The 57,671-nt window shown below is 41.9% G+C and carries 51 protein-coding genes (2 of these 51 only partly in view); 15 read left to right on the forward strand and 36 right to left on the reverse strand.

Annotated elements, in window-relative coordinates:
• The 4 genes from NYE63_RS28095 to NYE63_RS28110 all read left to right on the forward strand — a co-directional run.
• Window positions 1-707 carry the 3' portion of a transporter substrate-binding domain-containing protein gene (locus tag NYE63_RS28095; protein ID WP_342603630.1) on the forward strand. Its footprint begins 73 nt before the window's first position, so 707 of the gene's 780 nt are visible here — the last part of the coding sequence; its start codon lies off the left edge, out of view; the stop codon is at window positions 705-707.
• A gap of 26 nt (window positions 708-733) precedes the next feature.
• Entirely contained in the window at window positions 734-1,399 is a 666-nt protein-coding gene (locus NYE63_RS28100; protein ID WP_283899850.1) for an amino acid ABC transporter permease, read from the forward strand.
• 11 nt (window positions 1,400-1,410) lie between these two features.
• Entirely contained in the window at window positions 1,411-2,151 is a 741-nt protein-coding gene (locus tag NYE63_RS28105; RefSeq protein ID WP_342603631.1) for an amino acid ABC transporter ATP-binding protein, read from the forward strand.
• A gap of 308 nt (window positions 2,152-2,459) precedes the next feature.
• Window positions 2,460-4,112 (forward strand): glutamine--tRNA ligase/YqeY domain fusion protein, encoded by a 1,653-nt coding sequence (locus NYE63_RS28110; protein ID WP_342603632.1) that lies wholly within the window; start codon window positions 2,460-2,462, stop codon window positions 4,110-4,112.
• A 63-nt stretch (window positions 4,113-4,175) separates the two neighbouring features.
• Here NYE63_RS28110 and NYE63_RS28115 read toward each other — a convergent pair whose 3' ends face one another.
• The 9 genes from NYE63_RS28115 to NYE63_RS28155 form a co-directional block, all read right to left on the reverse strand.
• Window positions 4,176-5,030 carry an STAS domain-containing protein gene (locus NYE63_RS28115; protein ID WP_342603633.1) on the reverse strand — a complete coding sequence of 285 codons (855 nt, stop codon included), beginning with the start codon at window positions 5,028-5,030 and terminating at the stop codon, window positions 4,176-4,178.
• A gap of 22 nt (window positions 5,031-5,052) precedes the next feature.
• On the reverse strand, window positions 5,053-6,012 hold the full coding sequence (gene msrB, locus NYE63_RS28120) for a peptide-methionine (R)-S-oxide reductase MsrB (protein ID WP_342603634.1): 960 nt from the start codon (window positions 6,010-6,012) through the stop codon (window positions 5,053-5,055).
• A 156-nt stretch (window positions 6,013-6,168) separates the two neighbouring features.
• Window positions 6,169-7,353 (reverse strand): nucleoside transporter C-terminal domain-containing protein, encoded by a 1,185-nt coding sequence (locus NYE63_RS28125; protein WP_342603635.1) that lies wholly within the window; start codon window positions 7,351-7,353, stop codon window positions 6,169-6,171.
• Between the two features lie 265 nt (window positions 7,354-7,618).
• A complete protein-coding gene (locus NYE63_RS28130; protein ID WP_342603636.1) occupies window positions 7,619-8,083 on the reverse strand; it encodes a hypothetical protein in 465 nt (154 codons plus the stop codon).
• A gap of 132 nt (window positions 8,084-8,215) precedes the next feature.
• Window positions 8,216-9,454, reverse strand: coding sequence for a HAMP domain-containing sensor histidine kinase (locus NYE63_RS28135; RefSeq protein ID WP_342603637.1), 1,239 nt, complete (start codon window positions 9,452-9,454; stop codon window positions 8,216-8,218).
• Window positions 9,455-9,464: 10 nt separating this feature from the next.
• Window positions 9,465-10,136, reverse strand: a complete 672-nt coding sequence (locus NYE63_RS28140; protein ID WP_137017756.1) for a response regulator transcription factor — start codon at window positions 10,134-10,136, stop codon at window positions 9,465-9,467.
• Window positions 10,137-10,242: 106 nt separating this feature from the next.
• The gene (locus NYE63_RS28145) at window positions 10,243-11,433 is read right to left on the reverse strand and encodes an ABC transporter permease (RefSeq protein ID WP_342603638.1); all 1,191 of its coding nucleotides are present in this window, start codon (window positions 11,431-11,433) and stop codon (window positions 10,243-10,245) included.
• Entirely contained in the window at window positions 11,360-12,100 is a 741-nt protein-coding gene (locus NYE63_RS28150) for an ABC transporter ATP-binding protein (RefSeq protein WP_342603639.1), read from the reverse strand. The genes NYE63_RS28145 and NYE63_RS28150 overlap by 74 nt, the downstream gene beginning before the upstream one ends.
• A 1-nt stretch (window position 12,101) precedes the next feature.
• Complete coding sequence (locus NYE63_RS28155; RefSeq protein ID WP_342603640.1) at window positions 12,102-13,070, reverse strand: efflux RND transporter periplasmic adaptor subunit; 969 nt, start codon at window positions 13,068-13,070, stop codon at window positions 12,102-12,104.
• 269 nt (window positions 13,071-13,339) lie between these two features.
• On the opposite strand from NYE63_RS28155, the gene NYE63_RS28160 reads away from it, so the two are divergent.
• Window positions 13,340-13,678 (forward strand): DUF485 domain-containing protein, encoded by a 339-nt coding sequence (locus NYE63_RS28160; protein ID WP_144480656.1) that lies wholly within the window; start codon window positions 13,340-13,342, stop codon window positions 13,676-13,678.
• Window positions 13,679-13,692: 14 nt separating this feature from the next.
• The gene (locus NYE63_RS28165) at window positions 13,693-15,231 is read left to right on the forward strand and encodes a cation acetate symporter (protein WP_063234262.1); all 1,539 of its coding nucleotides are present in this window, start codon (window positions 13,693-13,695) and stop codon (window positions 15,229-15,231) included.
• A gap of 117 nt (window positions 15,232-15,348) precedes the next feature.
• On the opposite strand, the gene NYE63_RS28170 is transcribed toward NYE63_RS28165, so the two are convergent.
• From NYE63_RS28170 to NYE63_RS28180, 3 genes are all read right to left on the reverse strand, one after another.
• Window positions 15,349-15,798 carry a threonine/serine exporter family protein gene (locus NYE63_RS28170; RefSeq protein WP_174524181.1) on the reverse strand — a complete coding sequence of 150 codons (450 nt, stop codon included), beginning with the start codon at window positions 15,796-15,798 and terminating at the stop codon, window positions 15,349-15,351.
• Window positions 15,799-15,814: 16 nt separating this feature from the next.
• Window positions 15,815-16,570 (reverse strand): threonine/serine exporter family protein, encoded by a 756-nt coding sequence (locus NYE63_RS28175; RefSeq protein WP_063234332.1) that lies wholly within the window; start codon window positions 16,568-16,570, stop codon window positions 15,815-15,817.
• Window positions 16,571-16,853: 283 nt separating this feature from the next.
• Complete coding sequence (locus NYE63_RS28180) at window positions 16,854-17,660, reverse strand: alpha/beta hydrolase (protein ID WP_342603641.1); 807 nt, start codon at window positions 17,658-17,660, stop codon at window positions 16,854-16,856.
• 167 nt (window positions 17,661-17,827) lie between these two features.
• Between NYE63_RS28180 and NYE63_RS28185 the strand changes: the two genes are divergently transcribed.
• Complete coding sequence (locus NYE63_RS28185) at window positions 17,828-19,096, forward strand: dicarboxylate/amino acid:cation symporter (protein WP_342603642.1); 1,269 nt, start codon at window positions 17,828-17,830, stop codon at window positions 19,094-19,096.
• A gap of 136 nt (window positions 19,097-19,232) precedes the next feature.
• Window positions 19,233-19,904 carry a lysoplasmalogenase gene (locus tag NYE63_RS28190; RefSeq protein ID WP_342603643.1) on the forward strand — a complete coding sequence of 224 codons (672 nt, stop codon included), beginning with the start codon at window positions 19,233-19,235 and terminating at the stop codon, window positions 19,902-19,904.
• 85 nt (window positions 19,905-19,989) lie between these two features.
• Here the strand turns inward: NYE63_RS28190 and NYE63_RS28195 are convergent, their stop codons facing one another.
• From NYE63_RS28195 to NYE63_RS28205, 3 genes are all read right to left on the reverse strand, one after another.
• Window positions 19,990-21,189: a class I SAM-dependent rRNA methyltransferase gene (locus tag NYE63_RS28195; protein WP_342603644.1), complete on the reverse strand. Its 1,200-nt coding sequence runs from the start codon at window positions 21,187-21,189 to the stop codon at window positions 19,990-19,992.
• Window positions 21,190-21,299: 110 nt separating this feature from the next.
• Complete coding sequence (locus NYE63_RS28200; protein ID WP_342605885.1) at window positions 21,300-22,292, reverse strand: PTS sugar transporter subunit IIC; 993 nt, start codon at window positions 22,290-22,292, stop codon at window positions 21,300-21,302.
• 409 nt (window positions 22,293-22,701) lie between these two features.
• A complete protein-coding gene (locus NYE63_RS28205) occupies window positions 22,702-23,604 on the reverse strand; it encodes a LysR family transcriptional regulator (RefSeq protein ID WP_342603645.1) in 903 nt (300 codons plus the stop codon).
• A 155-nt stretch (window positions 23,605-23,759) separates the two neighbouring features.
• On the opposite strand from NYE63_RS28205, the gene gdhA reads away from it, so the two are divergent.
• Complete coding sequence (gene gdhA, locus NYE63_RS28210; RefSeq protein ID WP_342603646.1) at window positions 23,760-25,142, forward strand: NADP-specific glutamate dehydrogenase; 1,383 nt, start codon at window positions 23,760-23,762, stop codon at window positions 25,140-25,142.
• Window positions 25,143-25,334: 192 nt separating this feature from the next.
• On the opposite strand, the gene rbsB is transcribed toward gdhA, so the two are convergent.
• The 12 genes from rbsB to NYE63_RS28270 form a co-directional block, all read right to left on the reverse strand.
• Window positions 25,335-26,255 carry a ribose ABC transporter substrate-binding protein RbsB gene (gene rbsB, locus NYE63_RS28215; protein WP_342603647.1) on the reverse strand — a complete coding sequence of 307 codons (921 nt, stop codon included), beginning with the start codon at window positions 26,253-26,255 and terminating at the stop codon, window positions 25,335-25,337.
• A 15-nt stretch (window positions 26,256-26,270) separates the two neighbouring features.
• Window positions 26,271-27,215, reverse strand: coding sequence for a ribose ABC transporter permease (rbsC, locus tag NYE63_RS28220; RefSeq protein WP_101223945.1), 945 nt, complete (start codon window positions 27,213-27,215; stop codon window positions 26,271-26,273).
• Window position 27,216: 1 nt separating this feature from the next.
• The gene (locus NYE63_RS28225) at window positions 27,217-28,698 is read right to left on the reverse strand and encodes a sugar ABC transporter ATP-binding protein (protein ID WP_342603648.1); all 1,482 of its coding nucleotides are present in this window, start codon (window positions 28,696-28,698) and stop codon (window positions 27,217-27,219) included.
• An 18-nt stretch (window positions 28,699-28,716) separates the two neighbouring features.
• Window positions 28,717-29,109, reverse strand: a complete 393-nt coding sequence (rbsD, locus tag NYE63_RS28230) for a D-ribose pyranase (protein ID WP_342603649.1) — start codon at window positions 29,107-29,109, stop codon at window positions 28,717-28,719.
• Window positions 29,106-29,990 (reverse strand): ribokinase, encoded by an 885-nt coding sequence (rbsK, locus tag NYE63_RS28235; RefSeq protein ID WP_342603650.1) that lies wholly within the window; start codon window positions 29,988-29,990, stop codon window positions 29,106-29,108. The genes rbsD and rbsK overlap by 4 nt, the downstream gene beginning before the upstream one ends.
• On the reverse strand, window positions 29,987-30,973 hold the full coding sequence (locus NYE63_RS28240) for a LacI family DNA-binding transcriptional regulator (protein ID WP_342603651.1): 987 nt from the start codon (window positions 30,971-30,973) through the stop codon (window positions 29,987-29,989). Before NYE63_RS28240 ends, rbsK begins: the two co-directional genes overlap by 4 nt.
• Before the next feature lie 343 nt (window positions 30,974-31,316).
• Complete coding sequence (locus NYE63_RS28245; protein WP_342603652.1) at window positions 31,317-33,128, reverse strand: IucA/IucC family siderophore biosynthesis protein; 1,812 nt, start codon at window positions 33,126-33,128, stop codon at window positions 31,317-31,319.
• 21 nt (window positions 33,129-33,149) lie between these two features.
• Window positions 33,150-34,478, reverse strand: a complete 1,329-nt coding sequence (locus NYE63_RS28250) for a lysine N(6)-hydroxylase/L-ornithine N(5)-oxygenase family protein (protein ID WP_342603653.1) — start codon at window positions 34,476-34,478, stop codon at window positions 33,150-33,152.
• Entirely contained in the window at window positions 34,453-35,037 is a 585-nt protein-coding gene (locus NYE63_RS28255) for a GNAT family N-acetyltransferase (RefSeq protein WP_342603654.1), read from the reverse strand. Before NYE63_RS28255 ends, NYE63_RS28250 begins: the two co-directional genes overlap by 26 nt.
• On the reverse strand, window positions 35,027-36,829 hold the full coding sequence (locus NYE63_RS28260) for an IucA/IucC family protein (protein WP_342603655.1): 1,803 nt from the start codon (window positions 36,827-36,829) through the stop codon (window positions 35,027-35,029). Before NYE63_RS28260 ends, NYE63_RS28255 begins: the two co-directional genes overlap by 11 nt.
• 2 nt (window positions 36,830-36,831) lie before the next feature.
• Complete coding sequence (locus NYE63_RS28265; protein WP_342603656.1) at window positions 36,832-38,340, reverse strand: aspartate aminotransferase family protein; 1,509 nt, start codon at window positions 38,338-38,340, stop codon at window positions 36,832-36,834.
• A 7-nt stretch (window positions 38,341-38,347) separates the two neighbouring features.
• Window positions 38,348-39,700, reverse strand: a complete 1,353-nt coding sequence (locus NYE63_RS28270) for an aspartate aminotransferase family protein (protein ID WP_063234280.1) — start codon at window positions 39,698-39,700, stop codon at window positions 38,348-38,350.
• Between the two features lie 257 nt (window positions 39,701-39,957).
• Here NYE63_RS28270 and NYE63_RS28275 point away from each other — a divergent pair, with 257 nt between their 5' ends.
• The 5 genes from NYE63_RS28275 (at window position 39,958) to pepT (ending at window position 46,635) form a co-directional block, all read left to right on the forward strand.
• A complete protein-coding gene (locus NYE63_RS28275; protein ID WP_342603657.1) occupies window positions 39,958-40,641 on the forward strand; it encodes a polyphosphate polymerase domain-containing protein in 684 nt (227 codons plus the stop codon).
• Between the two features lie 34 nt (window positions 40,642-40,675).
• Window positions 40,676-41,374, forward strand: coding sequence for a DUF4956 domain-containing protein (locus tag NYE63_RS28280; RefSeq protein WP_342603658.1), 699 nt, complete (start codon window positions 40,676-40,678; stop codon window positions 41,372-41,374).
• A 69-nt stretch (window positions 41,375-41,443) separates the two neighbouring features.
• On the forward strand, window positions 41,444-43,192 hold the full coding sequence (locus NYE63_RS28285; RefSeq protein WP_342603659.1) for a CotH kinase family protein: 1,749 nt from the start codon (window positions 41,444-41,446) through the stop codon (window positions 43,190-43,192).
• A 579-nt stretch (window positions 43,193-43,771) separates the two neighbouring features.
• Entirely contained in the window at window positions 43,772-45,235 is a 1,464-nt protein-coding gene (locus NYE63_RS28290; RefSeq protein WP_342603660.1) for an alpha-amylase, read from the forward strand.
• Window positions 45,236-45,399: 164 nt separating this feature from the next.
• Entirely contained in the window at window positions 45,400-46,635 is a 1,236-nt protein-coding gene (pepT, locus tag NYE63_RS28295; RefSeq protein ID WP_342603661.1) for a peptidase T, read from the forward strand.
• Window positions 46,636-46,696: 61 nt separating this feature from the next.
• On the opposite strand, the gene NYE63_RS28300 is transcribed toward pepT, so the two are convergent.
• Entirely contained in the window at window positions 46,697-48,766 is a 2,070-nt protein-coding gene (locus NYE63_RS28300; protein ID WP_342603662.1) for a catalase, read from the reverse strand.
• A 780-nt stretch (window positions 48,767-49,546) separates the two neighbouring features.
• Window positions 49,547-50,995: a DEAD/DEAH box helicase gene (locus NYE63_RS28305; RefSeq protein WP_342603663.1), complete on the reverse strand. Its 1,449-nt coding sequence runs from the start codon at window positions 50,993-50,995 to the stop codon at window positions 49,547-49,549.
• A 296-nt stretch (window positions 50,996-51,291) separates the two neighbouring features.
• Here NYE63_RS28305 and NYE63_RS28310 point away from each other — a divergent pair, with 296 nt between their 5' ends.
• Window positions 51,292-51,624 (forward strand): heme oxygenase, encoded by a 333-nt coding sequence (locus NYE63_RS28310; RefSeq protein WP_063234288.1) that lies wholly within the window; start codon window positions 51,292-51,294, stop codon window positions 51,622-51,624.
• 64 nt (window positions 51,625-51,688) lie between these two features.
• On the opposite strand, the gene rlmN is transcribed toward NYE63_RS28310, so the two are convergent.
• The 7 genes from rlmN to yycH form a co-directional block, all read right to left on the reverse strand.
• The gene (rlmN, locus tag NYE63_RS28315) at window positions 51,689-52,756 is read right to left on the reverse strand and encodes a 23S rRNA (adenine(2503)-C(2))-methyltransferase RlmN (protein WP_144480689.1); all 1,068 of its coding nucleotides are present in this window, start codon (window positions 52,754-52,756) and stop codon (window positions 51,689-51,691) included.
• A gap of 81 nt (window positions 52,757-52,837) precedes the next feature.
• Entirely contained in the window at window positions 52,838-53,317 is a 480-nt protein-coding gene (rlmH, locus tag NYE63_RS28320) for a 23S rRNA (pseudouridine(1915)-N(3))-methyltransferase RlmH (RefSeq protein WP_063234290.1), read from the reverse strand.
• A 390-nt stretch (window positions 53,318-53,707) separates the two neighbouring features.
• Window positions 53,708-53,869, reverse strand: coding sequence for a CxxH/CxxC protein (locus NYE63_RS28325; RefSeq protein WP_065310847.1), 162 nt, complete (start codon window positions 53,867-53,869; stop codon window positions 53,708-53,710).
• A 176-nt stretch (window positions 53,870-54,045) separates the two neighbouring features.
• Window positions 54,046-55,257, reverse strand: coding sequence for a trypsin-like peptidase domain-containing protein (locus NYE63_RS28330; protein ID WP_342603664.1), 1,212 nt, complete (start codon window positions 55,255-55,257; stop codon window positions 54,046-54,048).
• Window positions 55,258-55,529: 272 nt separating this feature from the next.
• Window positions 55,530-56,324 carry an MBL fold metallo-hydrolase gene (locus NYE63_RS28335; RefSeq protein WP_342603665.1) on the reverse strand — a complete coding sequence of 265 codons (795 nt, stop codon included), beginning with the start codon at window positions 56,322-56,324 and terminating at the stop codon, window positions 55,530-55,532.
• A 6-nt stretch (window positions 56,325-56,330) separates the two neighbouring features.
• On the reverse strand, window positions 56,331-57,128 hold the full coding sequence (gene yycI, locus NYE63_RS28340) for a two-component system regulatory protein YycI (RefSeq protein ID WP_342603666.1): 798 nt from the start codon (window positions 57,126-57,128) through the stop codon (window positions 56,331-56,333).
• Window positions 57,115-57,671, reverse strand: the end of a protein-coding gene (gene yycH / locus NYE63_RS28345) for a two-component system activity regulator YycH (RefSeq protein ID WP_342603667.1). The gene runs 775 nt beyond the window's last position; 557 of the gene's 1,332 nt are visible here — the last part of the coding sequence; its start codon lies off the right edge, out of view; its stop codon occupies window positions 57,115-57,117. Before yycH ends, yycI begins: the two co-directional genes overlap by 14 nt.

The following is a 57,671-nucleotide window of genomic DNA, read 5'->3' on the forward strand; positions in this document are numbered from 1 at the left end:
ACCAGCTGGAGGATGGAAGCAAGCTGATCAATAAGGACCAGTTTGTTTTCGCCGCCTCAGGCGAATTCAAGCCATTCAGTTATGTCAATGATGACATGACCGTAACCGGATTCGATATTGAGGTCGGCGATGCAATAGCAAAGGAACTGGACTTGGAGCCAGTACCTAAACGGATAAAATTCAAAGGTATTGTGGAAGGTGTCAAAACCGGTCGGGCAGATGCCGCGGTTGCCAGTCATACAATCAATGAACAACGAAGTAAACATGTTGCCTTCTCTACCCCTTATTACTACTCAGGTCCTCAAATTTTCGTCCGCTCAGATAGTGATATTAAAACGGTCGAAGATTTAAAGGGAAAGGAAGTTGCGGCTTCTAAAGGCTCCACGTACGCAACCACAGCAGAAAAGTATACAACCAATGTAAAAACCTATGACAGTGATATCACAGCCCTGAAGGCATTGAGCGGAGGACGTCATGATGCCGTCATCACCGACTTCGTAACCGGCAAGGAAGCGGCCAAGGAAGGTTTCGACATCGAAGGAAGACAATTGATCGAACGAAGCGAGCAGGCCATCGTACTGCCCAACGACAACCCTCAGCTGCTTGCACGCATTAACGAAGCACTTGAAAACCTCCGGGAAGATGGAACGCTTGCGGAAATCAGCAAAAAATACTTTGGTGAGGACATCACAACCAAGCCTGAATAAAGATTGATAGAAAGGGAGTCATTACATTGCCAAGTTTTTCACATTTTTTTGATACATTATTTAACTCCTCGGACGTATTCATCCGAGCCATGCTCCTCACATTGGAACTGACGGTAGTTTCCATATTGGTAGGAATCGTCATCGGATTGCTATTTGCACTTTTAAAAATTTCCAATATAAAAATACTTACATGGATTTCAGATACATATGTATTCCTGGTACGGGGAACACCGCTAATCGTACAGATATTCATACTATATTTCGGTATCAGCAATCTCTTCTTACTGCCGGACTTCTGGGCGGCGTCACTTGCCTTGGCCTTCCATAATGGAGCTTATATCTCTGAAATTTTACGTGGTACGATCCAATCCATCGATAAAGGCCAAATGGAAGCAGGACGCTCCCTTGGCATGAGCAAATCACTCACATTAAGAAGGATCATCTTACCTCAAGCCTTCCGTCGCGCATTGCCGCCGCTAGGCAACCAATTCATCATCGGATTGAAGGATTCATCACTGGCAGCCTTCATCTCCATGAATGAGCTGTTTAACGTGGCGACTACGTTGGGTTCGAATAATTTCGATGAAATGACTTATTTACTGATTGTAGCGGTCTACTACTTGATTCTAGTGGCATTCCTGACCATTATCGTCAATTTATTCGAAAAGAAACTTTCCATTAGTGATCGATAGGGGGAATTGAAATGGAACAAAAAGAAATGATTCGCATTAGGAATTTAAATAAATCGTATGGAGACCTGCATGTACTCAAAGATATTGATATGAAGGTACTAGATAGCGATGTTGTCTGTCTGATCGGGCCAAGCGGTTCCGGAAAAAGCACCCTGCTTCGCTGTTTGAATTATTTAGAGAAAAAAGACAGCGGGCAAATCCTCATTGAAGGAACGGAAATCCAACCGGGTACCCATGATATTAATAAAATCCGCGAGAAAGTCGGAATGGTTTTTCAGCATTTCTACCTCTTCCCGCATATGACTGTATTGGAAAATGTCATCGAAGCACCGACTCACGTCAAAAAGGTCCCTAAGGCCCAGGCGATCGAAGAAGCAAAAGCATTGCTTGCCAAAGTTGGCTTATCAGATAAAGCGGATGTCTATCCAAGCAAGCTCTCAGGTGGGCAGAAACAGCGTGTCGCCATAGCCCGTGCCCTTGCCATGAAGCCTGATATCCTACTCTTTGATGAGCCTACCTCGGCTCTGGATCCCGAACTTGTCGGGGAAGTTCTTGCAACGATGAAGGAACTTGCCTTGGAAGGGATGACAATGGTAGTCGTTACACATGAAATGAGCTTTGCACGTGAAGTTGGAGATTGGATTGTCTTCATGCATAATGGGAGGGTTGTCGAAAGCGGCCCGCCAAAAGAATTCTTCACCAATCCAAAAGAAGAGCGGACAAAAGAATTTTTGCAAACGACAGTCTTTTGATTTCCATCCTAAAATCTGTCTATTAGCGAGAATAATTCGTCCTAGAGCCTAAATCACCATTATAAGCAATGCAGGCGTGACTTCCTGTATTGCTTATTTTGTTTTCTATATTCGTGAGATGGATAGTTCCCTTAATTACATGAACAAAGTTTCAGGGATATTTTCGCTCTGATTGTACAAACTAAATACTTGATGAATTGTTTCAGATAAACCCTGATTCCGGCTCGAACATGGAAAAATATCTGTATTTATGGTATATATACAGGTAAAATTAAAAGAAGTATATAAATGAAAGAGGTCGAATTCAGTTGGAAAATAACTCTTCGAATTTTATTAAAAATATTATAAAAGATGATCTAGAGTCCGGAAAACATGATCATGTCATCACTCGCTTCCCTCCTGAGCCGAACGGATATTTACATATCGGGCATGCCAAATCAATCATTTTGAATTTTGGGGTGGCTGATGATTTCAATGGGAAAACTAACCTTCGTTTCGATGATACGAATCCATTGAAAGAGGATATTGAGTATGTCAACTCCATTAAGGAAGATGTAAAATGGCTCGGTTACGACTGGGATAATCTTTTCTTCGCTTCCGACTATTTTGATGAAATGTATAAAAGAGCTGTGCTGCTTATCAATAAAGGACTGGCATATGTGGACGACCTTAATGCCGACCAAATCCGTGAATATCGCGGAACGCTGACTGAGCCGGGGAAAGATAGCCCCTACCGCAATAGGAGCGTCGAGGAAAATCTTGAACTATTTGAAAAGATGCGCAGCGGCGAATTCGGGAACGGCGCAAAAGTATTGCGTGCAAAAATCGATATGAGCTCACCTAATATTAATTTGCGTGATCCCGTCATATACCGTATCTCCCATACTGAACACCATAATACCGGAAACAAATGGTGCATCTACCCAATGTATGCCTTTGCCCACCCAATTGAAGATGCCATCGAGGGAGTCACACACTCCATCTGTACGCTTGAGTTCGAAGATCAACGCCCTCTTTATGACTGGATCGTTGAAAATTGTGAAATGGAAAGCAAGCCAAAACAATATGAATTTGGCCGTCTTAACCTGACCAATACAGTAATGAGCAAGCGAAAATTGAAGCAGCTTGTCGATGAGGGCCTCGTGGACGGCTGGGACGACCCACGGATGCCTACTGTTTCAGGTTTGCGGAGGCGCGGGTATACACCCGAAGCGATCCGTGCATTCTGCCAAGAGATAGGTGTCGCAAAAACAAGCGGTGTCGTAGACTCTCAAATGCTTGATCATTTCGTGCGGGAAGACTTAAAGCTGAAGGCTCCACGGACTATGGCTATCCTAAACCCACTTAAAGTGGTCATCACCAACTATCCGGAAGGCGAGATAGAATGGCTGGATGCTGAGGTCAATCCGGAAGTTCCGGAAATGGGCACACGCCAAATCCCGTTTTCACGTGAAATATATATCGAACAGGACGATTTTATGGAAGATCCGCCGAAAAAGTATTTCCGACTTTTCCCGGGCAATGAAGTCCGTTTGAAACATGCTTATTTCATTAAATGTGAAGAAGTGATAAAAGACGAAGCCGGTAACGTCATTGAACTTCGCTGCACATACGACATTGAAACGAAAAGCGGATCGGGCTTCACTGGCCGTAAAGTAAAAGGTACATTGCACTGGGTCGAAGCTTCACAAGCCGTTTCAGCAGAATTCCGCAACTACCAGCCTTTAATCTTGGATAAGGAAAATGATGAAGAGGAAGAAAAATCATTCTTGGACCTGGTAAACCCTGATTCTGTAGAAATTTTACAAGGATTTGTCGAGCCTAACATGAAAGATGTTAAGCCTCAGGATAAATTCCAATTCTTCAGGCATGGCTATTATAATGTTGATTCAAAACTCACTGCGGCCGATCACTTGGTCTTCAACCAAATCGTTGGGTTGAAAAGTTCATTCAAGTTATAGAATCACGGAAAAAGAACCAGATTCCTAGCGAATCTGGTTCTTTTTCATTCTCTGCACCTTATGTCATTTTTTCTCGTAAAGTTTAATCCCTTGCTTGGAAAGGGCCTGTTTAAGAGTACTATGTGTCGAAACCTGACTAAAATCAAGACCTAACTGAATCGATGTCTGGGCCACTTCAGGACGAATCCCGGAAATGGTCGATTGAATGCCTAACAGGTTCAGGGTACTTATCAATTGATAGATCTGTTGGGCAACCATCGTATCTAAAAGGGAGACTCCCGATAAATCGATGAATAAGTGAGTGACATTTTTGCTAATGCATTTGCTTGGAGTCGCATTCAAAATTTCCTTTGCCCGATAGGTATCGATTTCACCGATTAACGGCAATACCGCAATGGCATCAACAATGGGAATGACGGGTGCGCCCAGTTCATTAATCAGCTCCTGTTGAGCTAGTAAACGTTCTTTTGTCAAAAGGTAATACTGCTCAGTGAACTCACGGTTCAATTGATCGAAGGCACCATTAATAAGCCGGCTCCACCGGATGATTGTATCTTTCGTTATCCCCTTATCCTGTAGCATATAATCAGTGATGAAGGCCCAATATGTTTCACGAACCTTATTTAGCGCTTCCAACACTTCGTAAATGGGGGTGTCCGATTCAACCCTGCTCTTCGCGACAAGTGTGGCCCACTGCTCCATCGTATCAATAAAAGCAGTTTTATCTTCAAGTAAAGCACTTGTCACTGTCTTGATGGTCAATGTATTCTGTTCTCTAAGAAGCTTTTCGATTTCCACATTGGAATCCATTGAATAGATGGATCCAGACTGCTTTTCCCTTAAAGCCAGCCAGTTTTCCGTAATCTTGGATGAGTTATCAAGGATATATCGGTATAAATTTTCATCTATTTTATCCATTTGAGTTCCCCTATCTCACTAGTTATTTCATTTTAAAAAGTATTAATAAATCTCCATATCCCTCTCTCTCCATTTCATTTCTAGGAATGAATCGAAGGGCCGCAGAGTTTATGCAATATCTCGTGCCTTTAGGGCTTGGGCCATCAGGAAAAACATGTCCAAGGTGTGAATCGGCGTCCCTGCTGCGCACCTCTGTCCGGGTCATTCGGTGGCTGAGATCCATTTTCTCATTGACACTTGCCGACATGATGGGCTTCGTGAAGCTTGGCCACCCACAACCACTATCATACTTATCCCGCGAACAGAATAGAGGCTCCCCAGAAACGACATCCACATAGATGCCTTCTTCAAAGTGATCCCAATAAACATTATCGAAAGGCGGCTCCGTGCCATTTTCCTGGGTGACATGAAACTGACTCTCCGTTAAGGTTTTTCTCAGGTGTGCATTATCCTTAGGCCAATTTTCTTTAATGAATGTATCCCGTCCCGAGCCTTTACGATACAATGCATAGCGAAATTGATTTTTCCGATAGAATTCTTGATGATACTCCTCTGCCTCGTAAAATTTCCCCGAGGGTAGAATATTCGTAACAATAGGTTTCTTAAACCGCCCGCTCATCATTAATTCTTCCTTCGATTGTTCTGCCTCCTGTTTCTGACGTTCATTAAGATAGAAAATGGCTGCCTTGTATTGCTTTCCCCTATCCGAGAACTGTCCATCGTCATCCGTAGGATCGATTTGGCGCCAGAATATCTCTAATAACGTTTTATAGGAAATGATTGATGGATCGAATACCACTTGAACCCCTTCAACATGATCGGTCGACCCGGTAATCACTTGTTTATAACTAGGTGCGGCAAAATTTCCGCCTGTATAACCTGATGTCACTGAAATAATACCATCCATTTCATCAAAGGGAGCAACCATGCACCAAAAACAGCCTCCTGCAAAGATAGCCGTTTCTTTTCCAGCCATCGTCATCCTAAAACTCCCCTTTCGCGCCTGCCATTTTATGTATTATATACCAGCAAGCCAAACGCCTTCAAATTCAAAAATCGTTTTCTATCTTTGCTGTACAAATATTAAAAGGGGCACTTAGGAGTATACCCAAGTGCCCTTTTGTGTTAGATTCGTTAATTATAGTATCACGCTTACAATGATCGCTGATAGGATGCTGACAAGAGTCGCACCGTATAACAGCTTCAAGCCGAAACGGGCCACAACATTTCCCTGTTTTTCATGAAGTCCTTTGACTGCACCGGCAATGATTCCAATAGATGAGAAATTAGCGAATGAAACCAAGAAAACCGAAACGATCCCTATCGTCCTATCGCTCAAGGCTGCAGATGCGTCCCCTAAGCTCAGCATGGCAACGAATTCATTGGTTACTAGCTTAGTCGCCATGATTCCGCCTGCAGTAACGGTTTCTGAAATCGGTATCCCCATGATAAAGGCAAACGGGGCAAAAATATACCCCAAGATGTCTTGGAAACTTATGCCGATGATCATATCGAATAAGCTGTTGATTCCTGCAATTAGTGCAACGAAACCAATTAACATCGCGGCTACAGTGATAGCAACCTTAAATCCATCCATGATATATTCCCCAAGCATTTCGAAAAACGACTGCTTCTCTGCTCCTTCTTCAACAGGGAGAATATCATCTTCATCCGTTACCGTATAAGGATTGATAATGGATGCAATGATAAATCCACCAAACATGTTAATAACAATAGCCGTCACAACATACTTTGGTTCAATCATGGTCATATAAGCACCGACGATCGACATCGATACGGTTGACATGGCTGACGCACAAAGCGTATACATGCGAGATGGCGGAATGGCACCGAGTTGTTTTTTCAAGGTTATGAAAACCTCGGATTGACCCACTATTGCTGACGCTACCGCATTGTAAGATTCCAATTTTCCCATCCCATTCACTTTACTTAGCAGGAATCCAATCCACTTCATGATGAACGGAAGGATCTTAAAGTGCTGTAAAATTCCAATTAATGCCGAGATGAATACGATAGGAAGAAGGACATTTAAAAAGAAGGGCGATGCTCCTTCGTTTACAATCCCGCCAAATACAAATGTGATCCCTTCATTTGCCCATTCTAAAAGTTTTCCGAAACCATCGGCAATCGAATTGATGATCACTAAACCGAACTTCGTATTTAATAATAGATAAGTTAAAATAAGCTGCATGATCACCATGAGGATGATCGGTTTAATTTTAACTTTCTTCCGGTCACTGCTGACTAATAAAGCTAGTCCAAAAACAATGAGCAGTCCTAAAATTGCAATCAGAAATTTCATATATTCTGCCTCCACTAAGGGTGAATTAAATGATCGTGCATTAATAGTAGGTTACCCTCAAAAAATTTATGCAAACGTTTTCTCTTTCATCCAAAATACATGTACGTACCTCTCCAGAAGTCTATATTAAACTAATATTTTTTTAAGTGCAATTATTATTTCCCTTTTTAGAATAACAATTAGTGACAATAATGGGTTTCGTGAATTAAAAAAGAAGGCTCCATTTCGAAAGGAACCTTCTCTTTCCTAAAAAAATATCGATTTTTTAGGCTGCTGTTTTTCTGGATATCACAGATGTCATTAATCCTGCGCCTCCAATTACAAAGATGATGATGGATACAGCCAAGCCACCTGCTCCTTGATAAAAGTCGATAAATTGGCCTGCAAAAGAATCTCTGCCTTGGAAACCGCCACCGCTTGGCATCTCTCCTGGAGTTCCAGAACCATTAGGCCCGCCTTGGGGAGTTGTCCCCATATTGCCCTGCGTATCATCAGATGCCGTTTCCGTAGTTGAATCATCGGTCGCCGTACTGCTATTGGCCGATTCTTCCGTATCATCCGATTCTGTTGTGTTGCGGTCGGCAGGCTGCCCCATCATCGCCTGTCCATTCATGGGTTCATTGCCGCTGCCATCCACATACATCATGATCCCGATTACTGCTTGTGCCATTAAAAGGACCGAAACCAATATTCCAACTAAAAAGTGTAACTTACCAAGTCTTTTCATCATCGATTCTCCTCCGAAATTAAATGTATTTATAAGATGATTATCTAAAAAGACCCTTAATTTTTCCTTAAGCAACAAGGAAAAATTAAGGGTCTTTTTGGGTCTTTTTGATATTGGGTGGCATCTAAAGGTGGATTAAGTTTTCCTTTGATTTCTAGGAAAAGTGATCTCAAAACGGGTGCGTTCATTCTGTTCACTAGTAACCTTGATGTTCCCTTGATGTGTGTTCACAATCCATTTGGCAATGGATAGACCTAAGCCGGAGCCTTCATTTGCTGAACGGGATTGCTCCACTTGATAAAAACGGTTAAAAATCAAGGGGAGATCTTCCTGCGGAATGCCTTTTCCATTATCTTCTACAGTAAGAATGATTGATGAAGCATTTTTGATGCAGGATAGGGAAATTTCCCCGCCTTCCTCGGTAAATTTCATGGCATTATCCACCAAGATCACCAATAGCTGATGAATTCTCTCTTTATCCCCATGAAACACCACCTGCTCGGGAGCATGGCTAATGATTGATTTCTCTTGAAAAGAAGCTATATCCGTATACTGTTCCACGATATCCATAAGTAAGTCATCAAGGAAAAAGTTCGATTTCTTAACCTCCATTTGATTCGAATCCGTTCTGGTCAAGGTCAAAAGTCCGTTAACAAGCTTATTCAATCGCCGGACTTCTTTCGAAATGATGGATATATCAACGGCTTTTTCCTCGATTGTCGCTGAAGGTGATTGAAATAACAAATCAGCCCGCGATTGAATGACAGCAAGCGGCGTTCGAATTTCATGCGAAGCATCCGAGACAAACTGCTGCTGCTGATCCCAGGATTTCTTGACTGGGATCAGGGCCCGTCCTGCCAGAAGATAGCCTGCGCCTACCGCCACTAGACTTCCAATTCCCCCGCCAACAAACAATATGAGCAGCAATCGATCGAGCATTTCTTTTTCTGTATCCACATTCCTGATGAATTGTACCGTCATCTCTCCATACTCTGTATCGACCTTGGTGGAAAGTGCACGATACGTCGCCCCATTCACCGATATTTCTTCGATCTCATCAAATCTTTTAGGGTAAAATTCCGATTCATTAACCTTAATAAAATTGTCTACACTCAGTCTTGGCTCAATGATCGTCTCATCCGGTCCCCAAACGATGACGCTTGGCCCCGGTCCTAAAAGAAACTCACCTTGCGGACGTCCGCCTGGCATGCCTCCATTATTGAAATCCCTGTAATCCTTGTTAAGTGAATCATTGACATCCATATAGATTTGATTTTCCGTATAGAAATAAATCGTTCTGCTTAATATGGCTATTAAGACAATAAAGACGATAGAATTCAATAATGTTAGTTGAAGCCGTGTTTTTTGGAACATAATGATCCCCTTATGGTTGTTTTAGCATATAACCAATACCCCGAACGGTTTGAATATCTTTATGATAATTGAAAGGTTCCAATTTTTTCCTAAGGTGATGGATGAACACTTCCACAATGGCAATCGTCGTATCTGAATCAAACCCCCAAATGCGGTCGAAAATCTGCTCACGGGTCAATATCTTTCCATTATTTTGAATTAAATACTCCAGTAATTCAAACTGTTTCAAGGTCATTTTAATGACTTTTCCATCAACCAAAATATCCTTCTCTTTTTCCAACAATTCAATTCCACGGTATTTCACATGCTGCTCAAGCGATATAATACCACTCCTTCGAAGCAAGGCACGAATCCTGGCCTTAAGTTCCGGTGCTTGAAACGGCTTGACTAAATAATCATCGCCACCCATTTCCAATCCTCTGACACGATCCTCAAGCGCATCTTTTGCCGTCAAAAACAAGACACTTGTATCGATTTTTGCTTCCCTGATTTTCCGTACGATTTCAAATCCATCGATTCCCGGAAGCATTACATCCAAAATGATGATATCGTATATACTTTGCTGAGCCATGAATAGCCCATCTTCCCCATTATCTGCTGTATCGACTTCATATTCATCCGTCAGAATTTGTCGGATCGATTCCAATAATGAAACATTATCTTCTACCACCAAAACCTTCATGAATGGTACCTCCCAACCGCCTCAATTGTGATATGTTGATTTTATCCTTTTTCATATGCAAAAGAAAGCGGGCTTTTAATCGCCTGCTTTCTTTCAAATTGAATGTTCATTCGTGACGCAGTGCTTGGATTGGATTTAACCTGGATGCCTTATTGGCAGGAAATACGCCAAACATTATCCCGATTAAAATGGAGAATAAGAAGGCAAACAATGTCACCGACCATGAATAACTAATCGTTAAACTTGAAAAAACTGAAATCAATTTTGCGATTCCCAATCCAATTCCAACTCCCAACAATCCCCCCAAGCAGCTCAAGACCATTGCTTCAATTAAAAACTGGAGAAGAATCGATTTCCGATTTGCCCCAATTGCCTTTCTAATCCCGATTTCCTTCGTCCTCTCTGATACGGAAACCAACATGATATTCATGATTCCAATTCCGCCTACTAGTAATGAAATACTGGCAATACCGCCAAGCATGAGTGTGAACGTATCCGACACAGAACTCATTGTATCCATCAGATCTTCTTGATTGGACACCGAATAGTTATCACTCTGTTCTGGGAATGATGTGGTCATCGTACCTTGTACCTGGTACATTGCCCTATCTATGATATTCTCGTTCTCCGCTTTTAAATATACGGTTCCGATAGTCGTGCTGCCTGTAGCACGTTCGGCAGTGGTGATCGGTGCAATGATTACATCATCCCCGCTCGATCCCATTGAAGTGCCTACTGATTTCAGGACACCGATCACTCGATAGGAAACGCCGCCGATCAGCACGTTCTGGTCCACCGCTTTTTGATTTTCAAAAAGCGTGTTGGCCGTATCTGACCCCAGGACAACGACCTTGGAGCGTAATTCCGTTTCAATATCCGTCAAAAACCGGCCCTGACTGAGCTCTAGATCCCTAACCGATAAGTAGGAGGAAGTTGCACCGGTCATTGAAACCTGTGCTGTAGCTTCCCCGTTTTTTGCATAAACGCGTCCAGTGACTACAGGCGCCACTTCAGATATCCCGTTCAGATCTTTAAACTGTTCAATCGTATCATCCGTCAGCTCTACGGAGTCGGTATCCGTGACACTTACCGTTATCAGGTTCGTTCCCAGGCTATTGATCTCATCCTGAACGGACTGTGAGGAACCCTGCCCAATCGAAACCAGAACGATTACGGAAGCAACTCCAATAATGATCCCAAGCATGGTTAAAAATGCTCTGACTTTATTGGTTTTGATACTGCGTATAGCCATCTTCATTGATTCGCTCAAGTTCAATCCAATCACCTCCGTTTTCAAATAGCTGACCATCCTGTATCCGAACGACACGAGTTGCTTCTTTTGCCACTTCCAAGTCATGGGTTATAAGAATGATTGTTTGTCCCTTTTCGTTCAATTCTTTCAGCATCTGCAGCACTTCTTTACTCGTTTTACTATCCAGAGCCCCCGTCGGCTCATCCGCCAATAAAACGGGAGGGTTACCGGCAAGTGCTCTTGCAATCGCAACCCTTTGCTGCTGTCCACCCGACAGTTGGGTCGGCAGATGATTCTTCCGGTCACTCAGGCCAACCATATCAAGACACGCATTGGCCACTTCTCTTCTTTCCTTCATGCTTGCCCCTCTATAAACCAGGGGAAGTTCGACATTCTCCAACGCTGTCAGTTTTGCCAACAGGTTGAAATTTTGAAAGATAAATCCTATTTTAATATTACGAATGGCGGCTAACTCATTATCCTTCATCTTTTCCACTTCTTTTCCATCAAGAAGATATTCACCCATGTCAGGCTTGTCAAGGCAGCCAATCATATTCATGAACGTCGATTTCCCTGATCCAGATGGGCCGATGATGGAAATGAAATCGCCTTTATCGATTGTAAGACAGACATCTTGAAGTGCCTTAACCGTTTCACCGCCTAATTCATATGATTTAGACATGTTCTTAATTTTTATGATGGGTTTCGCCATTTTACTGACCTCCCTTGCCGCTTGGCATTCCGCCACTGCTTGGCATCCCGCCACTCGGCATACCGCTGCCGCTCTGCATTCTTATTTCGCCTCCTTGGCCTCCCCTCATTCCCTCACCGCCACTGCCAGTGGAGCTTTCATTGATGGTAATAGGCAAGGAAACAAACTGGCCCTCTTCAAGACCCGAAGTTATTTCAATATACCTATTGTTGCTAATCCCAGTCTCAACCACTGTCTTTGTACTAGCAGCTCCTTCAGTTGTACCGGATTGTTGTATATTCACATATTTCTCTTCACCGTCCATTTGGACTGCTTCAATCGGAACATATAAAGCATCTTTTACACTATTCGTCAAAATGCTCACTTCAGTCGACATCCCAATTTTTATATCGCCAGGTTTGTCAATCTTGATTGTGACATCGAACGAAGAAACTCCATTCTCATATGTACCTTCCTTTGCTACACTGGTCACTTTCCCCGAAAACGTTTCATCTTCAAAAGCACTGGCTTTAATTTCAACTGTTTGTCCTTTTTTAACACTTGGAACACCCAATTCATCAACACTGATCGTGGTTTTCAATTTTTTATAATCCGTAACATGTGCCACCACTTCACTGCTTGATACACGATCCCCTTCTTCTACATCCAATGTTGTCACGGTACCATCGAATGGGGCCGTAATCGGGTCACTTCCATCCGTGAAGGTAATGAGTTCATCACCTTTCTCAACCAATTCATTCTTCGCTACAAGGACTTCATCCACTTCATCCGTTACAGAGGAAGTGATGTCCTCACTATTGATTGCGGCGACCGATCCGGAACCGCTTATTTGAACTTCAAGATCTCCCTTTTCAACTGTAGCCGTCACCGACTTTGCAATTACAGGCTCAGCATTGTCCTTCATGAAAAACCAAACGCATCCCCCAATCGCCAGCACTAAAACCGTACCTATCATTATCAACTTTTTCATCATTTTTCTCCTTTCAGATTTCCTTCGTTGAAACCAGTATCGTGAAAGAAGCTTAACTTTTCCTTAATGGCCATGTGTTTGATTTCCATGATCTTTCGTTTATACAGCACACTCCTTTTGCTTGTGCGTAAAAATTAAAACTATGTCGAACGAAAAAAGATTTAAATTTAGCATTTAAATTTACAATATATTCTGAAAAATATATACTGATACTGTTATCGAAAATTGGTAATGAAATCCAAATCAATAATGATGAAGGGGGAACCAACTTGGCATCAAACGATTCAATTGCTAAGGAAACCGAGGTAAGCGCTTCCACGGACTACACCAAGATCGTCCAATCACAATCTTTTCAAGAACTCTTAAGGAAAAAACGCAATTTCATCGTCCCGCTATCCATCTTTTTCATGGTCTTTTATTTCACCTTACCCATACTAACTTCCTATTCTAAAGTTCTAAACTCCTATGCTTTCGGGACAATCAGCTGGGCCTGGATTTTTGCCTTCGCTCAATTTATCATGACCTGGACATTATGCATCCTCTATTCCAAAAAAGCTGCGACATTTGACCGATTAGTAGAAAAAATCGTTAAAGAAGCGAAAGGATAAAAGGTGAATTCATAATGAATATACTTGCTTTTATATTATTCCTAATCATTGTCGGGCTAACATTGGTCATTACCTATTTTGCTTCACGGCGCACCAAAACGACCGCGGACTTTTATACGGCGGACAGCAGCCTTACTGGCTGGCAGAATGGCTGGGCCATTGCGGGAGATTATATGTCCGCCGCCTCATTTTTGGGGATAGCCGGCATGGTCGCACTCTCTGGTTTTGATGGTTTTTTCTATAGCATAGGTTTTCTGGTTGCGTATCTGGTCGTTCTTTATATCGTGGCCGAACCGCTCCGTAACCTTGGTAAGTATACATTGGCAGACATGATCGCTGCCCGTTTCAATGAAAAGAAAGTACGCGGGGTTGCTGCCCTTAACACCATTTCCATATCAACCTTTTATATGATCGCCCAATTAGTCGGTGCAGGTGCCCTTATAAAACTCTTACTTGGTATTGATTATCTTTACTCCGTCATCATTGTAGGTATTTTAATGACCGTCTACGTCGTATTTGGCGGTATGACGGCCACCAGTTGGGTCCAAATCGTTAAAGCCGTTTTATTGATGGCAGGTACATTCATCATCTCCATCATCGTGTTGGCGAAATTCGACTTTAGCGTGATCGAGATGTTCAAGCAGATGAAAACAGCCACTCCTTTGGGCGGGGATTTCCTCAACCCAGGTAATAAATTCAAGGATCCTTTGGATACTTTATCCCTTAATTTAGCGCTTGTACTCGGTACAGCGGGACTTCCTCACATTCTCATCCGTTTCTTTACGGTGAAAGACGCCATCACAGCCCGAAAGTCCGTAGTATATGCCACTTGGATCATTGGCATCTTCTATATAATGACCATATTCCTCGGCTTTGGCGCGGCAGCCTTTGTTGGATACGACAAAATCATAGCCGCGAATGCGGCCGGCAATATGGCTGCTCCGCTGCTTGCCGAAGCCATTGGGGGTGACTTCCTGTTCGCCTTTGTCTCTGCAGTTGCCTTTGCTACCATTTTAGCGGTTGTAGCAGGTCTCGTTCTATCGGCAGCATCTGCCTTTGCCCATGACTTCTATGGCCACATCATCCGGAAAGGTCAAGCCACTGACAAGGAACAAGTCGTTGCTGCTCGTTGGGCATCCATCGGAGTATCCGTCCTCTCCATCATCCTTGCCTTATTTGCCCAAAACATGAATGTCGCCTTCCTTGTTTCACTTGCCTTTGCCGTCGCTGCCAGTGCCAATCTGCCCATCATTGTCTTCACGGTATTCTGGAAACGTTTTAACACAGCTGGGGCTGTCACGGGCATGATAGTTGGACTGGTCAGTTCTTTATTGCTTGTGTTCCTAAGTCCCAATGTCTGGTCACCGGTAGAAGGAGCGGCAATATTCGTTGGGGAGCCATTATTCCCGCTTGCCAATCCAGGCATCATCTCCATCCCGATTGGTTTTATCGCAGCCATCGTCGGAACACTTCTGTCAAGCAAGAAAGCTGATGCCAAAAAATTCGACGAAATTTTGGTTACTGCTAATACTGGGATGAAAGATCCTATATAAGCTAAATTTATTATTATTTTAAAATATTAAAAAAAGAAAGGAGATCAGGGTGTTCGACCTGCTCTCCTTTCTCTTTATTTAGAAACATATTATCAGGAAGGTTTTAAAATAATCACTCTAACTTCTCAATCTTAACTTCCTTTTATTGTACTTAGTTACTAACTGATTCATGACTTCTGCAAAGATCAGTCCCATCGCAATGGCACCAGCCAGCATAAAGACCTTGGCGGCCAACTGAACGGCGACATAAAAATCATTTCCGACAAAGTGCTTCATCGCATCATACGACAAACCTCCAGGCACGAGGGGGATGATTCCCGATACATTGAAAATAGTGATCGGCGTTTTATACCTTTTAGCAAAATACTGGCTGATAACAGCAACGATAAATGCAGCAGATAATGTTGCAATGATGCTGTTTATCTCATTTTCAACCAGGACAAAGTATAATATCCATCCTAACATCCCTACGAAACCACATTGAAACAATGAATTCTTCGGTACATTGAAGATGACTCCAAAGGCGGCTGAGGCAATGAAACTTGTAATAAGCTGTGCAATCATCATTCTTCCTCCCCTAAAATCATAAGAAAACAAACGCAGCCGATATTCCTGCCCCAATGGCTAAAGCAGTCAAACCTGCATCCGCACCCTTGGATAGACCTGAAACCAAATGTCCTGCAATTAAATCCCTGGCAGCATTCGTAATTAACAGCCCTGGCACAAGCGGCATCACCGCTCCAATGATTATCGTGTCCAAATGACTTCCAACTCCAATCTGGACGAAGAACATAGCTACTAAACCTACGACTAAAGAGGCGATGAATTCAGCAAAAAAGCGAACTTCCAGTAACCAGTGCAAATAAAGCAGGCAAGTGAATCCCATTCCTCCAGCTATACAGGACCAGATGAAATCATTCCACTGTCCTTGGAACATGATTAAAAAGCAGCCGCTTGCTATAAACGCAGCAAAGACCTGTACCCACATGGGATACCCCATCCCGGCCTTTTCGATTTGTTTTAACCTTAGATAAGCTTCCTCCGGTGTCATTTCCTTGCTGGAAATGCTTCGGGATATACTGTTAACCAGCGTCACCTTATGTAAATCTGTAGATCGTTGGGAAACTCGAATTAATTTTGAAGCTGGGTGCATACCATCCAGCGAAAAAATAATTCCTGTAGGGGTCGAAAAACTATGTGACTCACCGCATCCAAACGCTGCAGCGATTCTTACCATCGTATCTTCCACCCGCGAAGTTTCCGCTCCATTCTGAAGCATGATTTTTCCCGCAAGTAAACATACATCTATAATTTCATTGTATGGTAAACGATCATCCATTTTATCCTCACCATCACTTCCTGCATGAGTTTCTCTCAATAACAGATAACGATCATACCAATTTAAATCCACCTCATAATAGCCCAATTCCTGTGAAAAGGATATAAAAATATTACCTATTTAATTTATCAATTCCATTAACCTGCACTACTGACTCCCTTAGTACCAGTATTCCCTTTATTTCTTGCCGAAACCGGTTAGTTAGTAGAAAAATTCATTTATAACCATAAAGAAAAGGAATGCGGGCACGAACCCTGCATCCCCTTTTTCATATCCTGTACGACTATACTCCCTTTTGAATAAAGCAATCCACTGTTTCATTAAACAAATCGCTTTCTTCCATAAATGGACAATGGCAACTATCTTCAAAGACTACTAGTTTGGAATTCGGAATGTTTTTATGCAAATGTTCCCCTGCAGCTACTGGAATGACTTTTTCATGCCTTCCAAAACAGAGAAGTGTCGGAATATTGATTTCTGGCAAGAATTCACGATAGTCCACAATTGATTGGTCAAATAGAATGCTACTAGCAATGGATTCCGGCATTTTGGTCACTTCCCCAAGCATCCAGCTTGCATCCTCTGCAGATAATTCATTGTTGAACATGGAAGCAAGGAAGCTTTTTAAAAATGGGGCACGATTCGTTTGAATTTCAGTCATGAAGGCAATCAATGTTTCCATATCAAATGCACCAATATTAAAATCGGGCCACTTAAAATCAGAGGCCAATTCATCCACAATCACAGTTGAATGAATATTTCCCTCACCGAATTGCTTAAGATAATCCCAAACGACAAATGCCCCCATGGACCAGCCTACAAGTATGACATCCCTTAATCCTAGCTTACCTATGAATGCATGAAGATCTTTTGCATAAACGGAGACCGTGTTTCCGTAATGCACATGATTTGACTGGCCATGGCTTCTTAAATCAAGTAAGATCGTTCTATATTTTTCTGAAAAGTACGGAAGCTGCCCTCTAAAGAACCGGCTGCTCATCCACACACCATGGATAAAAATAATCGGTCTCCCCTGGCCCTTTTCTTCATAAAACAACCGAACGCCTTCGTCCACCTCAACAAATGCCATTCTACCCCTCCTTCACGGTATTTTTCACAACCCATCCCCTATTATTATTTATTGCATTTCTTCTTTTAACATTCCTTCCTATAAAAAAATATTGTCAAACCTCATTTTAGAGTTGATAATGAAGTATATTTTTATTGATATCTTCATCCTGAAAGGACGGAATTTTAATGAAGAGCTTTATCAAAAACTATCGATCCTCTTTAATACTGCTCACTGCCATTATTATCGGTGGGATAGCGGGCGTCGTTTTCGGGGAGAAAACCTCGGTCATACAGCCGCTAGGGGACTTATTCTTAAATCTGATGTTCACGATCATCGTGCCATTGGTATTTTTCAGCATTGCTTCAGCGATTGCCAATATGAGCGGAATGAAGCGTCTCGGAAAAATCATGGGCAGTATCGTTCTCGTTTTCCTGACAACGGCCGCATTAGCTGCCGTCATTGGATTTATTGGGACAACCATCGTCAATCCCTTGGAAGGCACAGATACTACAGCCATTAAAGAACTGATGGAAAACAGTTCCTCTGAAGAGGCCATCGAAAAAGTCTCTTTCTTCAGTCAACTGGTCAACACAGTAACCGTGTCCGACTTTCCAGAACTTTTCTCCAGAAGCAATATGCTTCAGCTTATCGTTTTCTCAGTATTAATCGGACTTTCCACTGCACTGGTCGGTGAGAAAGCAAGACCAATCACTGAGTTTTTGACAGCAGGTACAGCTGTCATGATGAAGGTCGTCAAAATCGTCATGTACTATGCCCCAATTGGACTTGGTGCTTATTTCGCGGCGATTATCGGGCAGCTTGGGCCGCAGATTTTAGAAGGCTATGCTCGCACTTTCATTCTTTATATAGTCTTGGCCTTGATTTATTATTTCGGCTTCTTCACTTTATATGCCTTTATCGCAGGCGGGAAAGATGGAGTAAAACTATTTTGGAAAAATGCCCTGACACCATCCATTACAGCCATCGCAACTTGTTCTAGTGCCGCATCCATTCCAGTCAATCTGGAATCAGTCAAGAAAATGGGCGTGCCAAAGGATATAGCGGAGACTGTCATCCCACTCGGAGCCAACACTCATAAAGATGGTTCGGTATTCGGTGGGGTATTGAAAATCGTTTTCCTATTCAGTTTATTTGGAAAGGATATGACAAGCATTTCAAGCATTTTAAGTATACTTGCTGTTGCCTTTTTGGTTGGAGCTGTTATGGGTGCCATTCCTGGGGGCGGCATGATTGGGGAAATGTTGATTCTTAGTGTATTCGGCTTCCCTGTTGAAGTCCTGCCTATCATTGCCGTTATATCCACGATTATCGATGCTCCCGCTACACTGCTTAACTCAACAGGAAACACGGTTTGTGCCATGCTTGTCACAAGGTTTGTTGAGGGAAAAAACTGGTTAAAACAAGCATTCGTTAAAGAAGATTCGGCCGTATGACTCTATAACATGAACTGGCTCCTGGTTAAAACAGGAGCCAGTTTTTTCATTTTCGCGACTTTCTTTCAAACAGTTCTTTAATTGACAAGGGTTTCCTTTCCCTAACATAGAATTAAAGATTGAAGGAGGGAATTGAATGTTAATGAAATGCTTGCCTGCCGCAATCCTTATCACGGGACTATTATATATATTTTTTATACCGGAAGAGCCTTTAATCATTAAAATCATGTTCAAGGTCATCCCCATGTTATTGATTTTGCTCTACGCCTGCACAAATGCGGGAGGACGGGACCGTTACCAATCCTTAATACTGCTTGGTTTATTCTTTTGCATGCTTGGAGATGGTTTGTTGATCTGGTTCGTCATCGGGCTTTCCGCCTTCTTGATCGGCCACCTATTCTATATTTCGGCATTCTTTAGACTGTGGACCTTTTCATGGCTTCGATTTGCGACGATTCTTCCGATTAGCATTTACTCCACTTGGATTGGCCGTGAAATTGTACGTTCTTTAATTGAAAAAGGTGAACATAACCTCATCATCCCTGTAATCTGTTATGTAACGGTCATCTCCCTCATGGGCTGGACGGCATTTATGACCGGAAATGCGACCACAATCACCGGCGGGGTCCTGTTCGTGATTTCCGACTCCATTTTATCTTGGAACAAATTTATCGATGATGTTGCCTTTTCTGGTCCACTTATCATGCTTACCTACTATGCAGCCCAGTTTTGCATCGCTAACAGCATTCGCATGAAACCTGCTTTTCATTTATCAAAAGGTTTGAAAAGTGAACGGCCTATCCAGTGAATCTGAATGTCCAATCGTTCCACATGAAACATTTTCATTAAAAAAAAGGCATTCACAGCTCTGCTTGAACTGTGGACGCCTTTTTTTATCCTTTAATTTTCTTTATGAAGACTACTTTTAAATAGTCCCCTTCCTTATATTCCGGAATTGTTTTAAAATCAGCCGGCAATGAGAATTGTTCCATGATTTCATATTTCCCATTCATTTCCTTGAAGGCAACATCAATGAAGTTCTTGAATTTTTTCATGTCGAACGTACTGCAATTAGTTGAGGCGATAATGACCCCATTGTCCTCCGTAATGGAAATGGTATCCTTCAATAGATTCGTGTAGTCTTTCCCGGCACTGAAAGTAAACTTCTTCGATTTGGCAAAGCTGGGCGGATCAAGGATGACCATTTCAAATTTCAAAGCCTTCTTCACTGCATATTTAAAATACTTAAAAACATCCATCACCACGATATTGTGGGCTTCAGGATCTATTCCATTCACACTGAACTGCTCGATCGTCTTTGGTAAACTGCGATTAGCCAGGTCGACACTCGTTGTTTTAACAGCACCGCCTAAAGCGGCAAACACGGAGAATGCCCCAGTATAGGAGAACATATTCAACACCGTTTTCCCTTTTGCGTATTCATCCCGAATTTTCCTTCTAACATCGCGTTGATCAAGGAAGACACCGACCATTGCCCCTTCATTCAGATAAACAGCGAAATGGACTCCATTCTCCTTTACAAGAAGCGGAAATGCAGGCTGTTCACCCATGACAAAATCGTCTTCATCCACGTACTGCCCCTTTGTATCAAAGCGTTTCTTCTGATAAATCGATTTGACCTCAACCGTTTCCTGCAACGCCTTAATGATGTAGTCTTTAAAGGAATATATCCCTTTGCTATACCAGCTAATGACATAGTGACCATCATAATGATCAATGATTAAACCGCCTATTCCATCACCTTCCCCATTAAACAAGCGGAAAGCTGTAGTCTCCCCATCTTCAAAAAAAGACTTTCGAAATTCATATGCTGCCTGGATTTTGCCATTAAAGAAGGTTTGATCGATCTTTTCATTTTCTCTTCTGGTCAATACCCAGCCGTAGCCCTTATTCTGTTTACCATAATATCCTTTTGCTAGAAAACGGTTGTTTTCATCTACCAAACGCACTAAGGACCCCTCTTCATGAAGGTCATTAAGGTTGGCTATCGACTCTTTAACAATCAAGGGAAAGCCCTTGCCGATTTTACTCACGAACTTAGCTTTCACTTTTATATCTATTTCTTTTCCCATATATATCATCCTATCTATGCAAATGCTATCCCCCCCATTTTACCCTATTCCCTTTATAAATAAAAACCAGCCTGGTTCCTTAACCAGGCTGGTTTCTAAGAAAACTTTGATTATGATACTTCTAAATGTAGATCGCCTGGTTTAACTTTACCCATCATCTTCAGTACCCGATGTAAGGCAAGTGTGATCACAGCTGGCAATACCATACCCACTGCCACATAAACCAAGAACGTGTACAGCCCCTGACCAGTTATGATGGCAATCGGGGCAATCATTGAACTTAACCCCATACCTCCAAGCTCATACGGCACTTGAAAATCGAATGCCAAGGTAGCGATAGGGGCACAGATGATTGCCGCCACAAAAGGCGGAACTACATATAATGGTTTTTTGATTAAGTTAGGAAATTGAACTTTTGGCGTAACGACCATCTGTGCCAGGAACCCGCCCATATCATTATCTTTATATGACATGACAGTGAACCCGACAAACTGAACGGTACATCCGATTAGAGCTGCAGCACTGGAAACGGGATCTAATTGCAGGGCGATCGCCAGTGCAGCGGAAGACGCCGGTGTCATCAATAAAATGCTCCATACCAAGGCTATGACCATGGAACCGATTAAGGGAGAACCCTCGACCGCGGCGGTGGTTTGACTGCTTATCCATGTTAGGAGCGGAGTGGTGACAAGAGCCAGGCCATATCCCGAAACTCCGCCGACAAGAACTGCTCCCATTGGGATGGCCATGATGTCCAACTTCGTTTTGCCGATTAGGCGCTTACCTATATATGTTGCAATTACTGCTGCCAGGACAGCACTTAGTGGCTGACCCGTAACAATCGTGAAGGCACCCTCAGCAGTTCTGTGAATGGCAGCACCTCCAACAGCACTTGAAGCCATGGCGCTAAAGATAATTAATGAATTTCCTCCTAGCTGGTATGCAATACCTGCTCCTAAAGCTGGTGCTAGCAAGACCTTTGCGGCCCCGCCTATTGCCAGGAAGACCTCCCAACCTAAATATCCCCCTATGGATTCAAACAATAACCCGATCCCTAATGTAACCAAGACAGCGTTGGCTATCCCTGTTGATGCCCTGTACATTCGATCGCTGATGTATTCTTTTCTGCTCACTTTATCTCCACTCCTTAATTAATTATCAGAATATTCAATTTCAAAAAATCGAAAAAAAAATAAATGTCTTCATTTTAAAAGCCCATTAAGTATATCGCACCGCTACCTATAATGTCTGCCCGTATAATAACATGAATTTTCTGATAATGTAAGTGGTATTTTTATTCTAATAAAATAAAAGCGTTTTCAAAAAATAAGGTTTGAATACACTCTTATACAAGAAAAACAAATATAGTATTATTTCAAAATAAATTATCCTTTTTAAGGATGTGCTGTATGGAGATATTTCGATATATTTGCAGCAAAAAAAAAGAACCCGATTCAAGGATTCTCTCACTAGCTGGATTTATGACTTTTCTAATAGATACCCATCTCATTTCTATTGAAAACCTTCCAATTTTGCAAAAGTGTTCCTCAAAAATTGGTAAAACAATTTCTCCGTTGGCATCAGTTCCCTATCAGTCGGAACGATGACCCCTACAGCCCTGGTTACGGATGGATCCTCTAGCGGCAATTTAACCGTAAAACGAGGCAAGCTATCAATCAAGGAAATCTCAGGAATCAAGGTTATACCCAGACCTGCTGCCACAAGGCCTTTTATAGCATCTGTATCCTTTCCTTCGAATGCCACTTCCGGTTCAAAGCCATGCAGTTTACAAGCATTCATAACGAGATCCCTTAAAACATATCCCTTTGGATATACGATGAACGGGTTTCCTTGAAGCTCATTTAAGGATAATGATTTCTTCAATGACAAAGGATGGCTTTCTGGTAAAAGGGCAACTAAGTTTTCAATAAATAGCGTTTCACCTTTGATTTTCTTTTCATTCATCGGCAGTGGGCCAATCAAGGCCATGTTTATGTTACCTTTTATCACAGAATCTATCAGGTAGCGATATGAACCTTGTTTCAATGTGAATTTTGCCTGCGGATAACTTTCCCTGAAGTCGGAAATGACCCTTGGCAATATATAAGAAGCTAAACTGCTGGGAAATCCAATGCGGATTGTCCCTTTTTCTGGATCCAGGCTTTCAGCCATCTCACGCTTGGCACGATCGATTATATTCATAGCCTGTTCCATATGAGATAAAAATGTATGTCCTATAGGTGTCAATCTAATCTTTCGGCCTTCCCTGATAAATAAGGGCACGCCCAGCTCTTCTTCTAAATTGTAAATTTGGCGACTGACAGCAGACTGGGCAACATGCAAGTCCACTGCTGCTTCCGTCATATGTTCACGCTTTGCCACTTCAATGAAATATTCGATTTGCCTTAATTCCAATCTAAGCTCCCTCTTTCATATCAAAACAGCATGTTATTTATCTAATATTCAGATTGTTCGTTTCACTTTTAAATTATATCATGAAAGTATCATATAAAAACCGATAGACTTACCCTATTTAATATTTTATGACTATATTTAAAGGAGAGAGAACAATGACAACTTCACAGGAAGTCGAGCATGAGGAATTACAAGATGCCAGAGAGTTCGTAAGTCAAGTATACGCACAGGTAAAGGAGCGTAATCCCCACGAAAGTGAATTCCACCAAGCCGTAAAGGAGATATTCCTTTCATTGGTCCCCGTTTTTGCGAAACATCCTGAATATATGAAAAGCGGGATATTGGAAAGGCTGGTTGAACCCGAAAGAATGATCACCTTCCGTGTCTCTTGGGTTGATGACCTGGGAAATGTTCAAGTCAACCGTGGTTTCCGTGTACAATTCAACAGTGCAATCGGGCCATTCAAAGGCGGTCTTCGATTCCATCCCACTGTAAATTCCAGCATCATAAAGTTTCTTGGTTTCGAGCAAATCTTTAAAAACTCTCTTACAGGCCAGCCGATTGGTGGGGGAAAAGGCGGATCGGACTTCGATCCAAAAGGAAAATCGAACGCGGAAATCATGCGTTTTTGCCAAAGTTTCATGGCAGAACTAGCTCGCTATATCGGACCTGATACAGATGTACCGGCTGGTGATATCGGAGTCGGTGCAAGGGAGATCGGTTACCTGTTCGGTCAATATAAAAAGATGCAGGGCAGCTACCAAGCTGGTGTTCTAACTGGTAAAGGCATAAGTTATGGCGGAAGCTTGGCCCGTACAGAAGCGACTGGATATGGAACGGTTTATTTTGTCGAAGAAATGCTAAAAGACAAAGGGTTACAATTCCATGGCAGCACTGTCGTTATCTCCGGATCTGGCAATGTATCCATTTATGCCATTGAAAAAGCTACACAGCTAGGCGCAAAAGTTGTTGCGTGCAGCGACTCCAATGGCTACATATACGATGAAAATGGTCTGAACCTCGATACAATTCGACGTCTAAAAGAAGTGGAACGAAAACGATTGAGCGAGTATATCGATGCGCACCCGGAAGCTGTATACCATGAAGGAAGCTACGGCATTTGGTCTGTACCATGTGACATCGCACTTCCTTGTGCCACACAAAATGAAATCGATGAAGAAGCAGCAAAATTACTGGTCAAAAATAATGTGAAGGCGGTCGGTGAGGGTGCTAATATGCCTTCAACCCTTGAGGCCATTGATGTATTCCTTAATAACGGCATCCTTTTTGGACCAGCAAAAGCGGCCAATGCAGGCGGCGTAGCCGTTTCTGCACTCGAAATGGCCCAAAACAGTGCCAGAATGCCTTGGACTTTTGAAGATGTCGATTCCAAACTGCATGAGATCATGAAAAACATCTATAAAAACAGTGTAGAGGCTGCAGAAGCATATGGTTCGCCTGGCAACTTAGTTGTTGGGGCCAATATTGCCGGATTCCTTAAAGTGGCGGACGCTATGCTGACTCAAGGTATACTCTAGCAATCAGTTGATTTAAGAGGCGGTTCCGATGGGCCGCCTTAAAAGAGTGAACTCACTTTCTTTTACTCTCTTATTCATATCAATTCAAGCTGAATATCCACACTCAGATAACATCAATGAGATTAAAACAATTTTTAATACTACAAAAAGAGTGCCGGAAAAGTTCCGGCACTCTTTTTGTTTGGAAGACAATCATTCTTTAGTGACCAATTTCAATGGAACGGATATTGTGTCGTCCACTTTGTCGCCTTTTAAGATTTTTTCAGCCGCATTAACCGCTTCTACACCGATAAGTGCCGGTTGTTGGGCGATTGTAGCCTTTAGTTCACCATTTTCAACTGCTTTCAATGCATCATCATTTCCGTCAAAACCAACTACGATGATGTCTTTTCCTGCTGCCTTGATTGCTTCAATGGCACCAAGTGCCATTTCATCATTATGGGCGAATACCGCTTGGACGTCATTATTGCCTTGCAGGATATTCTCCATGACGTTAAGCCCTTTTGTCCGGTCGAATTCCGCCGTTTGGCTTGTCAGGACATCTAACTGCTTGTCCGCAATATTGTGGAAACCTTTCCCTCGTTCACGAGTTGCAGATGCTCCGGATACCCCTTCAAGTTCTACCACTTTCGCTTTTTCGCCAAGCTCTTTAACTAGATATTCTGCAGCCATTTCCCCGCCAGCCACATTGTCGGAAGCGATGAACGTTTCAATGTCGCCTTCGTCTGAAGAGCGGTCAATCGTGATAACGGGAATGCCCGCTTCATTTGCTGATTGAACGGCTGAAGATATTGCCGCAGAATCAGTAGGATTCACAAGAAGGACATCAACCTTTTGAAGAATTAAATCTTCAATTCCGCTAATTTGTTTTGCCGTATCATCCTGGGCGTCAACAACTGTGACTTTCATGCCTTTTTCTTTTGCTTCTTTTTCAATACCATCTTTTAAGGAAACGAAGAATGGATTGTTTAAAGTAGAGATGCTGACTCCGACTTTCACGTCTTTCATGGAGTCTTTCTTTTCTTTTTTATCATCTTTTAGACCAGAATCCATTGAACATGCAGCTAAGACCATTAAAGAAAGAACCATGATGATCGATACTATTTTTTTCATTGATTACACCTCTTCTTATGATTTTTTACGGTCGAGTAAGACCGCGATTAATATAACTGCACCTTTTACCACTTGCTGGTAGAAAGAGGATACACCAAGTAAATTCATGCCGTTATTCAAGGTACCGATGATCAAGACACCCACCAGCGTACCGAACAATCGCCCTTTACCGCCTGAAAGGCTCGTTCCACCTAGCACCACGGCTGCGATGGCATCCATTTCATAGGATTGGCCTGCCGTCGGCTGTGCTGAATTCAGACGGGATGTTAAAATGGCACCAGCGATTGCTGCCATCGTACCGGCCAGACCATATATGGCCACCTTGACTCGGTCAACTTTAATCCCAGAAATACGGGAAGCCCTTTCATTCCCGCCAATGGCATATGTTTTACGGCCAAAGGATGTTTTATGAAGCAGGAACCATAGGATTAAGAAAGCGATGACCATCACAACCGCTGGTACTGGCACTCCCAGGAAGTAACCTCTCCCCAGCATCTGGAACATTACAGAATCGCCAATTCCAGTAATCGGCTTTCCATCTGTATACACAAGCGTTAATCCCCGGAAAATCGTCATGGTGGCCAGTGTCACGATGAAAGGCGCCATTTTTCCTTTTGAAACGAGAATCCCATTGATTACACCCATTATTGCACCTAGCAGAATCCCTACTAATATTGCTAAAATCGGATCTAATCCCGAGACCATCATACCAGCCATAAGTGCGCTGGATAGAGCTAAAATGGAACCGACGGACAAGTCGATGCCACCTGTCAAGATGATAAAGGTCATTCCAAATGCAATAAGTGCATTGATGGAGGTTTGACGCAATAAATTCAATATATTATTCGGTTCCATGAATGATGGATTTAAAACGGTTATTACGATAAATAAAAGTACTAGGGCGAGTAACGGACCAAATTTCTGCCAAATCCCGCTTTTCCCTGTAGCCTCAAGTTTCATCCTAGTTCCCTCCTGTCGCCAATGCCATAATTTTTTCTTGCGTCGCTTCCTGCTTTAACAATTCCCCAGCAATCTCACCTTCGTGAACCACAAGGATTCTATCACTCATTCCAATGATTTCCGGAAGTTCTGACGAAACCATGATGATGGCGATGCCTCGCTCCGTCAATTCATTCATTAACTCGTAAATTTCACGTTTTGCACCAACATCTATGCCTCGGGTCGGTTCATCCATAATTAAAACTTTAGGGGAAGTGCCGATCCATTTGGCTATTACCACCTTTTGTTGATTTCCTCCGGATAGATTGCCGATGACCGTTTCAGCAGAAGAAGTCTTTACATGAAGTCGCTTAATCATCATTTCGGCAAAGTTCATCTCATCTTCCGTTTTTACGATTCCGTTAGGAGCAAAACTCTTGAGATTCGGCAAGCCGATATTTTCCCTTACAGAAAAGTCCAGGATCAACCCCTCTTCTTTACGATTCTCCGTAATGAAAGCAAGGCCGTGTCGAACTGCATCCGTTGGTTTTCGTATGGAAACTTTCTTGCCTTCAATGTTAATTTCACCGCTGTCTATTTGGTCGACACCAAAAAGGGCGCGCATTATTTCTGTTCTGCCTGCTCCCATCAATCCGGCTACACCGACAATCTCACCTTGCCGGACCGCGAAATGGATATCTTCAAAAAGCCCCTTTTTAGTTAAACCTTTTACATCAAGGACTATGTCGCCAGGATTCGCTTCACGATGAGGAAAACGATCCTCCAGCTCCCGCCCGACCATTTTTTGAACGACTTCATCGAAATTTGTATCTGCAATTCTTTTTGTATCGACTGTTTTCCCGTCACGCATTACGGTGATCCTGTCACAAATGGCGAATATTTCTTCCATTCGGTGAGAAATATAAACAAGCGATACACCCTTTTTGGTAAGTCCCTTCATCACTTCAAAGAGCTTCTCTATTTCCCTATCAGTTAAAGCGGCCGTGGGCTCGTCCATGATGATGACTTCGGCATCCGTCATGAGCGCCTTGGCAATTTCAATCATTTGCTGTTCCCCGACAGAACAAAATCCGGCTTCCTTATCAAAAGGAAGGGAAATATTAAGTGTTTTAAAAATCTCGTTTGCACGCGCTTTCATTTGTTTCGTCTTCAGAACACCGAAAGTATTCACCATTTCCCTGCCGATAAATAGATTCTCCAGCACGGTCATTTCTGGCCAAATATTCAATTCCTGACGGATAAAGGCCATTCCCGCCTCTTCCGCTTCCTTTGAATCCTTGAATGAGGTTTCCTTACCGTTAATCTCAATCGTTCCTTGATCTTGTTTATGCAGCCCGGTCAAAATGTTCATCAAGGTTGATTTCCCCGCACCATTTTCTCCCATTAGTGCATGTACTTCCCCGGCCTCTAAAGAAAAATGAACACCTTCCAATACCTTGTTTTGACCAAATGCTTTATAAATATTGTGCATTTCGATTTGCATGCTCATCATCTCATTTCTTTAAAAGAATACTCCAGACTGCAATATGCAATTTGAATATGGCGTCGTCTCCCCGGTCCGGATTATTGCTTTCGCGTTACTTGTCAGCCTTTTAAAATCCTCATGGGAAACATATTCAATCACTGCTCCGAATTGCTGCTCCATATATTGATGCTGTTCCGGGTTTTTAACCTTCACTTCTGTGGCAGCGATTACTTTTTCAACAACCATATCTTCGTGAATCGCCCGGACGACATCTTGAAATGATGGTGTTCCAGGCGTCAATGCTAAATCTATCTTGCAAACTCCAGGTGGCACCGGCAGCCCGGCATCACCTACGACAATATAATCGGTATGACCAAGGTCAACCAGGACCTTGGCTATTGAACTATTGATGATTCCTTGACGTTTCATGCTTCAAAGCCCCTCTCGACCTCTATCCTTTGCGGCATGCCACCTTGTGCGCCTAACTTCGTCACGGAAATGGAGGCTGCCCGGTTCGCGAATAACAAACATTCGTCAAAACTTTTTCCTTCTGCAACAGCCACGGCAAAGGCAGCATTGAATGTATCCCCTGCCCCTGTTGTATCCACCGCTTCCACTTCAAAGCTTGGAACAACCTTTTCTTCATGTCCGTCAAAATAACGGACGCCATTTTTTCCTTCGGTAATGAATAATTTATTGGGATGCTCAGTCAAGACTTTCGTTCTATCTCTCCCATTGAATAGTATCTCGAATTCATGTTCATTCGGAGTAAGGAATGATGCCTGTTGAATGACAGCCTCGCTTAGCTTGCGGGCGGGAGCTGGGTTCAATAGTAATCTCTTTTGAAGCGTTTTGCATAATTCAGCCAGATATTCCACCGTTTCCTCAGGTATTTCCTGCTGAACCATCACGATATCCGATTCCTCTATCACCTTTTTCGCCTTTTGTACATATTCAGGAGTAATGAAATCATTCGCACCTTTTACGACAATAATGCTGTTATCACCTTCCGAAAGGGTAATGTGTGCTGTCCCGGAAGCAGAACCTGTAACCGGTTCCACATACTCCGTGTTTACATGATTTTTCTTCAGGTTTTCTAAGATGATCTCTCCATAGACATCATCTCCTACACATCCAACCATCGACACTTCTGCACCAAGACGTGCAGCTGCAACAGCCTGATTCGCTCCCTTTCCTCCAGGAACCGTGATAAAGGACTCTCCTAAAACCGTTTCCCCAGCCATTGGCCGCTTGGCTGATGTCACCACTAAGTCCATTGAAGAACTTCCCACTACTGCAATTCTAATCATGTCTTCTCCGCCTTCCTTCTCGTTGTTTGTCTCTCCACAAAAGAAACAGGGAGCTTTTTATGTGTTACTTCCATTTTTTCTTGATTGATCCTTTTAATTAGCATTTCCGCCGCTTGTGCCCCCATCTCATAGGCTGGCTGCCGAATTGTCGATAACGGCGGGTGCAATAACGCTGTGAAGGCGATATCATCATAGCCGATCAATTGTATGTCTTCCGGTATCCGTATTCCCCGTTTTAAGATTTCTTGAAGTGCGGCGGCTGCAACAATATCATTACAAGCGATGATTCCATCCGTTTCCGGATATTGCTCGAACAGCTGCTTCACGCAAGTTTGGCCGCCCTGAAGAGTTAGGGATGAATCCATGACTTGCACATTCACTTTTGCTTGTTTCAATTCTTCCAATGCTGCCATGTACCGTTCATATACAGGTTTTATTTCAACTGGCCCCCTAATGAGGACTATATTTGTACTGCCTCTATCCAGCAATACGCGTGCTGCCAGCTTACCGCCTGTCTTTTGATCGGAATAAACAGCTGGTAATTTCTCTGCTGTACGGTCTAGAAGGACAACTGGAATATCCAGATTATCGAAATTTTCATTGGCTTCTTCACTAGTTGAAGCAATCATGCCCACTACATTATTTTGCAAAAAAGTGTCAATATATTCTATTTCTTTATCTCTCTTTTCATCACTATTTCCAAAAATTAACCGATACCCAAATTGCTGCAGATAATCCTCGACACCTCTTGCCATTTCTGGGAAGAAGGGATTCGTAATGTCCGGCAAAATCAAACCAACCAATTTGGATTTACGTTTGTAGAGGGATCTTGCCACTTCATTCGGTTTATAATTTAATTTTTCAACAGCTGTCATGACCACCTTTTTTGTGTCCTCATGTGCATAGCCACTGCCATTCATAACTCTGGAAACCGTTGCCACAGAAACCCCAGCTTCCTTTGCAACATCCCGAATAGTTGCCAATATATCACCCTCAATAATTTTGTGTAACCGTTTACACAATAGCTTATCACCAATTTATATGAACGGCAAGCCCTATTCCAAAGATAATTTTTGAGAAATTTGGACCAAAAAGGATAAAATAATCCTTTTGTTAACTATTATCGCTCTATAAATTTTTTAACAAAGTTGATTGGAACAGGTGTACGAGACTCCTGCGGGAAAGAGCGTCTAGGGGAGACCCCGCAGGCGCAAGCCGAGGAGACTCCCTGACCGCCCGCGGAAAGCGAGTGCCTGGAGCGGAAATCAACGGTCTAATTGTAAAAGCCAAAAGAAAACTGGCCCAAAAGTCTGAGCCAGTTTAACTTTATAGCGTTTTTGCAGGTAACTTTTCATAAAGGGCATTATTCACATGCCCAAACTCAGATGCATGCGGGCGATCTTCACCATCGCTATAACCATATTGAAGCATCCGATTTCTATTCAGGCAGAGTTTCGTTAATTTTGGCGCAAAGAAATTGAATGTATCGAAACGATCCTGTAACATCGGGAATTTTTTCTGATGTGAAAGGATTGTTTGAGCGACACCTTCCCAAAAAACATTCTCATCCAAAAGGGACCTCTTCATCAGAAGTGTGGACAAATATCGGAAATGACAGATGAATAGTCCCGTGAAAATGAATTGAACCAGCCCCTCGGGAGTCTCACTTCTTAGTACTTTCCTTAAATCATCAGGAAGGCTGCTTAATTCAGGAAGCGGCTGATCACTGACGTTCACATCATCTACAAAATCCTTGATGGCCAAACGGTGAGGCTTGTAATCCTTCAAAACTAAAATGGTATTTTGACCATGCGGCGAGAAGACCAATCCATATTGATAGATAAAATGTAGTAATGGTGATAGAATGACGTCGAATAATTGAGCTGTCCAGGCTTCTGCAGTCAATCCCGATTTTTCAATAAGACTTTCCACATATGGTTTTCCATTGCTGTCCACATGTAAAAGGGACGCAAGCGTAATGGGTTTTTCGCCTTCTTCCATATAACTGTATATGCTTTCTCTCCAAATGCCACCCAGCATCTCTAAATATTGATAGGGTACATTCTCTAACTTGGAGTAAAACGGATGATCAACATTTAAACTGGCCACTTCACCAGGAAGCACTACTTTGCATTGTTCTTTCAAGAATGAATCATTTTCATAAATGTTCTTTATATACGTTGTGATTTTTGGGGCAATTACTGTGCGCTCCGCTGGTAATCCACGGTAGACTAGCGTATTTAAAATGCTCATCGGCAGCTTTACATGATGTTTATCCTTATTCGATACATTAACAAATGTCCGAATGGATTGTTGCGGCAGATACTCATCAGGACCATTTCCCAAAGCTACGATCAGCCCTTTAGCCAAGTCATCGGTAAAGTTCTGGATGATTACATTCTTCCACTGCCATTCATGGACTGGGAGGTAGTAATAGTTTTCTGCGTTCAGCCCTTTTTCCGTCAATCTTTTTGCAAATGATTTTTGGGTTTCCCCATCCAGTTCATTCTCCATCAATTGCTTATAGGATAACGTTTCGATTGAATTGAACTCACCCCTCGTTTTATGGACGGCAATCCAAGATAACTGAACTTCCTTCTGGTTTTCTGGAGCGAACTTCAAATAATCATCATAACCGAATCCGATTCTTCCCTTGTTATAAGCAATCCAAGGGTGACCGCTCATTTCTCCTTCAAGTAATGCATAATCCAGTTCGACTAAATCATCCGCATCTTGTTCAGGTTTGGATAGCAATTGGAGATCCGCAAGCAGCGTATGATGGAATTCTTTGATTAAATGTCCTGTTGTTTCTGCAGTCATCCCAATTAACGGCTGGATGTCTAGAATGAATTGAATGGCATCATTGGCTTGTGTAAAACCTTCCGTTTCACATACCCGGATCGACTCGGCTTGTACTTCATAGCTGTCAAAAAGGCGGGGAGACGCCAAAAATTGATAAGATTTCCCCTCATTTATCTTTAACTCATATAGGTTTCCTGTTGCATTTTCGTTCAGAACAGCTGGATGGATCATATCTTCATACATGTACTCAGAAATCATCTTGGCCAGCAGGTTTTGGTTTACTATGTACCAATTTTTTTCTGAAACCGCCTGTTCCACTTCATTTATGAACTGCATATAATTCTCCCTTCCCTTCTCTTAGTAAGCCATGATGGGTGATTTTACACGGAATGACTGAAATGCACCCTTTGGCTCGGATGGATAAACTTCTTTACCTGCCAATTGATTGATGATAATCGAATTTCGGAATGCCCCTAAGCCTAGATCCGGAGCACCCACACCATGTGTATGCATCTCGCCATTTTGAATAAAAAGGTGATTCGGTGTAGAGATGGCCGTTCCTACCCGATAATCTTTCGTTATTGCAAGACGCCCCAAGTCATCACGGACTAAATGGTCTTCCATGGTTTCAAGGAATGCCGGAAGGGTTGATTTATAACCCGTTCCAAAAACAATCGCCTCTGTGTCCACATCAAAATCGCTATCTTCCACCCACTGTCGGCATTTCAATCTCCAGCCATTTTCGGCGGGGGTAACTGCCGCAACTTCCGTCATGGCCCGAAGTTCAATGGAAAGTTCGGCATTTCCAATTGATTTTTCATACATCTTGTCAAAAATTGCTGCAATTGTCGTAGCACTGATCCCTTTATACAATAAATCCTGTTTCGGCAAAATTTCATCCTTCTTTTCCTGTGGCAGCCGATAGAAGAAATCAAGGTAATCTGGAGTGAAGTATTCTAACCCGAGTTTTGAGTATTCCATAGGGAAAAATCCCTTGGATCTTGTATACCAGTTTAGCTGGTAACCATACTCCTCCTGCTCATTAAGCAAATCCAGAAAGACTTCGGCTGCACTCTGTCCAGATCCGACAACCGTTACGGACTTTTTCTTTAAGACATTTTCTTTATTCCGTAAATAATCGGCCGAATGCAGGATGCTCTCTCCCATATATGGATGAAAGGCCGATGGAACAATCGGGGCGCTGCCAATTCCCATGACTACATGACGGCTATAATAGACATCGATCTTTTGTGTTTGTGCATCCCTTACACTGATTTGATAGCAGGGTTCACCTTGATCCCCTATATATTCAACCGCCTCCACCGCTTTTCCAAAACGGCAGCTATCAAGTTGACGGGCAGCCCAGCGGCAATAGTCGTTATATTCTTTTCGTGGAATCAAGAATTTTTCAAGGAAGTAGAAATGATAAAGCCGATCATGCTGCTGTAAATAATTCAGGTAACTATATGGGCTTGTCACATCTGCCATGCTAACCAGATCGGCAAAGAACGGTACCTGCAGAGTTGTCCCTTCCAACAGCATCCCTTCATGCCAATTAAATTCCTGCTTTTTCTCAAAAAAGACGGCATTCAACTCCGGAGTTTTCTCCAAAAGTGCCGCAAGTCCAAGATTGAAGGGACCTATCCCTATCCCTACCAGGTCATAGATAGATTGTTGCTTCTCCATACTTCCACTTCCTCTCGAAATTCTCCCGTGTACATGACATTAGCAATGCTGTTTTATCAGGGAGCTCAATTTCTTTAATTGGGGTAAACCCGCACTTTTCAAATAGGTAAATCATCTTTGCATTTCGAATATCCGGTTCAGCCATCACTTTCTTTGTTTTTGCAGAAAGTAGTTGGTATTTCACCATTGCACGTAAAAACGGCAAAGCCAGTCCTCTTCCTAGATAATCCGGATCACCAATGAGTAAATGAATTCCTTGGTCTCCCTCTTCAGATTCATAATAATCTTCGATGATATCGCCTTTTACCCAATACGATTCCCAATAGCTCATGGGAATTGAGTCCAGGCAGCCTAAAAAGAGTGTTTGGTGTGTATCTGCCAATGCCTTTTTTAAATGAACAGCGAATTTTTCTTTTGTGAAATTCAAGTTCCAGTAGGGTATCACATGATCTTCATGCATCCATTTATGCAGTGTATCTACATCCCTCTCAAATTCAACTTTGACAAATGAAAGCTGTTGATTACAGTCCTTCAGCATTTCTTCATAACTATTTTTCATGGACGGCCATAACCCCCTGCGCGAACGGATTATCAATCGTTGTATAAACGGACTGTGTCTCAAGTGAACCAACAAGCTCATCCATATCGTGAAATCTCGTCAGTAAATTAGCCTTACAAGATAATTCCCGGGCATGAAGCAACCTTGAAACAACTCGATTCAACCCTTCATCTTCGCTTTCCATGCTGCTTGTTTCAAGTTGTTCCTGAACGAGCTGCAACAGTGTTTTTTCAGATACTAATCCTTCCGTACCAAAATTATTGATTAAGCCTAATAAGTGATTAAAAAAGAAATAGTATTGCAATCTTTCTTCAGCGACTTCATCAGAACAAATCGTGAAGCTTTTTTCACTTAGTTCAGGCAAGATCTTCAGCAGCCTGTCCACTTTGGACTCACAATAGTAATACCCTTGATTATCACGATAATAAAAAGTGGCTGGATACCCATCTTGAAGTTGAATGATGGAATTTTGTTGATGGGCTTCTAAAACAATTCCATACTCTTCAAATAGCCAAAGCATCGGTTTCAATGTCATTGACAGATAAGTTTTGAACCAATCCTTACTTACTTCTTCGGTACTGCGGTTTTCATCAGCTGATAATTTGCGGATGATCGCCCCAAGTCTTGATGGTGCACCATAGGCATTATCCTGACATAAGCCGGCAATCAGGCTTGCTTGTTTATCGTTTTCATAAAAAGGATTTTCCCGAATATCAACATCGAATCCTGATTCTTGCTCGGTTGTTTTGATCGTTAGGTAAGCAGGGTCCTTGATAATACGGAAGGATGGGTGCCGTTCTTTTAGGTCGTCACCCACTTTAGAATCTATTAATTTTGCAATTTCCACTCCACGATCTAGTTCTTTTTGCAGATTTGCACGTAAAGAATTCGTGATTTTAACCGGAACGGAAAATTTGTACATATATCTCGATGTGGCACTATATACCGTTCTAAATGAAGAGGTAGCCGTGAATTTTTTCCCAAGCGGTCCTGCATAAACTAGTGTCCCTTGCTCGATTAGCCTCTTGACCTCTTCTTTTTCGATAAGTACTTTTGCCTGGAGCGGATGTGCCGGGATGATGATATACCGGCTTTCCTTTTGGCAATACGTTTCTCTGAATTCACTGGAAATCTCCAAGTCGCCGGCTAATTCCTGTTTAATGATCTCACTTGCCGATCGGACTTCACTAGAATCCTGGATGACAATCGAAGGTTCTGCCAGGAAGTAGTGCAGCTGAAACTCCCCTTTTAATTCGGGTGAATAGATCCATTCATCTTTTTCTGAAATGCCCTGCTTGCTTTTCGGCGTCGGGTGGAACAGGTGCCCGAATAAAAGCGACTGCTCTGCTTCGATGTAGGTGAAATCTGGACTTTGAAGTGCATCAATGTCTTCCGTCCTGCCTTCAACATACCGTTGAATATTTTGGCTGCTAAGGATGACACGCAGCATCAATTCATCTTCACTATCCGTCCGCCCCTGCTCATTCAATAATTCTTTAGAAACAATCGAGACCATTGTCACGTAATCTAATTCATGTACTTGTTTGGATGCCGTTTGATAGTAAATCGGGAAGTTGAAAATATGACGCCCCGTTTCCGACCAATATTTAAGCGGAACAAGCAATACAATATCTTGGGATATGAGCTTACTGACTAATAATGGACCCGGAACGGCCCCCTCCAAATTCGGCCAGTTTTTCGTTTCTTCTAAACTGTAATTTCCGGTTTCCCGGAAATAACAATTCAGAAAGCTTTGCATCGTCGCCCTTTCAGCTATTTGCTTACCATTCATCTTCATTCCTCCATCATCTTGAACATTTCACCTAATACTCGAATTTCGTCTAAAATTTCCTCTATGTGTTCAAGCCTTGTCATTGGATTCAATAGTGTCATTTTTAAATATACCTGTCCTTCAAAACGCGTTTTTGCTAAAAATGCCCGTCCGCTTTTCAGTAATTCTTGCTGAATCTGTTTATTTAATAGATTTACTAACTGATCACTTTCTCCCTCGGGATTATAACGGAATACAACCGCATTCAATTCAGGATCTTTATTCAATACTGTGAATCCTTCTTCTTTATCGATCTTCACAGCCACTTCACGTGCAAGGTGACAAGTATAGTCGATCATTTCGGCAAAGGAATCCAGTCCAACGACCTTCAATGACATCCAGAGTTTCAGTGCGTCGAACCTTCTCGTCGTTTGAACCGATTTATTGACTAAATGAACCATGCCCTCCGCTTCATCTTCCTGTGGATTCAAGTAATCGGCGTGATGCTGGATATATTGAAATGAGCTGCTGTCAGAGACAAGAAAAGCACCACAACTGATTGGTTGATAGAACAATTTGTGAAAATCAACCGTAATCGAGTCGGCCCGTTCAATTCCGCTGATTAACTCTTTGTAATCCTTACTTAAAATCATTGCGCCTCCATATGCTGCGTCCACATGCAGCCATATCCCATTCTTCCTTGCAGCTTCGGACAGTTCGTGTAATGGATCTATTGAACCAAAATCCGTTGTTCCACAAGTTGCAACGATGGCAAATGGAAGTAAATCCTGTTCCTCTAAAAGCAGTAATTGTTGATTTAATTCAGCTATGGACAGACGGTGATTTGAATCCGTTTTAATGGTGATTACAGCCTGTTCACCAAGCCCCAGCTGTGCTGCTGATTTACGAACCGTAAAATGGGCAGCCTCGGAGCATAGGATCCGCAATTTTTTCGCCTCGGCCGGTAAGCCATGCTGTTGAACGTCAACACCCCAGAAACGCTTACAATAAGCGTCCCTCGCCAATAACAGGCCCATATAATTAGATTGGGTTCCACCGCTTGTGAAAATACCATCCGCTTGTTCCGGTAACCCTACCTGGCTGCACAGCCAATCTATTAAACGCTCTTCAACGAAGGTTGCCGCCGAGCTTTGGTCCCATGAATCCATGGATTGATTCAACGTACCGATAATCATTTCCGCAGCCACGGCAGGTATTAATGTCGGACAATGCAAATGTCCGATACAAGCAGGGCTGTGCACATTGATGCTGTCATTAATAACAAACTCCGCCAGCTCATCCGCTACTGCTTCCATTGTCTTCCCTGTTGGAGAAGCGAGGGTCAGCTCGCTTAATCTTGCTTCTATTTCATAAGGTTTTTTCCCTGAGTATGGTGATTTGTTCCCATTTAAAAAGTTCGTCAGCTTTTTTTCAATGATTTTTAATGACTGGCTGTAGTTATTGAAACCTTCTTCGTTATTCAAAAACAATCGAGAATAAGCAAAATCAGTTTTATTTATCATTTCAATCATTGATCATTCACCCTCTTGCAACAGCTGCACGAACAGCTTGTTCAAAAATTGCAGTGGCTTCGCGAAGCTGGGATTCCGTTACGATCAATGGAGGCAAGAACCTCACTACACTACCATGTCTGCCGCCAACTTCCAGAATCAGCCCTCTTTGAAAACACTCCTGTTGAATGGCACTGGCAAGTTGCGAATCAGCAGGATGGCTTCCATTCGCATTTTGCGGTTCTTCATGATTGATCATTTCTACACCGACCATTAATCCCCGGCCTCTGACATCACCGATCTGCTTAATATCTTTTTGCAAATCTTTAAGAATATCCTTTAAGATTTCTCCCATTTTAGCGGCATGCTCCACAAGATTCGTCTCTTTCATGTATTTTAAAGTTGCTGTTCCTGCTGCCATTGCCATTTGATTTCCGCGGAACGTACCGATATGTGCACCTGGTGACCATAGGTCCAGCTCTTTGTTATAAATCACCACCGATAATGGAAGACTTCCGCCTATTGCTTTGGATAGTACAAGAACATCCGGAACGATTCCTGCATGTTCAAAGGCAAACATTTTCCCTGTACGGCCGATACCTGATTGAACTTCGTCGATAATTAGCGGAATGCCCTTCTCTTTTGTTATTCTTCTGATTTCCTTAAGCCATGGAATTGGAGCTGGAATGGAACCTCCCTCGCCTTGTACTGCCTCCAAAATCATTCCTGCAGGTGCCAATAATCCAGATTCGGGATCATTCAATAGATTTTCGATATACTGGCTACTGATTTTATGGCTTTCTTCTCCGCCTATTCCAAAAGGACAGCGATATTGATAGGGATACGGCAGGAATTGTACATCTGGCATTAATCCTTGTATTTTTTCCTTTGGTTTTGTATTGCCGCTGATTGACATGGTTGCATGTGTTGCCCCGTGGTAAGCTCCTTGGAAGGATAAAATGCTTCTATTGCCTGTTGCTGTTTTAACCAGTTTAAGTGCTGCCTCAATGGCATCTCCGCCAGTAGGACCGCAGAATTGAATTTTTGCGTTTTTCCTGAATTCCTCAGGCAGGCATTCAAAAATTTCATCGACGAACTGCTCTTTGATCGGCGTCGTAAAGTCCAATGTATGTAAAGGACGTTTATCCTTAAGAATTTTTTCCATCGCTTCAAGCACTGCCGGATGATTGTGTCCAAGCGCTAATGTTCCAGCCCCGGCAAGAAAATCAATATATCGTTTTCCATCCATGTCTGTTAGGTAAATTCCCTCCGCTTGATCGATAGCCATGGGTAATCTTCTAGGATAAGATCGGGCATTTGATTCCCTTGTATTTTGTTGTTCCAGTAGTTGATCATTTTTAGTAAGCGTGTTCGTTACCATATTAAACCTCCATGTATTGAATTAATTGAGAATAATTATCATTATCATGAACTTCATTCTACTGATAATGATAATTATTCTCAATGAGTAAATTCACTCATTTTTCTTCTAGTAAATTCCAATAAAATTAAGAAAAGGTTAAAACTGGGGCGTATTCTCTATTTATCTATTGAATATAAAAATGTTCTTAAGGTTTTATTAAGATTCTGTTTATAAGCTGAACGCAGTCAAAAAATCAAAGTAAAGGAGGAACAACAATGAATGGTTTAAAGGGAAGGCGGGAACTCAAACATGCAATCACCAAAGCGGATTGTCACCTATTAAGAAATAATCTGCAAAACTTCATGAGGCTTGATCCCCATGGGCTGGATGGGAAATATTTAATTCGAAGTGTGTATTTCGATAACTTTGACAATAAAATCCTCCGGCAAAAAACAGAAGGGTTCTATCACAGGGATAAGTTCAGGGCTAGACTTTATGATCATAATACCGATTTCATCAATCTAGAAAAAAAGAGTAAGCGGAATAATCTTACCTATAAACAGAAGTGCAGGCTTTCCGCCGAAGAATACGAACGGATTCGTTCAGGGGATATAGCTTGGATGTCCGAAGATTCAAGGGATATCCTCAGGGACTTATACGTTCAGATGACCCTTTTCCAAATCAAGCCGACAACCGTCGTTGACTATGAAAGGGAGGTATTCATCTACGAGTATGGAAATGTGCGGGTCACCTTTGACAGTAATGTGAAAACGAGCTATCGGGATACGGACTTCCTGAATCCCGAATTAATCGTTGTCGATGCTTTAGACCCAGATTGTGTCATCCTGGAAATAAAGTTTGACGAATTTCTTCCGGATATCATCAAACAATTATTGTCCATCATCGATACTAGAAAAACAGCTTTTTCAAAATATCAACTAAGCAGAAGATACGGCTGATTGCAGCAACACATAATATTTGGAGGAATAGAAAATGGATACGACGACAACAACTAGCACCACTTTTAATGATATTTTCAAATCAAGCTTTTTGGACAAGACCGAGAGCTTTTCAATCATTGACTCCCTAATTGGATTACTGTTGGCATTTGCCATCGGATTGTTCATTTACGTCATTTATAAGAAGACCTTTTCCGGTGTGATGTACTCACACAATTTCAATATTTCCCTCATCATCATGACAATGGCCACGGCTTTGATCATCATGGGCATATCAACTAATATCGTTATCTCCCTGGGTATGGTCGGTGCACTCTCCATCGTACGATTCAGAACGCCCATCAAAGATCCCATGGACTTGGTCTTCCTGTTCTGGGCAGCGGCATCCGGGATTTTATGCGGGGCAGGACTAATTCCGCTGGTTATCATCGGTGCCATTTTAATAGGTATTGTGATGCTCATATTTGCCAATCGGATCACTGTTGAAAATCCATTTTTATTAATCGTTAAATATTCAGATGCATCAATTGAAAAAGCGTTAGAAGAAATGATATCCAACAAGGTGAAAAAGCATTCCGTCAAATCAAAATCTGTCATGGCGGATAATAACCTCGAAGTGACATATGAAATTCGATTAAGAGATAATAATGCGGAATTCATTAATCAAGTCAAGGACATGAACAGCGTTCACTCTGCCATCATGTTAAGTTATGATGGCAACTTCACAGCTTAAGATAGATGGCGGACATAAAAATCCATGCCCACCCCTCTATATAAGACTACAGGAGGAAGGAGCCTTGGCATGTTAAAAACAAGATATGTTGTAGCGACCATTGGATTATTGATAATAATTTTTATAGCGGTGATGTTCTTCCTTCCCAATCTTCAAGTTGAAAAAGCCACTAAAGGGAATACTTATACAGAATCTGTATTTGACCAAAGTAAGGTGACAACCGTTGATATAACATTGGCTGATGAGGATTTAGATTCCATGCTGGATAACCCCTCTGAAAAGGAAATCGTTAATGCCGATGTAACGATAGATGGGGAGACAGTCAAAAATGTGGGGTTTCGCACCAAGGGAAACCTTTCCTTGAATTCCGTTGTTCAAATGGGAGATTCCGATCGTTACAGCTGGAAGATAGACTTTGATTATTATCAGGAAGATCAAGATTTACACGGCCTGAAAAAGTTGGCCCTAAACAATAATTACAGTGATCCCACTTATATGAGAGAATACCTTTCCTATGAATTAATGGACAAGATGGGCATTGCGACACCAGGACATTCCTATATGTACGTGACCATCAATGGAAAGGAATGGGGCCTTTATCTAGGTGTGGAAGCTATAGAGGAAACCTTCCTAAGTAACAACTTCACTGATGGCATAGGCGACCTCTATTATCCGGATGGTACGGGAAGCGATTTAAAGTGGATCAGTGATGACATTGATGACTATACAGGAATAAACTTGAAAACAAACGATCATTCGGGCCAATCCGCCATGATCAAAATGCTTGATGCCATCAATAATGGTGGGAATGTGGAGGAAGTCCTTGATGTCGATGAAATGTTGCGCTATTTCGCAGCCAATACTGCCCTTGTCAACCTCGATCACTATCAAGGAGATAAAAAGCACAATTACTACCTATATGAAGAGAACGGGGTCTTTTCGATATTGCCTTGGGACTATAATATGTCATTTGGCGGTTATTCCGGAGGCGGCGGGCGACAGGCAGGCGAAACCGATCAAGAAAATAAAAATGAAGGCAATGAAGAGGCAGCTGACCAAAAAGATGGGGCTACGGCTGAAAGTAACGACGATGCTGCTAAGCAAGATGACACGGAACAAGTTGGAGAAGTACCGAATAAGAACAGTGGCGGAATGATGGATATGAGTTCAAATTTCATGAATGAAAGTAATATCAACTTCAGCATTACCGAACCTGTTTCAGGTACGACCCTTGAAGATCGTCCTTTATTGAATGCCCTGCTTTCCAACGACGGGTACCGTGAAAAATATTATGATTATCTAGACGACATTGCCACAGATTTTTTCTCTGAAGAAAATATGACAGCAATGACCACTGAAATTTCTACATTAATCACACCATATGTGAAAAAGGATCCGACCAAGTTTTATACTATGGACGAGTATACAGAAGCAACATCAGGCGAGGAAACCCTGGTTGACTTCGCTATCCAACGTGCTGAATCCATCTTGGCACAGCTTTCTGGAGACCTGGTTGTGGAAGCTGAGACAGAAAGCAGTATGGGCGGCGGAGCACCGAATATGGGCGATGACGCAAATGCAGGCCAGCAACCACCAAACATGGGCGGCGGCGAGAATGGGGCTGCCATGCAGCCCCCTGACATGGACCGCGGCGGGAATGGTGCACCTCCTGGTATAAATGGGAACATGGGCCAAAATGGGGCAGGTAACAGTAGCTCCTCCAAAAATACGATCATTCTATCTTCCGTGCTCCTAATCTTATTATTAGGTGCAATGGCTTTCGCCCACTTCTTTAAACGAAGAGGTAAAAAAGGATAATAGACTCCTCCCCCTCCAATATGAAAAAGGTGCAAAAGGGAGTTAGGAATGGTTCCATCCCGAAACATGATTAAGACTAGGGTATACTAATGGTTTTTTACTGTTTTTTGAAACCCTCACTGGATTGAAGGAATTTACGACACACCTGCCGAATAACTGGCTAGCCAAGACACCAAAGGCACTTGCTTTGATGAGGCTTGGCAGACAGTCGGCGGAAAGGGAGCGAATTTCTGAAAACACCTGGAACCTTTTTTAAAGAAAACTGAAGGCAAACTGTTTTTTCGAATTATCTATAGTCTGAGGTATCCCAAAATATTCGGGATACCTTTTTATTTAATAGGGCGTAGTGCCTTTTCCGGGTTATTCCTCCACATTTGAATAATTTTTAGCTGCTAATCTATATAAAATACCCTTATTTGGTATAAAATAGTAAAATAGAGAGGTAAATGAACCTCAATCAAGAGGGTTTGTTCACTTGTTTATCATTTGAATTTAAGGGGTAAAGATTTCCATTATTACTTTATCCGATCGTACAGTTTCACTTTTGTTAAAATCGAGTCGGTGTCAGGGGGGGAACGGATGAAAAGAAATCATACGATGATGCAATTTTTTGAGTGGCATCTAGAGGCAGATGGTTCTCATTGGGACAGATTGAAATATGCAGCCTCCAAGTTGAAGGATATAGGAATCGACTGCGTTTGGCTTCCGCCAGTTACCAAAGGGCAATCCGTTGGGGATAATGGATATGGAATATATGACGGTTACGATTTAGGGGAATTTGACCAAAAAGGAACAGTTCGTACCAAATACGGGACCAAAGATGAATTGCTGCAAGCAATAGAAACCTGTCATAACTACGGACTTTGTGTTTATATCGATTTAGTCATGAACCATAAAGCAGGAGCTGACGGAACCGAAAAATTTGAAGTCATTGAAGTCAATCCAGACAACCGTATGGAAGATATCTCAGAACCATTTGAAATGGAAGGCTGGACAAAATTCGATTTTCCAGGCCGTAAAAATAAATACTCTGATTTTAAGTGGAACCATAATCATTTTAATGGTACAGACTATGATGCCGAAAACGACAAAATGGGCGTATATCGAATCACAGGCGAAAATAAGCACTGGAATCAGCATGTCATCGATGAATTCGGAAACTATGATTATTTAATGTTTGCTAACATCGATTACAGCCTGCCAGAAGTTCGTCAGGAAATGATTAGTTGGGGAAAATGGATGGTTGATACGTTAAAGTGTGATGGTTTTCGTTTGGACGCCGTTAAACATATCGATTATGAATTCATCAATGATTTTCTCCAAGAACTCATTCCTTATACAAAGGAACATTTCTTCATGGTCGGCGAATTTTGGAAGGCAGATGTTAAAGCTTGTCAAACTTACTTAGAGCAAACCAATCATGACCTCAACTTGTTCGATGTTTCCCTGCATTATAAATTTCATGAGGCCTCAAAAGCAGGGACAGACTTCGACCTCTCAACCATCTTTGATGATACCCTCGTCCAAACCAATCCGGCACAGGCCGTCACTTTTGTCGACAACCATGACTCCCAGCCTCATGAATCACTGGAATCTTGGGTAAAGGACTGGTTTAAACCATCGGCATATGCACTTACCTTGCTGAGACTTTGCGGTTATCCTTGTGTCTTTTACGGGGACTATTATGGAATCGGCGGACCTTCTCCGGTGCCTGGGAAAAAGGATATTCTAGATCGCCTATTATTTGCTAGGTATGAAAAAGCTTACGGAGAACAAACGGACTACTTTGATGATCCAAATACGATAGGCTGGGTCCGGCACGGAGTTGAAGAGCTGGAAGGCTCAGGATGTGCCGTCATTATCTCGAATGGAGATCACAACAGTGAAAAAAGGATGTTCGTCGGTGAGCATCGGGCGGGTGAAATCTGGAGTGATTTAACTTGTCATAGAGATGACCACATTACCATTGAAGAAGATGGCTTCGCGACGTTCCCCGTCCATGGGAAAAGCGTATCCGTATGGGCCTTGAATAATCCACTCTAATAAGAGAAAGCAAAGAACGGCATGTCTTTTTGCAGATATGCTGTTCTTTGCTGATGACACCTCCCTTGAAGGTTTTGAGATATATCTGTATTTCATCTAGAGAAAGATAATTTTCCATTTCAATCAATCATGGTAAGATAAGGGAAAAAGGAGTTGAAGGAAAAGTGAAAAATGAAATCATTGAAAGATTCACCTCTTATGTGAAAGTGGATACCCAATCGAACGAGGAAAATCCCTCATGCCCCTCTACACCTGGACAGTTGACCTTGGCAAATGCATTGGTCAAGGAACTTCAGTCCATTGGGATGAAGGATGTGACAATTGATCAGAACGGATATGTCATGGCAACCTTGCCAGCCAATTCAAATAAGGATGTCCCGACAATCGGTTTCTTGGCTCATGTCGATACAGCAACGGATTTCACTGGAAAAGATGTAAAACCGCAAATCGTTGATAACTATGATGGCAACGATCTTACTTTACACGAAAAATTGGAGGTCATTCTTTCACCTGATGATTTTCCTTCGCTTAAGAACTATAAAGGGCATACCTTGATTACAACGGATGGGACAACCCTGTTGGGAGCAGATAATAAGGCTGGAGTTGCCGAAATCATGACTGCCATGGATTATTTGATCCAGCACCCGGAAATCAAGCATGGAAAAATCCGTGTTGCTTTTACTCCCGATGAAGAAATCGGCAGGGGACCCCATAAGTTTGATGTAGATGCTTTTGATGCCCAATTTGCCTACACCGTGGACGGTGGCCCACTTGGAGAACTTGAATATGAGAGCTTCAATGCAGCATCGGCCAAAATCCTGATCAAAGGGACGAATATTCACCCTGGTACGGCTAAAGGAAAAATGGTGAACTCGGCGAAAATCGCCATGGAATTCCATGATAAGCTCCCAGTGGCAGAAGCACCGGAATATACGGAGGGTTACGAAGGCTTTTATCATCTGCTTTCATTTAACGGTGATGTGGAAGAGACCAAGCTTTCATACATCATCAGGGATTTCGACCGCCAGAAATTTAATGAGCGCAAGGAATATATAACAAAAGTGATTGAAGATTTAAAAGAAAAATATGGGCAAAATCGTATCCAGCTTGTATTAAAGGATCAATACTTCAACATGAAGGAAAAAATTGAGCCCGTGAAGGAAATCGTGGATATTGCCCATGAAGCAATGGAGAAACTCGATATACAACCGAAAATCTCACCAATACGCGGTGGTACGGATGGATCTCAATTATCGTTTATGGGCCTGCCAACGCCCAACATCTTTACGGGCGGGGAGAACTTTCATGGCAAATATGAATTTATTTCCGTCGATAATATGATCCTGGCCACTAAGGTGATTGTTGGCATTGCCTCACTTTTTGAAGAAAAAGCAAAGTAAGCTACTATACGTGTCTATTGAAAAACCCCCAGACTCCAAGTCTGGGGTTTTTCATCCAATATTAAGCTCGTGTCCAGTGACGGTGCTTGGCAATTGCCTCGATAAAGGCAGAACCACTATTTTTATCCGTAACAGCTACAATGCCTGCTGCTGGATCATTGGAAACGATGCCTGCCTTCGATAAGATCTCGGCTCCCTCAATTCCCGCACCAATCGCTTTGAAATGATTGTAGGCTTCAGCAACAAAGTAAATTAGTTCCTTGGATGCCTTGAGGGCACCGGCACTCTCCTGGCCTCCTGCCACATATACAGCATCGAAAAGTACCGAATCGGCTGTCAGGAATGTCTGATTCACCTCAATCTGCTGTCCTTCAGAACTTGTAATCACTCCACGATTATTACTGATGATTTCAGCCGTTATACCTGCCGATTTAAATGATTCCAAAACTTGATTAACCTCAGAGCCGTTAAAACCATCTGCAGCCAAGATTGCCACTTTTCTTGTTGCCGCCGTGTTCACCTTCATTTGTTCCTGGCTTAAAGCCGGAGAAGCCAAATCCATTTTGACCTCACTCTTGTTGGCTGGAGGATTCACGCCCACTCCAATAGCGATTGTTTTAGCCAGTTCGACATCTACATTGCTGAACATCTCGACAATTTGCTGCTGAACGTCCTTACTTTTCACTTTTCCCACTTCAAAGTGGAAAGCCTGAATAATATGCTCCTTCTCCACTTCCGTCATGCTATTCCAAAATAGTTTAGCTTGGCTGTAATGATCCTTGAAGCTTTCACTCCTCTGACGGACTTTCCTGCCATCGACTTTTTCCTGGTAATGTGCATAGCCGCCTTCCTCTTCCGAAGCAGGTTCTGGAGAGTTACCTGCAAGGGAATTTTTGTGGTAGCTGACCGGCCCTGGATTTATTGACATTCGGTGCATGCCATCGCGTTGATTATTATGAACGGTGGCAACCGTCCTATTAATCGGTAGCTCATGGAAGTTCGGTCCTCCTAATCGGGATAGCTGGGTATCGGTGTATGAGAATAAACGTCCCTGAAGCAGCGGATCATTTGAAAAATCAATACCCGGTACAACATGCCCCGGATGGAAAGCTATCTGTTCCGTCTCTGCAAAAAAGTTATCCGTATTTTGGTTCAAAACCATTTTTCCGATTATTTTCACCGGAATTTGTTCTTCCGGCCATAGTTTAGTAGGATCGAGGATATCAAAGTCGAATTTGAATTCATCTTCTTCCTTAATCATTTGCACGCCAAATTCAAATTCAGGATAATTTCCGGTATCTATCGCTTCCCACAGATCTTGGCGGTGAAAATCAGGATTCTTCCCTGCAATTTTCTGTGCTTCATCCCAAACAAGGGATTTAACTCCCAGTACAGGCTTCCAATGGAATTTAACGAAATGGGACACGCCTTGTTCATTTACAAAACGGAATGTGTGGACACCAAACCCTTCCATCATCCGGAAGCTTCTCGGTATGGCCCTATCAGAAAGATGCCACATGATCATATGAGCCGTTTCTTCATTGTTGGCGACGAAATCCCAAAAAGTATCATGGGCAGACGCGGCCTGAGGTATTTCATTATGAGGCTCCGGTTTAACCGCATGGATTAAATCCGGGAACTTAATGGCATCCTGAATAAAAAATACCGGAATATTATTTCCGACCAAATCATAGTTTCCTTCCTCAGTATAAAACTTTGTAGAAAACCCTCTTACATCACGGACCGAGTCTGCCGATCCGCGGGAACCTGCTACCGTGGAATAACGAACGAATACTGGTGTCTTGACTGAAGGGTCTTGAAGAAACTTGGCTTTTGTATATTCGGCCATCGGCTCATATACCTGAAAATATCCATGTGCTCCAGATCCACGGGCATGGACAATCCGCTCAGGAATACGCTCATGGTCAAAATGAGTCATTTTTTCACGGAAATGAAAATCCTCCATCAAAGTTGGACCACGGGTTCCCGCTTTTAAAGAATGCTCATCCTCAGAAATACGCAAACCTTGGTTAGTCGTCATCTTTTTACCATTATCGTCCACTCGATATTGATCCAACTGTCGCTGCTTACTTTGCTCATCGATTCTTCCGCTTTCATTTTCTTTCGTCATCCCACTCATTCCCCTCCATGTCTAAGAATTCAGATTAAATCATGTTGTATGTATCTACTTCATTCGAAATAATTGCGTTATCCTTCCTCATATACCACTCTATTTTGACGGATAAACAGAATTCAGAGAAAGAATCCCACATCCTCATAAAACAAAAAAATGATTCCAGTGCGGACGGATTATTTCGGGGGGAGGTCGAATTATTTCCGGGTGGGTTATCAAAACATATAAAAAACTAAGCCTATCTAATGTTTTCCAATTAAATTATCACTAGAAAAGAGCAACATTATATGGACTAAATACTTAATATTAATAATTTTTCTTCATATTTTAGTTGTAAATATAAGTTTAGGTCCATTTTTTTGTTCAAATGGATTAACATGGTTATAATTCATCAGAATATCATTTAAAGGATAAGGCTTTTTTAGTAGATTTAACTTTTGGATTGGTATAAAAATAATGGATGGATTGATATAACAAAATGAAGTATTTTAGATATTTATTATATTTAATTATTACAAGTGTAGCGTTCTATTATGTGTCCATGTCCATAACTAACGATAAAAGTTTGGTTGGAATAATAATAGGTTTTATAATAATGTTTGTAATTGTTTTCCCAATGATGTATATAGAATTTATGAAGTTTCAAAAAAAATAAAAAAAGTGGTGAAAGTTACTCTCAAAACTTCCACCACTTTTTTGTTCTAGGTATAGAAGTTAACCAATTTTAATTGGTTAACCTTGGTTAGATAACCCTCCCGCTTCTTTCATTCAACACCTTTAGTTCTTAAAGGCCTCTGAAACCTTCAAAAGTTTTCCTTTTACTTTCGTATTTTTCATCACTTTCAAGACAAGCGGTCCTTTTTCATTCAATATTTCCACATAAGAAACATTATCCTGGATCGTAATGATCCCGATGTCCCCTGCATTCACTCCATCAATCTTTGCGATGGTTCCGACAAAATCCACAGCCCTGATTTTCTTTTTCTTGCCGCCATTAAAATACAGCTTCATGATTTGTTTATTCAATTGTTCACTTTTATCTTTTTTGATCTTTGGACGAGCTTCCAGTTTCGCTTCGAATTCCATTTTTTTATTGGAGACTTCCTCTTTTGAAGGAACAGTCATCTTAGGGATTTCAAAACCAATATAGCCTTGAATCTCAGTAAGGAATTTGTCTTCGTACGGCGTCACAAAAGTAATGGCTTTTCCTTTTTTGCCGGCACGGCCCGTTCTTCCTGTCCGATGTACGTAGCTTTCCTTTTCCAATGGCAGGTCATAGTTAATCACATGGGTTATATTGTCGATGTCAATTCCACGCGCAGCAACATCTGTCGCAACCAAATAGCGGAATTCACCTCTTCTGAATTCATTCATCACTGCAAGGCGATCTTCCTGAAGCATGCCGCCGTGAATCATATCACACGGATATTCCAGTTCCAGCAGCTGTTCGCATACTTGGTCTACCCTATCTTTCGTCCGACAGAAAATGATGCAGCTATCGGGGTTTTCCGTAATGGTGACGTCTCTAAGCAGGGAAAACTTATCATCTTCTTTCACTTCGATAAGAGCATGTTCAATTTTCTCCGTCGTTAAACCCTTTGCTTTGATTTCAATATCCAAAGGATCTTTCATATATTGCTTGCATAGCTTTTTTATACTTTCAGGTAATGTAGCAGAGAACAGCATGGTTACTCTATCTTTCGGAAGCTCTTTAATAATGGCTTCCACTTGTTCAATGAAGCCCATATTCAGCATTTCATCCGCTTCATCAATAACCAAATGAGTTAAGCGTTCCAAGGCGAATGTCCCTTTCTCGATATGATCCAGAACACGCCCCGGGGTTCCAACGACTACATGGCTTTTTTGTTTCAATTCCGCTTTTTGCAGTGCGAAAGGATGTTTTCCATATACCGCAGTAGCCTTTATCCTTTTAAACCTGCCTATATTCGTAATATCTTCTTTTACCTGTACAGCAAGCTCACGTGTCGGTGTTAAAATAAGGGCCTGTGGCTTATTCTCCTCCCAATCGACCATTTCGCAGATCGGTATGCCGAATGAAGCGGTTTTCCCACTTCCTGTTTGGGATTTAACGACAAGATCCCGCTTTTTCAGCGCCACTGGAATCACTTCACGCTGTACTTCGGTTGGACGTTGATATCCCAAGCTTTCTAATGCCCTTACAATTTCATCGCTTAATGTATAATCAGTAAAACCTAATTCATTCATATAACAGCCTCTTTTGTTGTTTAGTATGTTGCTTTATTGTTTCCATAATCGTAATTTCCTTATACAAGGTTCTATTATACGCGATATGCATCGATAAACCTTGTAATAACCAAATTCAATTGTCTTATTTCAATATAATGAAACGTGTGCCTTCATTAAAACTATGGTCATCAGGCTAACATGATCTGAGTTAATCAAAATGGACCCTGCTTCTTTCAATATGCTAAAATATGTATGATATAAAAGCCGAAATAGGGTGTAGCTTCTAAACCGATGTCCAAAAGGAGTGCTGATTTATGATAATCGTAACGAATAGAATCAGAGTCAAAAAAGGGATGGGTGCAGTCATGGCCCCAGGATTTACTGCACCAGGTCCACTTGATACTACGGAAGGCTTCGTAAAAGTTGAAGTATTATTAACGCAGAATTTGTCGGACCACGATGAACTGAGCGTTAATATGTACTGGGAAAACCTTGATAACTTTACTGCTTGGAGAAATAGCGATGCATTCAAAGCTGCACATAAACGGCCTGAACCAGGTTCCGGTGAAGCAAAAAAAGAATCTCCAATTCTAGGCAGCGAGCTTACAACGTATGAAGTCGCCTCGGTAAAGGAAATAGCTAAATAATAAAATCACGCCAAAAGAGGCCGCGAAATATGCGACCTCTTTTTGTTGTTTTCTTTTTTGTGAATTACTGGGCTTCAGCTTTCTTGATTTGTTTGCTTCTAAGCTGGCCGCAAGCCGCATCAATATCCGTTCCATGTTCTTGGCGGATTTTACAATTTACGCCTCTCTTTTTCAGAGTATCATAAAACGAGAGAACGGACTCTTTTTCACTTCTTTGGTATTGACTATGCTCATCTACAGGATTATATGGAATCAGGTTGACATAGAGCCGATGTTTTTTGTCATCAAGAAGGTTGGCAAGTTGCTCGGCTTCTTCTTGATGGTCATTGACATCCTTCAATAGGATATATTCAATCGTAATTCTCCTATTCGTTTTCTCTAAATAATAATCAAGAGATTTCATTAATTTTTCTATCGGAATGCCTCGATTTATTTTCATGATTCGCGTCCTGAGTTCATTATTCGGCGCATGTAATGAGATAGCCAGATTCACCTGTAATTGGGTATCGGTGAATTCATAAATCTTATTGGCAAGACCGCTAGTCGAAACAGTAATCCGCCTAGCAGCGATAGCAAGACCCTTATGGTCCATGAGCACCTTCAAAAAGTCTATCATATTTTCAAAGTTATCGAACGGCTCACCAATACCCATTACAACAACATGGCTTACAACATCCTCTTGTTCCAATTTATCCAGATGCAGTTGAACGTTCATGATTTGTTCCACTATTTCCCCGCTGGATAAATCACGGCTTTTGGCTAATAATCCACTGGCACAGAAACTGCAGCCAATATTGCAGCCCACTTGGGTGGTGACACAAACCGAAATTCCATATTTATGTCTCATCATAACTGTTTCGATAAGGTTTCCATCCTGTAATTTAAACAAGAACTTAATCGTACCATCTGCTGATTCTTGCTTAACGTGCTCAGTCAAAGTCTGGATGACAAAGTGCTCTTCAAGTAATTTTATGCACTCTTTATTAACATCTGTCATTTCAGAGAAATTCGTCACACGTGTTCTATAAAGCCACTCCCAGACTTGGGAAGCTCTGAATTTTTTATGGCCATGGTCCAAAAGCCATGCTGTCAATTGTTCGAATGTTAAACCATAAATGGACTCTTTATTCATTCGTTACCCTCTTTTCATTACATTAAGATTTAATATTTTAACCCATTAACCTTACGGGGAATTCCCCCGGAATTAGTTCATTCATTTATGATATGGTTCATTTCTATTTATCCGAAAAGCCCGATATATTTGCTCCACTAGAACCAGTTTCATTAATTGATGCGGAAAGGTCATTTTCGAGAAGGAAAGGGCATAATCACTTCTTGATAACACCTCAGTGCCAAGCCCAAGCGATCCGCCAATAATAAAGGCAATTTTGCTCTTTCCATAAGTGGCGAGCTGATCCATATGAGTGGCCAGCTGCTCTGAAGTAAGCTGTTTTCCATTGATCTCAAGCGTTATTACGTAGGTGTCCGGGCTGACTTTCGCCAGGATTCGTTCACCCTCCTTTTGCTTTACAATGTCCATGTCCGCTGCACTCAGGTTCTCAGGAGCTTTTTCATCCGGTACTTCGACAAGTTCTATATTAGCATAGGCGCTTAACCTTTTTGTATATTCAGCAATTCCTTGCTTTAAGTATTTTTCCTTTAGCTTGCCAACAGTAATAATCGTTATTTTCATATAAGTCCTCTAGCTTTCTTTATGTTTTTACTATCAATTGTTGGATTTGCCTACCTATTATCATACCTTACAGTGACCTATAAGCAAAACAAGCATATCCTTTCCAATTTTTAATGCTTTTAAAATAAAAACCGCTGCCCCTGAAAGCGGCAACGGTAACTTTCATTATTTTTTAATGTTTATTGAAGAAATTGCGCTGGACATAGTTCAGATCCGATAAATAATTATGATTGATTATTCGTACAGCCAAAGGCTTGAATCTAAACCATTCCACCCTCCACTTTATTCTTCGGAAAATGTTAAGAACAGGTTAAGAACAGGTTACAAACATGTTATCCACAAAAGTTATCCACATATCCACAAAAACTATCCACATCTAGTATGGGAATATTAGTTCCCTACTAGATATATTGCCACGTTTCGACAATATTCACAGGTTGTTGATAACTGATTTTCTTCGGGAACCAGCGTTAAAACAGGATAGGTTTCACATTCGTATACCACTTCATCCAGCGCCATGTCCACGTGTTCCTGACAGCAATATAATTTCATCTTTCATATCTCCTTTCCCACTCATTATTCCCAGTACTTCTGTTCCCAATTATCCACAAGTTACTTGAAATCTTTAATTTCAGTATATATCCACAGGTAATCGTAACAAAAAATAAGAAAATCGCAAGGAAATAGAAAGGACAGGAAGCATTTTCTGCCCCCTGTCCTTTTGTGCTTTAAATTTCGCTGCTTGAAAGAGTGACTTCCGTAGTTTCCTTCTTACCGTCCCGGTAATAAATGATTTTAACTTTATCACCGATTTTCTTTTCATTGTAAAGGTATTTTCGTAATTCCACGACGTCATGGATTTTTTCATTATCCATTCCAACAACGACGTCAAATTCCTTCAATCCTGCTTTAGATGCTGGAGAGTTGCTTTGAACACCTGTTATTGCAACGCCAGAAGTAACTTTCCGTGGCAACTTTAATGTATTTTGTTGATGATATTGGGAAATTTCTTCTACAGATGCCAAGTTCACACCCAAGAAAGCACGTTTCACTTCACCAAATTCCTCTATATCATTAATAATCGGTATAACTGAATCGATTGGGATGGAAAGACCGATTCCTTCCACTGCATTTTCTGCAATCTTCATCGAATTTATTCCGATGACCTGCCCTGACATATTAACGAGTGCCCCACCGCTGTTACCTGGGTTAATCGCCGCATCGGTCTGGATGACCTCCGCATTCCAATCCACTTGTCCGTCCTCATTGATATCCACCTCTATCGTACGCTCCAAACCAGAGATGATCCCTTGTGTAATCGATCCAGAGAATTGAAGCCCTAATGGATTACCAATGGCAATTACGGGCTCCCCAGGTTTCAATTTGCCGGATTTTCCGAATTCAGCAATGGTTTTGATTTTATCACCGTTAACGACAATGACGGCTAAATCTGTCCATGGGTCACTACCTTGTAGTTCAGCTGGCAATTTAGTGCCATCACTTAATGTCACTTCCAGTTCATTAGCGCCTTCAATAACGTGATTATTCGTGACGATATAGGCCTTGCCGCCATCTTTTTTGTAGACGACTCCAGAACCAGTGCCGGCTTCTGCCGAACTGTCCTCTGCGTTGCTCCCTTGATCCCAGAAGTTCGTTTCCTGAATGTTAGTGATGCCGACCACTGCGTCGCTGGCTTTATCAACGGCATTGGTGACGGCACTTGTTACATCAACTGTAAGGTTTTGCTGGGCCTGTTCCGTGGACTCACTCCCCGTTGATTTTTCCGTTGTAATTTCGTTATCATCGTTATTTAACAGCCCGCTTCCCGGCAACATAAGTAAGGCCCCGATAATGACGCCCCCCAAGCCTGCTAGAAAATAACTCGTATGGCTTTTTTTCCGTTTATTTTGGTTCTCATCATTCTGATCATAATAACCCAAGACCGCCCCATCCTCTCATTTTAGGAATGAATTATAGCAATTCTATTGTTTGGTATCCTCCCTCAATTATACTCAATTACCGGATTTTTTCTAAAAAAATGCATGCTTTTATTTAAGGGAAAACGTAAAATTGACTAGTATACAGCCATTTTCCGTTTACCTATACAGTTCTAACCAAACGATACCCTCTTTAATCAGGTTCGTAACTTACGGATCGCAATTTTAAAAAATAAAAAGGAATGAACAAGGTATCCCTCATCCATTCCTTTTATTTATAACGTAACAAGTTCCGTTGGTCTTTTCGGGTCAGTATCATATAAGGAAAATTGTTCACCAACGATGATCCCCTTTGTCTTTAACGTCTGTTCCACCGACATTCTTGCTAGATCCTTCATATTGTTATCAAGGCTTAAGTGGGCCAAGTAAATCCGCTTGGTCTTATTACCGGCCACTTCACTCATTGCAAGGGCAGCGTCTTCATTACAAACATGTCCGACATCACTTAAAATCCGGCGCTTGATGCTCCATGGATATTTTCCCATCCTCAGCATGGACACATCATGGTTACTTTCAAATACATAAGCATCGGCATTCGAGATGATTCCTTTCATCCGATCACTTACGTACCCTGTATCAGTAATGACCACGAGTTTCTTATCTTCATGATGAAAAACGTAAAACATCGGCTCTGCCGCATCATGTGAAACGCCAAAAGATTCTATATCAAGACTGCCGAACGTTTTGACCTGTTCCATTTCAAATGTGAATTTTTGTTCGGTTGCAATTTCACCGATTGATCGATCCATGGCATTCCATGTTTTTGCATTCGCATATATCGGGAGTTTATGTTTTCTGGCAACCACGCCAAGACCTTTAATATGGTCGCTGTGTTCATGGGTAACAAGGATACCGGATAGCTTTGACATATCTCGGCCTATATCCTGAAACAATGCTTCCAGGGCTTTACCGCTTAAGCCGGCATCGACAAGGAATGATTGATCCTCCGTTTCCACGAAAAAGGCATTTCCTGTACTCCCGCTTGCGAGAACACTAAAATGCATTGTCATCTATACTCACTCCAGTATTTTTTCTTCTGTATTCAATTCAATGACCTCTCCATCAAAAGCGTTCACGAAGAGATCCGTTTTGTCATCAATGACCACCCACCATGTTGGCACAAGTAAATGTGACACAGATGTCGTCTGCAGCGAATTGTAAAAACCCAATTTTACATTCGTGACCTTGCTTTTGGGATCAATATCACCATTATCATACAATTCTCCAATAGCAGTTAAAGCAGATACCAATTCTTTAGGTTTATTGAATTTTTCGATGCCCTCTAAATACATCTGTTCGTAGGAAACAATTTCACCCTTCTTGTTCAGATATAAGGTGACCTTCCCCTTACTATTATTATAAAACATCTTTTTATCTGCCACTTGATAGCAGATGATGGTCTGGCTGATTTCATCATAGCTCCAAAAATGATACTCATTTCCATTCAAAATATACTCCTTCAGGAATATATCAAGGTCTGCAGCATTAATTTCCGCTTTCATGCCAACCGGTGTTTTAAATGTACCCACAAGCTTCTCATCATCGATGATTTTTGCTTTTTGATTTTTCAGGTGCTGTATATCTTTCTTCTCGAAAGTCTTGCTTTGGGCAATCAGGAATTGATCTTTCAACTTTTGTTTCGGGAGTGGGGTTTCTATTGAAATCTCATCTTCTTTCAAAAGTTCATCCGTAAGGGGCTCCGTAAAGCTTTCTAATTGGGAGTCATTAATCTTTTCCAGGAATTGATAAAGAAGAAAAATATTCAAAATGAAGAAAACCATGATGAATATCGATTTTGTATTATTCCAATCCACTTTGATCGCCTCCTTCTTCAAAAGGCACAATAAACCATTTATCGCCTACACGATAATACCAAGTGGGATCAAGTGTAACTAGAGTTACAAGTTTGGAATCTAGAGATTTATTCAGTTTATAGCCAATCGAGATGTCCTCCACGCTTTTGAAATCGATATTATCTTTCGATTTCAGCTGTTTCAATACTTCTCTACCACTTGGTAAAGTCTTTACCGATTCTTCTGATGGGAGGACTGAGTCAAGTGAAAAGTACGGGCGGTCATAGCTATAAATTTCTTCTTTCCCCCAAATTTGCTCGATTTCAGTCATTCCGTAATCATTGAAGGCCGGGTAACCATTCACGAATAAGCGGAATACCACTCGCTGTTCATTCTCCGACATATAGGCAAAGCGATAATTGTTATCTTCCCAACCAGCATGATCATTGATGAAATCGATGCTTTTTTGCAAAAGGTCACTGGAACTGTCCAAAAACTTGCTCTTTTGTGCCGGATTGATATAAGAAATTAAGTAATTCTCTTTATTGACCGTCATAAGTCTTG

It is taken from the genome of Peribacillus sp. FSL E2-0159, from assembly GCF_038643155.1.
Taxonomy (GTDB): Bacteria; Bacillota; Bacilli; order Bacillales; family DSM-1321; genus Peribacillus; species Peribacillus simplex.

What these genes read in the sequence shown, in the direction of transcription:
- NYE63_RS28105 (WP_342603631.1), top strand. Translation starts at nt 1,411, where the DNA reads ATGGAACAAAAAGAAATGATTCGCATTAGGAATTTAAATAAATCGTAT.
- NYE63_RS28115 (WP_342603633.1), bottom strand. Translation starts at nt 5,030, where the DNA reads ATGGATAAAATAGATGAAAATTTATACCGATATATCCTTGATAACTCA.
- msrB (WP_342603634.1), bottom strand. Translation starts at nt 6,012, where the DNA reads ATGACGATGGCTGGAAAAGAAACGGCTATCTTTGCAGGAGGCTGTTTT.
- NYE63_RS28125 (WP_342603635.1), bottom strand. Translation starts at nt 7,353, where the DNA reads ATGAAATTTCTGATTGCAATTTTAGGACTGCTCATTGTTTTTGGACTA.
- NYE63_RS28130 (WP_342603636.1), bottom strand. Translation starts at nt 8,083, where the DNA reads ATGATGAAAAGACTTGGTAAGTTACACTTTTTAGTTGGAATATTGGTT.
- NYE63_RS28135 (WP_342603637.1), bottom strand. Translation starts at nt 9,454, where the DNA reads ATGTTCCAAAAAACACGGCTTCAACTAACATTATTGAATTCTATCGTC.
- NYE63_RS28140 (WP_137017756.1), bottom strand. Translation starts at nt 10,136, where the DNA reads ATGAAGGTTTTGGTGGTAGAAGATAATGTTTCATTATTGGAATCGATC.
- NYE63_RS28150 (WP_342603639.1), bottom strand. Translation starts at nt 12,100, where the DNA reads ATGGCGAAACCCATCATAAAAATTAAGAACATGTCTAAATCATATGAA.
- NYE63_RS28155 (WP_342603640.1), bottom strand. Translation starts at nt 13,070, where the DNA reads ATGAAAAAGTTGATAATGATAGGTACGGTTTTAGTGCTGGCGATTGGG.
- NYE63_RS28165 (WP_063234262.1), top strand. Translation starts at nt 13,693, where the DNA reads ATGAATATACTTGCTTTTATATTATTCCTAATCATTGTCGGGCTAACA.
- NYE63_RS28170 (WP_174524181.1), bottom strand. Translation starts at nt 15,798, where the DNA reads ATGATGATTGCACAGCTTATTACAAGTTTCATTGCCTCAGCCGCCTTT.
- NYE63_RS28175 (WP_063234332.1), bottom strand. Translation starts at nt 16,570, where the DNA reads ATGGATGATCGTTTACCATACAATGAAATTATAGATGTATGTTTACTT.
- NYE63_RS28180 (WP_342603641.1), bottom strand. Translation starts at nt 17,660, where the DNA reads ATGGCATTTGTTGAGGTGGACGAAGGCGTTCGGTTGTTTTATGAAGAA.
- NYE63_RS28185 (WP_342603642.1), top strand. Translation starts at nt 17,828, where the DNA reads ATGAAGAGCTTTATCAAAAACTATCGATCCTCTTTAATACTGCTCACT.
- NYE63_RS28190 (WP_342603643.1), top strand. Translation starts at nt 19,233, where the DNA reads ATGTTAATGAAATGCTTGCCTGCCGCAATCCTTATCACGGGACTATTA.
- NYE63_RS28195 (WP_342603644.1), bottom strand. Translation starts at nt 21,189, where the DNA reads ATGGGAAAAGAAATAGATATAAAAGTGAAAGCTAAGTTCGTGAGTAAA.
- NYE63_RS28200 (WP_342605885.1), bottom strand. Translation starts at nt 22,292, where the DNA reads ATGTACAGGGCATCAACAGGGATAGCCAACGCTGTCTTGGTTACATTA.
- gdhA (WP_342603646.1), top strand. Translation starts at nt 23,760, where the DNA reads ATGACAACTTCACAGGAAGTCGAGCATGAGGAATTACAAGATGCCAGA.
- rbsB (WP_342603647.1), bottom strand. Translation starts at nt 26,255, where the DNA reads ATGAAAAAAATAGTATCGATCATCATGGTTCTTTCTTTAATGGTCTTA.
- rbsC (WP_101223945.1), bottom strand. Translation starts at nt 27,215, where the DNA reads ATGAAACTTGAGGCTACAGGGAAAAGCGGGATTTGGCAGAAATTTGGT.
- NYE63_RS28225 (WP_342603648.1), bottom strand. Translation starts at nt 28,698, where the DNA reads ATGCAAATCGAAATGCACAATATTTATAAAGCATTTGGTCAAAACAAG.
- rbsD (WP_342603649.1), bottom strand. Translation starts at nt 29,109, where the DNA reads ATGAAACGTCAAGGAATCATCAATAGTTCAATAGCCAAGGTCCTGGTT.
- rbsK (WP_342603650.1), bottom strand. Translation starts at nt 29,990, where the DNA reads ATGATTAGAATTGCAGTAGTGGGAAGTTCTTCAATGGACTTAGTGGTG.
- NYE63_RS28245 (WP_342603652.1), bottom strand. Translation starts at nt 33,128, where the DNA reads ATGCAGTTCATAAATGAAGTGGAACAGGCGGTTTCAGAAAAAAATTGG.
- NYE63_RS28250 (WP_342603653.1), bottom strand. Translation starts at nt 34,478, where the DNA reads ATGGAGAAGCAACAATCTATCTATGACCTGGTAGGGATAGGGATAGGT.
- NYE63_RS28255 (WP_342603654.1), bottom strand. Translation starts at nt 35,037, where the DNA reads ATGAAAAATAGTTATGAAGAAATGCTGAAGGACTGTAATCAACAGCTT.
- NYE63_RS28260 (WP_342603655.1), bottom strand. Translation starts at nt 36,829, where the DNA reads ATGAATGGTAAGCAAATAGCTGAAAGGGCGACGATGCAAAGCTTTCTG.
- NYE63_RS28265 (WP_342603656.1), bottom strand. Translation starts at nt 38,340, where the DNA reads ATGATTGAAATGATAAATAAAACTGATTTTGCTTATTCTCGATTGTTT.
- NYE63_RS28270 (WP_063234280.1), bottom strand. Translation starts at nt 39,700, where the DNA reads ATGGTAACGAACACGCTTACTAAAAATGATCAACTACTGGAACAACAA.
- NYE63_RS28275 (WP_342603657.1), top strand. Translation starts at nt 39,958, where the DNA reads ATGAATGGTTTAAAGGGAAGGCGGGAACTCAAACATGCAATCACCAAA.
- NYE63_RS28280 (WP_342603658.1), top strand. Translation starts at nt 40,676, where the DNA reads ATGGATACGACGACAACAACTAGCACCACTTTTAATGATATTTTCAAA.
- NYE63_RS28285 (WP_342603659.1), top strand. Translation starts at nt 41,444, where the DNA reads ATGTTAAAAACAAGATATGTTGTAGCGACCATTGGATTATTGATAATA.
- NYE63_RS28290 (WP_342603660.1), top strand. Translation starts at nt 43,772, where the DNA reads ATGAAAAGAAATCATACGATGATGCAATTTTTTGAGTGGCATCTAGAG.
- NYE63_RS28300 (WP_342603662.1), bottom strand. Translation starts at nt 48,766, where the DNA reads ATGACGAAAGAAAATGAAAGCGGAAGAATCGATGAGCAAAGTAAGCAG.
- NYE63_RS28305 (WP_342603663.1), bottom strand. Translation starts at nt 50,995, where the DNA reads ATGAATGAATTAGGTTTTACTGATTATACATTAAGCGATGAAATTGTA.
- NYE63_RS28310 (WP_063234288.1), top strand. Translation starts at nt 51,292, where the DNA reads ATGATAATCGTAACGAATAGAATCAGAGTCAAAAAAGGGATGGGTGCA.
- rlmN (WP_144480689.1), bottom strand. Translation starts at nt 52,756, where the DNA reads ATGAATAAAGAGTCCATTTATGGTTTAACATTCGAACAATTGACAGCA.
- rlmH (WP_063234290.1), bottom strand. Translation starts at nt 53,317, where the DNA reads ATGAAAATAACGATTATTACTGTTGGCAAGCTAAAGGAAAAATACTTA.
- NYE63_RS28325 (WP_065310847.1), bottom strand. Translation starts at nt 53,869, where the DNA reads ATGAAATTATATTGCTGTCAGGAACACGTGGACATGGCGCTGGATGAA.
- NYE63_RS28335 (WP_342603665.1), bottom strand. Translation starts at nt 56,324, where the DNA reads ATGACAATGCATTTTAGTGTTCTCGCAAGCGGGAGTACAGGAAATGCC.